The following is a 57,196-nucleotide window of genomic DNA, read 5'->3' as shown; positions in this document are numbered from 1 at the left end:
GGCTTCATACCGCGGCTCTTGGCCAGGGCGCTCATATCGTTGGCATCGAACTCACAAGCGGCCAAGGGGCCGTCCCAGCCGCCGTAGGCCGATGGATTGACGGCATTCAGGCCGATATGCAGCGACAGCGCCTTGGGCTTGGCAGCAAGCGCGGCCTTGCTGGGAACAGGCTTGCTTGCTGAGACGGTTTTACTGGCCATGGAAAACTCTCCTACCTGGTTGTGCCGCAATCCAAAAGCCATTGGCGTCCCGCCAATGTGCCCGCCAATGAGTTGGTCTCAGGTAGCCGCTGCGGCAGAGCGACTCGGGGCGTCCGCCGCATCATCGTCCATCGGCTCGCCCTGGTCTAGCGACTAGCACTGCCCCAAATCTGCATGAGTTGCGCCGCCACCGCCAGCGCAATCACCTCCGGCTGCTTGCCGCTGATGCCGGGCACGCCGATGGGGCAACACACACCCGCCAACTCGGCCTCACTGAAGCCACGCCCCAACAGGCGCTGGCGAAAGCTGGCCCATTTGCTCTTGCTGCCGATCAGGCCGATGAAGCCGAGATCGTCGCGCTCCCGCCTGCGCTGCAAGCAAGCGGCGACCAGCTCGATATCCTCAAAATGACTGAAGCTCATGATCAACACCAGCGAGCCCGGCGCCAAAGTGGCCACCGCGCGCTGCACCGGATCGGAGTGTTCGGCATGGACCTTGGCGGGCAAGCTTGCCGGAAAATCCTCCGCCCGGCTATCCAGCCAATGCACCCGGCAAGGCAGGCGGCTCAGCTGATCCACCAAGGCGCGCCCGACATGGCCGTTGCCGAACAAGGCCACCGGCATCAATTCCGCCTCTGGCGGGGTCAGGCTTTGCCGCAAGACCTGGCACTCCGCCTCGCTCATGGCGGGGTCAGCAGGCCCCGGCAGATAGCGCATGCTCACGGTGACCGCGCCGCCGCAGCATTGACCCAGGCTCGGCCCCAACGCAAAACGGCGCGAGACCGTATCGCGTTCGCCGCCGCCCAGTCGCGCGCGCGCCCAGGCCATGGCCTCGAATTCCAGCTGTCCGCCGCCCACCGAGCCGAGCGAAAAACCGTCCAGGCCCACGGCCATCCAGGCACCAACCTCGCGCGGGCCGCTGCCTTCCAGCCGGCTGACTTGCAGCAATTGCAGGGGCTGGCTGCGCAGGCGCAGCAGCAATTTCTCGAACGTGTCCATCAGCTCCCGCGATAGGTCGAATAGCTCCAGGGGCTGGTCAGCAAGGGCACGTGATAGTGAAGCGCCACATCGGCCAGGCCGAAATCCAGCGGCACCTGATCCAGGAAGGCCGGCTCGGGCAAGACCACGCCGGCACGGCGGAAATAGTCGGCCACCTCGAACACCAGGCGATAGCGGCCGACCTGACACTCGGCCCCGCTGAGCAGGGGCGCATCGGCCCGCCCGTCGGCATTCAGCGCCAGCGTTTGCAGCAGAACGGCCTGCTCGCCGTCTAGGCGATACAAGCGCACGGCCATGCCGGCGGCTGGCCGACCGTGCATGGTGTCCAACACATGGGTGGTGAGTTTGCCCATTGATTTTTCTCCCTCGCCAAGACTCGGGCCACTTGACCCATAAACTGCACAGCAGTGTAGGCAAAGCAGCGCAGCCCATGAATAGCAAGCTCCCATCCAGTGCCAGTAACTACCCTCGCGACCTGATCGGTTACGGCGAAAAGCCGCCGCATGCGCAATGGCCAGGCCAGGCCCGCATCGCCGTGCAGTTCGTCTTGAACTATGAAGAAGGCGCCGAAATGTCGGTGCTGCATGGCGATACCGGCTCCGAGCAGTTTCTGTCCGAGATGGCCAACCCGCCGGCCTATCCGGCGCGCCACCTCAGCATGGAGAGCATTTACGAATACGGCTCACGCGCCGGCGTGTGGCGCCTGCTGCGGGAGTTCGAATCACGCGCCCTGCCGCTCACCGTGTTCGCAGTGGCGCAAGCGCTGCAACGCCACCCCGAGCTGAGCCAGGCGCTGCAGCAAATGAACCACGAAATCGCCTGCCACGGTTGGCGCTGGCTCAATCACCAAACCATGCCCGAGGCGCAAGAGCGCGCCGAGATCGAGCTGGCCATGGACAGCCTGCAGCGCCTGACCGGCGAGCGCCCGTCCGGCTGGTACACCGGCCGCGACAGCCCAAACACCCGCCGCCTGGTGGCCGACTACGGCGGCTTTGAGTACGACAGCGACTACTACGGCGACGATTTGCCCTTCTGGCTGCAGGTGCGCAAGACCGACGGCCAACTCAGCCCACACCTCGTGGTGCCCTACACCCTCGATTGCAACGATATGCGCTTCGCCCTGCCGCAGGGCTTCTCGCATGGCGACGAGTTTTTTGAGTACCTGCGCGACAGCTTCGATGTGCTCTACGCCGAAGGCCAGGACGCACCCAAGATGATGAGCATCGGCATGCACTGCCGCTTGCTCGGCCGCCCCGGGCGTATGCGCGCCCTGCAGCGCTTTTTGGACCATATCGACCGGCATGAGCGGGTCTGGGTCTGCCGCCGTGTGGACATCGCCCGCCATTGGCGCGCCACCCATCCGTTTGACGCCGCCACGGCCTTTGTCTGGGAGTGAATGCTGATGAGTCAATGCCTGAGTTTTGAGGACCTCAACGGCGCCAGCGAGGCCGGCTTCGCGGCCCTGCTGGAGGGTGTGTACGAGCATTCGCCCTGGGTCGCCCAGGGTGCGGCGCTAGCGCGCCCTTTCCGCAGCCTCGCCCAGCTCAAACAGGCCCTGGCAGATGTCGTCAGCCAAGCCGGGCGCGAAGCGCAGCTCTTGCTGATTCGCGCCCACCCCGAGCTGGCCGGCAAGGCCATGGCCCAGCAAACGCTCACCGCTGAATCCAGCAGCGAGCAAGAACGCGCCGGGCTGGGCCACTGCACGCCGGAAGAGTTGGCGCGCATCCAAAGCCTCAACCAAGCCTATAACGAGAAATTCGGCTGGCCCTTCATCTTGGCGGTGCGCGGCCCGCGCGGCATCGGCCTGCGCCGCCGCGACATCATCGACACCCTGGCCCGCCGCCTGCAGGCCCAGCCTGAGCAGGAACTGGCCGAGTGCCTGCGCCAGATTCACCGCATTGCCGAACTGCGCTTGAATGACAAGTTTGGCGTCGAGCCCACCCTGGGCCAGCAGGTCTGGGACTGGGCGGAAGAGTTGGCCGCGCACACCGATGCCGAGTTCCGCCCGCTGGGCCAGCTCACCGTCACCTACCTCAGCGAAGCGCACCAGACCGTGATGCGCCGCCTGCAGTGGTGGATGGCACAAGAGTGCGGTTTTGACGAAGTGAACATCGACGCGGTGGGCAATGTGGTGGGTGTTTATCACGGCAGCTCACCCAAGGCCAAACGCCTGCTGACCGGCTCGCACTACGACACCGTGCGCAATGCCGGCCGCTACGACGGCCGCCTGGGCATCTTCACCGCCATGGCTGCCGTGCGTGAACTGCACCGCGCCGGGCGGCGCCTGCCCTTTGGCATCGAGCTGGTGGCTTTTGCCGAGGAAGAGGGGCAGCGCTACCCCGCCACCTTCTTGGCCGCCAGCGCCCTGACCGGCCAGTTCGACCCGGCCTGGCTGGAGCAGACCGACGATCAAGGCATCAGCATGCGCAGCGCCATGCAGGCCGCCGGTTTGCCGGGCACGCTGGAGGCCATCCAGGCGCTGCGGCGCGAGCCCGGCCAGTACCTGGGCTTTGTCGAAGTGCATATCGAACAAGGGCCGGTGCTCAATGAACTGAATCTGCCCCTGGGCATCGTCAGCTCCATCAACGGCAGCCTGCGCTACTGCGGCGTGATTCAAGGCCAGGCCGCGCATGCCGGCACCACGCCGATGAACCGCCGGCGTGACGCCGCTGCCGCCGTGGCCGAGCTGATTCTGTATGTGGAGCAACGCGCCAGCGCCACAGCCGCGAGCGCCGGCACTGTCGGCACCGTGGGCATGTTGCAAGTGCCGGCGGGCTCCATCAATGTGGTGCCGGGGCGCTGCCAATTCAGCCTCGACCTGCGCGCCACCAGCAATGCCGCGCGCGACGCGCTGGACGCCGACGTGCGCCAGGCCCTGGCCGACATCTGCCTGCGCCGTGGCCTGCAGCACAGCCTGGAATTGACCATGTCCGCCAGCGCCGCCCCCAGCGACGCTGCCTGGCAAGCGCGCTGGGAGCAAGCCGTCAGCGGCCTGGGCCTGCCCCTGCACCGCATGCCCAGTGGCGCCGGGCACGACGCGATGAAGCTGCACGAGCGCATGCCCCAAGCCATGCTGTTTGTGCGCGGCGGCAACGAAGGCATCAGCCACAACCCATTGGAAACCGTCAGCAGCGATGACGCGCAGCTGGCAGTGCAGGCCCTGCAAAGCCTGCTTGAACACATGAGCAAGGAGACGGCCGCATGAGCAGCTGGTTTGAACAAAGCGACGCCTGGATTGATGCCCACTTCGCGGAAGAAGTGGCTTTTCTGCAAGCCCTGGTGCAAGTACCCACCGACACCCCGCCGGGCAATAACGCCCCCCATGCACGGCGCAGCGCCGAGCTGCTGGAGGCCATGGGCCTGGCCACTGAACAGCACCCCGTGCCCGCGCCCCTGGTGCAGGCGCAAGGCATGGCGTCCATCACCAATCTGATCGTGCGGCGGCGCTACCAAGAAGGCGGCCCGGTGCTGGCCCTCAATGCCCACGGCGATGTGGTGCCGCCCGGTGAGGGCTGGACGCATGAGCCTTATGGCGGCGAGGTCGCTGGCGACCTGGAAAGCGGCCAGCTCTACGGCCGCGCCGCTGCCGTCAGCAAGAGCGATTTCGCCAGCTACACCTTCGCCCTGCGCGCGCTCGAAGCCATGCAGGCGCGCGGCGCGGCCCTGCGCGGCGGGGTGGAGCTGCACTTCACCTACGACGAAGAGTTTGGCGGCGAACTGGGCCCCGGCTGGCTGCTCAAGCAAGGCCTGAGCAAGCCCGACCTGCTGATTGCTGCTGGCTTCAGCTACCAGGTCATCACCGCCCACAACGGCTGCTTGCAAATGGAAGTGACCGTGCTGGGCCAGGCCGCGCATGCCGCCTATCCCGACAGCGGTGTCGATGCGCTGCAGGCCAGCGTTGCCCTGCTGAACGCGCTGTACGCGCAGAACACGCGTTATCGGCAGATCAGCTCGCAGGTGCCGGGCATCACCCACCCCTATCTGAATGTGGGCCGCATCGAGGGCGGCAGCAACACCAATGTGGTGCCGGGCCGGGTTACGTTCAAGCTGGACCGCCGCATGATCCCCGAGGAAGACCCGGTGGCGGTGGAGGCCGATCTGCGCCGCCTGATCCGCGACACGGCGGCCGGCCTGCCCGGCATCACGGTCGAGATCAAGCGCTTGCTGCTGGCCCATTCGCTCAAGCCCCTGCCGGGCAATGAGGCCCTGGTGGCCGCCCTGCAAAAGCATGGCGAGACGGTGTTTGGCGAGCCGATTCCCACCTCGGGCACGCCGCTCTACACCGATGTGCGCCTTTACGGCGCCCAGGGCATACCGGCGGCCATCTACGGCGCCGGCCCGCGCACCGTGCTGGAAAGCAATGCCAAACGCGCCGATGAGCATGTGCAACTGGCCGACCTGCGGCGCGCCACCAAGGTGGTGGCCCGCACGCTGCTGGAGTTGCTGCAGGCTTGAGCGAGCTGGCCTGCCGACCGAAAGGCCAGCGGGCGCCTGCCGCCCATCGACCAAAGCCGACTTGAAGCGGCGCCGTCGAACTGGTCCACAATTTGCGCCACCGCCCCCGCACTCGCGGGTCGGTGCACACCATTTTTCCGGAGCTTTTGAGCATGTCTACATTCATCACACGGCCACTGGGCGCCGCCTTGCTGGGCCTGGGCCTCACTTTGCTGAGCGCAGCATCGGTGCAAGCGCAACAGGTCGAAGTCAAAGACGCCTGGGTGCGCGCCACCGTGGCGCAGCAAAAAGCCACCGGCGCCTTCTTCAAGCTCAGCGCCAAGGCCGACTGCCGCTTGGTCGAGGTGCGCTCGCCGGTTGCCAATGTGGTGGAAGTGCATGAGATGGCGATGGAAGGCACGACCATGAAAATGCGCGCCGTGCCCGCGCTGGACCTGCCCGCCGGCAAGACGGTGGAGCTCAAGCCCGGCAGCTATCACGTCATGCTGATGGACTTGAAGGCCCCGGTGGCCGCCGGCGATAGCGTGCCGCTCACCCTGGTGTTCGAAGGCGCGGACAAGAAGCGCGAAACCATCGAGATCAAGGCCGAGGTGCGCCAAATGGGCACCAAGGCCGCCGCCAAACCGGCACCGATGGAAGACGCCCACAAAGGTCATCAGCACTGATTTGATGGCTTGATGTGCAACAAGGCCGCGGCGCTCGCCCCGGCCTTACACTTGCGCCCGTGCTGCTCCGCCCCCACCTTCCCCACCGCTTCGGCCGCTGGCTTGTCCTTGTGACTGTGCTGCTGGCCACGCTCGCGCCGACGCTGTCGCAAGCGCTGGCGCTGGCGCGTGGCGAGGTGATTGTGTGGAGCACGCTGTGCCGCAACTCGGCCGTGTCGCCTCGGGCGGCCGAACTGAGCCTGGCCGAGCAAAGCCGGCCTGAACCGCGTGAGCTCGGCAAGCATGGCCTGTTCGAGCATTGCCCGTTCTGCGCCCTGCAGACGCAAGACCTGGCCCCGCCACCCGGCAGCCCCATGCTCACCCTGCCGCCCAGCGGCCTGAGCTTTGAGATGCCCGAGCGCTTTTACAGCGCCCCCAGCAGCGCCCATGCCTGGGCACCCGCGCAGTCACGCGCCCCGCCTCTGAATCACTGAGTTTTTTGTTTCGCACGACCGCAAGCCCCAGCCACGCGCTGAGTCTGCTTGTGCCGTCGGCCTGCCCCGCGCTTTTTTTGTGCGCGCGGCATCACTCAGTTTTCAAAAGACATCATGACTTCCATGCCTTCCCGCGCGCGCGCCGGTTTTGCGCCGCGCCAGGTCACGCTGGCCTGCGCCCAGCTGTGCCTGACGCTTTGCCTGTCCCCTCTTTCGCCCTTCGCCATGCAGCAAGCCCAGGCTTGCGATGATTGCCCCGAGCACGCGCCCACCCCTGCGAGCGCAGCAGCTGCGCCAGCCGCAACAGCGGCAGCTGCTGCCTCCGGCGCGAGTGCAGACGGCACCGCTGCACCTACCCACAAGCTGGGCCTGGTGCTGGTCAGCGGCAGCGCCACCAGCAGCCTGCCCAGCAATATCCCCACCACGCTGGAGAGCATCACCGGCGTGGAAATCGCCCGCAGCATCAACGCCACCGATGCCGAAGACGCGCTGAAATACCTGCCCAGCCTTTTGGTGCGCAAGCGCTATATCGGCGACTACAACCACGCCGTGCTGTCCACCCGCGCTTCCGGCACGGGCAATAGCGCGCGCTCGCTGGTCTATGCCGACGGCATCCCGCTGAGCAATCTGCTGGGCAATGGCGCCACCTTTACCCCGCGCTGGGGCATGGTGACGCCCGAGGAAATTGAGCGCGTTGATGTGCTTTACGGCCCCTTCTCCGCCGCCTACTCGGGCAACTCCGCCGGCGCGGTGGTGGACTATCAAACCCGTAGCCCCAAGGCCTTGGAGGCCCATGTCAGCCTCGGTCTGTTCAGCCAGCCCTTCGAGCTTTACAGCAGCAAGGCGACCTACCAAGGGCGCCAAGCCAGCGCCTCAATCGGCAGCAAGACCGGGCCGCTGAGCTGGTGGATCAATGTCAACCACCTGGACAGCGATGGCCAGCCGCTGACCTTTATCACCAAGCCTGTGTCGACCACCGCCGCCGGCGCGAGCGCCACCGTGGTGACAGGCGCCGTGCCCGGCTTGGATAAGAGCAATGTGCCCTGGCTGATCATCGGCGCAGGCACGCAGTACAACACCGTGCAAGACCATGCCAAGCTCAAATTGAAACTGGAGCTGACACCCGAGCTGAGCGCCAACGCGGTGCTGGGTTGGTGGGGCAATGAGACCACCGGCAGCAGCACCAGCTATCTGCGCGACAACAGCGGCGCCCCCTTCTACGCGACGGCAGCCAATAGCGGCACGCTCAAGCCAAGCCCAATCAGCATCGACGGCAAGGCCTATACCCTGGCCAGCAATGACTTCGGCCAGAACCGCGACAGCCTGCGCCACCAGATGCAGGGTTTGAGCATCAAAAGCAATGGCCGTGGCGTGTTCGACTTCGAGCTCAGCGCCAGCCGCTACCACTATGACAAGGACCAGTCGCGCTCGCCCCTGACGGCGCGGCCCGGCGCTGACAGCGGCGGCGCTGGTCGGATTGCCGACTTGGCCGGTACCGGCTGGAACACCCTGGCCGCCAAGGCTGTGCTGAGGCCCAGCGGCAGCGCGCATGTGATCGACCTCGGCGCACAGCAAGAGAACTATCACTGGCAGCAGAACACCAGCAACGCGCCCGACTGGCGCGAAGGCGCGCCCAGCAGCTTGTTCACCGCCTTCAGCGGCCGCTCGCGCCTGAGCAGCGTCTACGCCCAAGACGCCTGGAGCATCAGCCCCCAGCTGAAAACCGTGCTGGGCCTGCGCCTGGAGGACTGGCAAGCGGCCGACGGCATGAAGACGGCCGCCAATGGCACGGTGGTCAACTTCGCGCGCCGCAATGAGCAATACGCCTCGCCCAAGGCCGCCATCGGCTATGAGCTGAACAGCGACTGGGCGCTGCGCCTGTCCACCGGCCGCGCCGTGCGCATGCCCACCGTGGGCGAGCTGTATCAGGGCGGCGTCAATGCCAACGGGGTTTATGTGCCTGCTGACCCCAGCACCAACGCTAACCTCAAGCCCGAACAAGGCTGGACCACCGAGCTGAGCGCCACCTGGGTCAAAGACAACCAGCAACTGCGCAGCACCTTGTTCCATGAGGACACGCGCGACGCCTTGTACGCCCAGCTCAGCGTCGACCCCAGCAATGCCAGCAAGACCGTCAGCAGCGTGCAGAACATCGACCGGGTGCGCACACGCGGCTTCGAGCTGGCTTATCTGGCCACCGACCTCGGCGTCCAAGGCCTGGATCTGCAAGCCAGCCTGACCTATGCCGACTCCACCATCCTCACCAATAGCGGCTTCGTCAGCGTGCCCGGCGACACCATCGGCAAGCAGCAGCCGCGCGTGCCCAAATGGCGCTCCAGCGCCTTGCTGAGCTACCAGCTCACACCCGCGCTTGCTGCCAGCTATGGCCTGCGTTACGCCAGCAGCCAGTACGGCACGCTCAATAACAGCGACCCGAACGGCTTTGCCTACCAAGGCTTCAGCAGCTACTTCACCACCGATCTGCGCGTGCAATGGAAGCTGGCCAAGCAATGGACCCTGGCCGGCGGCATCGACAACCTCAACAACGCTCTTTACTGGAACTTCCACCCCTACCCCCAGCGCACCTATCACGCTGAGCTGAAGTTCGATCTGTGAGCCCAAGGACAAACATCATGTTGAAAACAAAGCCGTTTCTGATCACCGCCGCCACGCTGGCCCTGACCATAAGCCTCGCCGCTCAGGCCCACGTCACGCTGGAGCAAGCCGAGGCTGAGGCCGGCCAGAGCTACAAGGCCGTGCTGCGCGTCGGCCATGGCTGTGAAGGCAGCGCCACCACCCGCGTCAGCGTCATCCTGCCGCCGGGTTTTCGCGGTGCCAAGCCCATGCCCAAAGCCGGCTGGCGCCTGGAGACTCGGCGCGAAGCGCTGAGCCAACCCTACGAGAGCCACGGCCGCCGCATCAGCGACGAGTTGGTCGAAGTGAGCTGGACCGCCCAGGGCGAGGACAACTATCTGCAAGACGCCTGGTACGACGAATTCACGGTGCGCGGCAGCTTGCCCAGCGAGGCCAGCGGTCCGCTGTGGTTCAAGGTCAAGCAGCAATGCGTCAAGGGCGAGTGGCTGTGGGTGGAGGTGCCGGCCTCGGGCGATTCCACCCGCGGCCTGAAGGCGCCGGCCGCGCGTTTGATGTTGCGCAAGGCGGGCGCTAGCGCCAACGTTTCGGCGGCGCCAGCAGCATCAGCGACCGCAAAACTGTGACGTTAGGGCGGGCGAGCAGTCGAGCCAGAACTGGGGGGCTTTTGCCGCCCTGCAAATTGCTTGATTTCGCCCGCCTTCTTCCAAGGTTTGCGCCGGCCGCTTGGCGGCGATGATGCATCCATGCCCCGCACTCATCGCCGCGGGGCACCGACCCGAAAGCCTCGCATGCCATCCATCCACTTCCCGCCCTCGCCGCAGCCAGCACCGCAACGCTTGATGCGCCCGGCGCCGGGAAGTCCGCATGCCAGCACGCAACTGCTGCTTGGCTGCCCGCTACCCTGCGGCAGCTAAAGGCGTCTGCACACATCGCCCAGGCCCTGTGTGCTGGCGGCGCCTTGATGCCCAACAGCCCACGCGTGGCCCGCTTTGCCCGCGCTAAACACAGTCTTTGTTCCACACCGCAGCCCCACGCGGCCCTCACGGGCCCTGTCCATGGGCGGTGTCCAGCGCTGCTCCGGCCCCGTGCATGTGATCCATGCCGGGGCCGTCTTTTTTCTTACGCGGCCAGCAAGGTTTCCAGGCACTGCTCACGCAGGCCGTAGAAGCGCTTGATCTCGGCAATCTGCGCCAGCAACTCGGGCCGCGCGGCCGCATGCGCCTCAGCCGCCGCACCGGTCTTCTTGATGGCCAGAATCATCTTGTTCTTGCTGGTGTGCTCAAGCGCGATGAACTCGAACACCTGGGTCTCATAGCCTTCGGCTTCCAGCAAGAGCGCACGCAAGGAGTCGGTCACCATCTCGGCCTCCTGGCCCAGGTGGATGCCATGCTGCAGCATCGGGCGCAGCATCTTGGGCATCTTCATCTGCGGGCGGATCTGCTTGTGGCAGCAGGGTGAGCACATGATGACTTGCGCCCCGGCGCGCAGGCCGAGGTGAATGGCGTAGTCGGTGGCGATGTCGCAGGCGTGCAGAGCAATCATCACGTCCAGCCGCGCCGGGGTATAGGAGCGCACATCGCCTTGATCGAAGCGCAGGCCCGTCAGGCCATGACGAACGGCCGCCGTGCTGCACAGCTTGACCATATCGTCGCGCAGCTCGACGCCGGTGACTTGCGCGTCCTTGCCCTGCTCGCGCAGCCAGTCATACATCGCGAAGGTCAGATAGCCCTTGCCCGAGCCGAAGTCGGCCACATGCACATCGGGGCTGTCAGCCAAGCCCGATGTCTTCAGCGCCGCCGCGAAGATCTCGATGAACTTATTGATCTGCTTCCACTTGCGCGACATGGCCGGCACCAGGGCCGGCTCGCCCTTGAGCTCATGGGTCAGGCCCAGATCCATCCAGAAGGGCTTTTGCAGGGACAAGTAGCGCTGCTTTTCCTTGTCATGCGAAGTCGCCGCGCCAGCGGCGGCCTGCTCAGCCGGAGCCAGGCGCGACACCCGCAGGCTGGGCTTGCCCTTGCGCGAGAAGGCCAGTTGCACCTCTTCGCTCGGGGTGTGCAGATGGGCGTTCTGGAACTGCGTGCCCAAGAGGTCTTGAATCAGCGCCAGCCCTTCCCCCATCGCATGGTTCTTGGTGACGTCCTTGGTTTGGTAGCGCCACAAAAAAGAGAGCTGGCGCTCGCCGCGCAAGACCACCTCGCGCACGGTAAGACGCTCCAGCTTGTCTTCGGCGCCGCTGTACTTGGACAGCAGCAGCTTGTGCAGCGTGCCCTCAGTCACAGCCGTTTGCAGCAGGCGCATAAAGCGCTGGCTGGCATCGGCTTGCGTCACAGGGGCTTGGGCGTCGGGAATCAGATGGGTAAACATGGGGAGGCAAGCAAGGCGGCCGCGGCTGCAGCAGCAACAAGGCCCGATTTTCCGTCATCAGGGCGCAAAGCCCTCAAGCACGCGAGTAATTTAGGCTGGACAGGCCGGCGCAAGACGATCTCACCGCCTTTGGCGCCCCCAGAAGTACTTTAAAGACGCGCACTGCGCCAGCCAGAGAAGACGCCTGAGGTTGATCGCGCTTGCCATGAGAAAAGGGGCCTAAGGCCCCTTTCCATGCTTTTTGAATGCCTGCCGCGCGTGAGCGACTCAGCCGACCTGACGCCGACGCGCCAGGGCGCCCAAGGCCGCCAGACCACCCAACATCAACAAATAGCTGGAGGGCTCAGGCACAGCGGCAGTCACCGAGCTGATGCTGTTGTCCCACTGTTTCAATTGAATGCTGGCGGGCGCTGCGCCGTCCATGGGCATCAGCTCAATCTGAAACAGATTGCCGCCCGGGTTGCCCAGGTATTGGTCCAGGCCGGCGCCGCCCAACAGGCCGACCGCGAAGCTGCTGCCCACATTGCCACTGGTGTTGTAGAAATCGCCCGAGAAGCTGATGTCGAAGCTGAAGCGGCCGCCCAGGGTCACCGCCTGGAACAGATCGTTGTAGCTGGTGCTGTTGCGCAGCACGACGGTGCCGGGCAAGGCGCCAGACACGTCGCCCTCGACCGTGATGACATCGCCCAGCAGGCCGCTGAAGTTGCTCAGCGTGACGCTGGCGCCAACGGCGGGCAGAGGGCCGGGGTTGAATTGAATGTCCAGTGCGGCGCGGCCGCTCATGCCGGTGGTGTTGATCACGGCGTGATAGTCGGCCGCTTGCGCTTGCAGTGCGGCGCAGATCAGGGCCAGGGCGCTCAGGCTGCGCAGCAAGGTGGCGGGGATGTTTTGGTTGAACATAGTGGGTGTCCTTGTGCGGGCTTAGAAGGAGCCGGAGAAGATTTGAGTGCTGTAGCTGATGCTCAGCTTGTTCGGATTGATGAAGCTGAGCGGCACCGTCACGCTGGCGCCTGCGGCCAGGCCCGTTGCGCCCAAGCTGATATAGGGCGCGCCGGCATGGCTGCCGGTGGCGCCGTCCAACGTCACGCCGCTGGTCAAACCATTGAATTTCAACTGCAGCGGGCCCTGGATGGCTTTTTGAGCCGTCAGGGTGAGGCTGCCGGTGAAGCGCTGCGTGACACGGTTGTAGACCAAGCCCGAACGGCTCACGCTGAACGCGGCGCTGACGTCACTGACATTGGCGACCGTGAAGCTGACATTGCCCGAGCTGCCCGCATTGTTGGCCGCGTCATAGGCCACGGCATTGACACTGTGGCTGCCGTTGGCCAACTGGCTGGAGTCCAGCTTGAGCGCAAAAGGCGCGGCGCTGCTGCTGCCCTTGAGTTGCCCGTCAACATTGAAGTCCACCCGGGTCACGCCGACGTTGTCACTGGCGCTGGCGTTCAAAGTGATTTGACCGCTGTTGCCGCTGACGCTGGCCGTTACTGTCGGCGCTTCGGTGTCGGCCACTTGCGTGACCCAAATGGGGGCCGACCACAGAATCTTGCCGTCGGTCTGGGTGATCTTGGCGTAGTAGAAATGCTCGCCCAAGGATGGCGTGAATTTGTTGACGGCCTGGCTCGACAGCAGCGTGACGGTGCCATTGCGCTTGGGCACGCCTTCGAAGATCTGCACCGTGGCCGCAGCCTTGCCCGCGCCCGGCGCGTAGTTGGCAACCAGGTTCAAGGGGCCAGCATTGCGGAAGCTCTCGCCCATCAGCCGGCCGTTGGCGGTCAGGATCAGCTGCGAGGTCTTGTCCATGGTGGCGAACACGCGGCGCGCCTTGATGGCCTCGATGAAAGCGTCTTTCGACAAAGGCGTGCCGGTGGGAATCAGGATGCCGTTGCGATTGGTGCTTGAAGCGCCCCAGTTGGCGCAGTGATTGTCTTGGTTGGTGGTGAAGGCGATCTTGAACCCTGCCTCAAGCGCTTTCTTGCAAGCGCCCTCATAGCCGCTGGTGCCGTTGTCGGACTCATTGGTGGTGTTTGAGAAGGCCGGTGTATTCATCACCTCGCACAGCGCGATCGCCTTCTCGCCATCCTGGGTGTAGCCCATGGCCACGCCGTTGACCAGATACTGGCCGCTGCTGGACGGATGGTTGAACTGACCCACCCAGCCGCGCTGCGCCATCAGGCTGTACAACTTGGCTGCGTTGTTCTTCTCGGTCAAGGTATCGGCCAACAACTCACCCTTGCCGTTGTATTCCCAGCCGAGCAACTCATTGGAGTTGAAGATATTCAGGTGGCCGCCGCCGCTGATCGTGCCCCACTCCATGCCGTAAACGCCCAGAAACTTGGGGTTGGCCGCATTGAAGTTGGCTGCTGCAGCCAAACCCGACTGGTAGAGATTCTTGGCATAAGCCGGTGTCTGCCCGGTGTTGGTGCCGGTGTCGCCGTCGAACATATGGTTGTGTTCGGAAGTCACCAAGATGTCCAGGCCACGCTCCATGGCGTACTGGTAGGCCTGGGTAGGGCCCTGGCCCATATTGGATTGCGGGTGATTCTCCCCGGTGCACTTGCCAATGGCGCCACCGCCATCGCTATGGCCGGTCTGGCTGTGCAGATTGCCGAAGTAGACGGTGTAGGCCAGGCCCGCAGCGCCGACGGCCGTCGCACTCAAAGCCGGTGCGCTGCGTAGCGTTCGCGCGTTAGGCGCGGCGACCGCGCTGCGTGCGGTGGACAAGGCCTTGAAGGCGGGCATGGCCGGTGCGGCGATGGCGCCGACTTGCATATCCCAGCTCTGTTCAACCAGTTCCGCATCCACTGCATTCAGCTGGTTTTCAACGAAGTCGGCTATCAGGCCGACCGAGGGAAGCTCGCCCTCAGCCACGGCCGAACTGGCCGTTAGGCGCACTTGGTAAATGCCGTCAGCGGCGGCCATGCCGAACTGGCGTCCCGCCCAATCCACGGTGACGGCGAGCTCCCCTTTCACCAAGGTCTCCACCCCATACCAACGCTGCACCAAGGCCCCGGTGGAGTCCAACAATTCCAGGCGCCACGAGACCGTCTGGACTTGCTCCACCTGGGGGTAGTCGAACTTCAAAGTGAAGCGACGCGCTTCGGCGATGGCGCCTGCCTCGGCCCGGAAGGGCACATGCAGCGTGGCCTCGAACTCCTGGTGATCGGGGCTGATGCCGCTGGCCAAAACCAAGCCGCTTGACGAGGCGCTCAGCAGCAGGGCGATGGCGCGTTGAAGGGTGTGCGTTTGCATAGAGGAGGCAATGGGGAAGCTTGGCCGGGCACCGCGTAGTGCGCCCAGCCCTTGAAGCTATGAGAATTCAGGCAAGGAGGGGCTGGCGTGCCGATGGAACGCCAGCCGCATTGAGCAGACGCGAGGTCCGCTTCTGCTGCTTAGGCCTTGCGGCGCTTGGCCACAAAGCCCATGGCGCACAGACCTGCCAGCATCAGGGCGTAGGAGCTGGGCTCGGGCACCGCAGCTGCCATCACGGTCAGGTTGACGTTGTCGATGGCCAGACCATGGTCATTGCCGGCATCGTTCTTCTCGACCCAGCGGACCCACAGGGTGTCGTTGGCGGCCCAAGGCGTTGTCACGGTGCCACCGAGGCCGGTGACTTTGCCTGCGACGTTGCCGTTCACTGCTGCGCCAGATCCTGTGTTGCTTTTGACTGGCGAGGCCCAGTCAAAGGACGCACCAGGGGCGGTCCAGTTGCTGACGGCCGCGAAGGTGGCGCCGAAGCCGTATTCCAAGATCATCTTCTGAGCCACTGGCGTTGCTGCGCCGCCGTCGCGCCATTGTTCGCCGGTGAAGCCGATGTTGAAACCCGTGAAGGCCGTATTGCTGGTGTTTTGAAACGCCACCGCAATCCAGCCGATAGTGAAGCTGCCGCTTCCGACGCTACCCAGGGCGCGCTCGCCGTCGGTGCCATAGCTGCGGATGCCGCCGGCGTTGGAGGTGCCTGCCTCGGCGCTATAGCTTGCCACCGCAGTGCTGGTGTTTGTTTTGAACAGGCTCCAGCCTGCAATCGTGCTGTCATTGACCCAGACATTGTTGGCACCGCTTGCGGCCAAGCTGTCAAACGTTTGGCTGTAAGCGAACTTGGCATCAGCCACCACAATCGATGCCTGCGCAGGAGCAGCAGCCAACAGAGCTGCCGCGGTGATCAGGGACAAGGAAGCCAGGGGTTTAAAAGACATCTTGGGGTCTCCAGTGAGCAAAAGAAAAACGAATGGATGAAGGCCTGAAACAGGCCGCTTGGCAAAAAATCGCAGGACTTCGCAAACGTTTGCGTAGCGCTGAAAAAAATAGCGGCGACGCACCGTTTCAGAACCAACAGCGTGATCAAGGCCCATGACCCAGCGCGCGCCTCACACAAACTCGATGTCTGTGAAAAACTGCCCAAACCAGAGTGATTTCTGCTGTTATTTCTGCAGTGCAGCATAGCGAGCGCTCGGTGACAGGCGTGTGTCAAGAAGCTCGGGCTTTCCCTTGAAACCCTCTATTCCGGGGGGGTCTTCATGGCGGCGCTTGCGGGCGCAAACGGGGCCTATCGTTTGCGCGGCGGACCTATCGAATGAGGCGAAGTCAGGACAAAGAAACTGGCCACTAGCCACTAGCTGCGGCACAGACGCCATCGTCTGGCACCTAGCCGCGCGCCGCGTCGAACTGCTGAGCTTCAGCCTCCCGTCACGACGTTCAGCCGTTTGCCCGCGCTTGGCGCACAGAGAAGCAGCACACAGCTGACCGCTGGCCGCCAAGAAAAAGGCGCCCCTCAAGGCGCCTTGTGGCCATGCGCATCACGCGCTGGGCTCCAGCTACTTTTTGGGCGCTGCGCTTGCTGCCGTTGCTGCAGCAGCAGATTTGGCGGCCTTGTCAGCCTTGGCTTGCGCCTTGGCCGCTTTGTCGGCTTCGGCCTTGGCCGCTTGCGCTTTCTTGGCCTCCTCTGCCGCTGCGGCCTTGGCGGCCTTCTTGTCTTCCTTGGCTTGCTTGGCGGCCGCCTTCTTTTCTTCCGCACTCATGGGCGCCGAGGCAGCCGCTGGCACAGAGGCAGGCGCTGACTTGGATGCCTTGGCCGCCGGCGCGACGGCCGCTTTGGCAGGCGCGCCAGCAAAGGCCGCGCCATTGACCGTCAGACCTTCGGTCGAGAACTTGGCGGCATTGCCGTCACCGACACCCTGGACGCGCTCCACCAGATCCGGCCAGTCCTTGAAAGCGCCTTTCTTGCGTTCCGCCAAGATCTTGCTGGAGATGGAAGGGCCAATGCCCTTGATGGTTTCCAACTCGGCCTGCGAGGCCTTGTTGGCGTCCACCGCCGCGAACGCGGTGGCAGCGGCAAACAGGGCCAGCCACATGATCATGATTCGTTTCAGCATCAGCATTTGATTCATCCTCGGCTAGGGTTGAATGGAAGCGATCAGCATTGACTGCGGCGATTGGCGCGCCCCGGCTTGAAGCAGGGAGCGCCTACCGCACAATCGCATCCCAGTATGCACAAGGCCGACTAAAAAATGCACCTGTCCACAGTCGAAATTTTCCTGCTCGCGATGCTGATCATCCTGAGCGTGCCCTACCTGACTTGGCGGCTGCTGCGGACCGACTATTTCGCGCCGCTGGTGGTGGTGCAAATCATCACGGGCATCTTGCTCGGCCCAGGCGTGCTGGGTGCGGCCTTCCCGGAGTACTACCGCTTTGTGTTCAACCCCGCGGTGGTGCAGTCGCTCAACGGCATTGCCTGGTGGGCGGTGATGCTGTTTGTGTGGATCGCCGGCATCGAACTGGACCTCAAGGCCGCCTGGCTGCACCGCCGCGAAAGCAGCATCACCGCCGGCCTGGCCTTGGGCGGGCCGCTGCTGCTGGGCAGCGCCGCGGCCTTGGCGCTCTTGGCCCTGCCGGGCTGGATAGGCCCCAAGGCCTTGAGCTGGCAATTCGTGCTGGGTGTGGGCATGTCTTGCGCCGTCACGGCCTTGCCCATTCTGATCTTGCTGCTGGAAAAGCTGGCCCTGCTGCGGCGGCCCATCGGGCAGCGCATCTTGCGCTATGCCAGCGTGGACGACATCGCCATCTGGGCGGTACTGGCCATGATTCTGATGGACTGGCATCGCGTCGGCCGGCAACTCGTTTTCATCCTCGCCTTTGCCGTGCTTGGCGCGGCCTGCCGTTGGCTGATGAAGCGCTTGCCGGCCAGTGACCGCTGGTATGTCGGCCTGATCTGGCTGGCCGCCTGTGCATTCGGTGCCGATTGGTCGGGCCTGCACTTCATGGTAGGCGCCTTCCTGGCCGGCGCCATCCTCGACGCCGAGTGGTTCGAGCAGACGCAGATGGACAGCCTGCGCCACCATGTGCTTTTGGTCATCATGCCGGTGTTCTTCCTGAGCACGGGCTTGCGCACCAGTTGGGAGTTAGGCGGCAGCATGGTCTTCCTGGTGGCCGGCTTGCTGCTGTTCGCCTCGGTGGCGGGCAAGCTGGCCGGCGTGCATCTGGCCGGCCGCATCCTGGGCTGGCGCGCGGGCGAGGCATCGCTGATTGGCTGGTTCTTGCAGACCAAGGCACTGATCATGATCATCTTCGCCAACATCTTGCTAGATAAGCAAATCATCACCAGCGCCAGCTTCACCGCCCTGCTCTTGATGGCCGTGGCCAGCACCATGCTGACGATTCCAGTGGTGACACCAAAGCTAAAGCGCATGGCGGCTTTGCTGGGGCGGGCGGCCTAGTTCTTTACCGCTTGTCTCGTGGAAAGAGCTAAATCAAACCCGCGCCAATATTGATCAACAGCGCCAGCACCATGGTGTTGAACAGATAAGCCAGGATGCAGTGCAAGCTGCCGATGCGGCGCAGGTGCTTGGCCACAAAAGCCACATCGGCGGTCTGGCCTGAAGTGCCGATGACGGCGGAAAAGTAGAAGAAGTCGCCATAGTCCGGCTCGTCGTCGCCGGGAAATTGCAGCGGCGGCGGGCGCCCGCGCTCCAGCTCGGCGTAGTACTCATGCGCGTAGTGCAGGGCAAACATCATCTGGATGAAGGCCCAGGAGGCCATCACCGTGTAGCCGCCCAAGGCCATATGCGCCACCTTCAAGCTGCCATGCATGTCCTTGACGATGGCAAGCTCAAAAGCGATGGCCGCCAGGCTGGCCACAGCGCTCACAAACACCATCGCCAGAATGAAGATCTGCGAGTTGTCCTGCAGCTTGGCGCGGCGCCGAATGCTGCTATGGCTGGAGCGCCACATCATCACCACCGCCAGCAGCACATAAAGCGTGGTGCCGGTGTTCCAGGCAATCAGGCAGCGCGTTAGGGTATGGGTCGACACCTGCGCCGGCAAAAACACCAGCACCAGCAAGGCGATGCCGGTGGCTAGAAACAAACGCGGCCGCGCCTGCAAGAGGCGCAGCAGGCTGCTGCGGGCGGACTCAGTGTGCATGGGGGTGAGCCGCTGCCGCATGCAGCGCGGGCTTGAACAGCGCGCAAGTGGCATGCTGGCTCTGGCCCAGTTCCACTTGCAAGGTGCTGTGCTGGATTGCAAACCGCTCAGCCAAGGTGTCGGTGATGGCGTCCAGGGCCGCGTCGCCGGGGTGGCCGGCAGGCATCACCAAATGGACCGTCAAGGCGCTCTCTGTGGTGCTCATGGCCCAGATGTGCAGATCATGCACGGCGCTGACGCCAGGCTGTTGCAGCAGAAAAGTCTGCACGGCCGCAAGATCGATGCTCGCCGGCACCGCATTGAGCACCAAACCGACGGCCTCGCGCAGCAAGCCCCAGGTGCCGACCAGAATCACGGCCACGATGAGCAGGCTCAGCAGCGGGTCCAGCCAATACCAGCCGGTGAGCAGCATGCCCAGGCCCGCCAACACCACCACCAGGGACACGGCCGCATCGGCGGCCATGTGCAGATAAGCGCCGCGCACATTCAGGTCGTTCTTGGCGCCGCGCATGAAGAGCCAGGCCGAGAAACCGTTGACCGCAATGCCTGCGCCCGCCACCAGCATCACCGTCAGGCTGGCCACCGGCGGTGGCGCGCTGAAGCGCTGGATCGCCTCCCAGGCAATCGCGCCGCAAGCCACAAACAGCAGCACCGCATTGCCCAGGGCCGCCAGGATGGAGCTGCTGCGCAAGCCGTAGGTGTAGCGCTGATCGGGCGCTTTGCGCGCCAGCAAGGTGGCGCCCCAGGCCAGCAGCAGGCCCAGCACATCAGAGAGGTTGTGCCCGGCATCGGCCATCAAGGCGGTGGAGTTGGCGGCAAAGCCATAGCCGAACTCAAGCGCCACAAACAAGCTGTTGAGGATGATGGCAAGGACGAAGGCGCGGCCCTGCGTGTTGGGGTCACCATGGTGGTGGTGACCTAGCCCATGCGAGTGGGCATGGCCGTGGCCGTGGCCGTGGCCGTGATCATGAGCATGAGCATGGGCGTGGGCATGGGCATGGCCGTGGCCGTGGTCATGAGCATGGGCATGGGCGTGCGCCTCGGCATGTTCATGGTTGTGTTCATGTGCATGCTGAGCGGAATGGTCGTGGCCACAAGCACCGTGGTCGTGGGAATCGGAATGGCTGGCTGTCATCGTGGCGAGAGGCTGGGAGTCGAATAGCGTATAAGCCCACCGCGCTTTGGCTGCATTTCTAGCCGCATTTCTGGCCGCGTTTTTCTGCCGAGCTTTGGCCGAGCTTTGGCGCCGCCAAAGGCGGTCACCGCGCCGGCAGTGTAGTGCGGCCCTCCCGGACATGCCTGCCGCAAAGCCCGCAATCATTTCGTGACATTTTTGTGAAAGTCCCGCGAAAAGCTCGCAATAGTCGCTAGCGCAGGCCGCGTCAATTGATATTGATCAATTTTTCGAGGTGACAATGCCCAGCGCACAAAATGTTGCACGCGTGCGAAATACGCCCTAAATCACGGCCAATTGGGACTTTGGGCACGAGGGTATCCCCCTAATCTGCCGGACCCTGCTCGCAATACTGGCCTCGCCGGCAACGCGTGCGCAAGCGTTTTTTTGGGCACGGCCTCGGTGCAGCGAGGTACGGCCCTTGCATGACTGTAGTTAGAGCCCTGGATCGCCCCCGCATGAGAAACAACCAACCTGTCAGCCAGCAAGAATTTGCCTTTCCCAAGGGCAAGACGCTGGTCTCCACCACCGACCTGAAGGGCCGCATCAAGCACTGCAACGCCGCCTTTGTGGAGGTCAGCGGCTTCACCCGCGAGGAGCTGCTGGGCCAGCCGCACAATTTGATCCGCCACCCCGATATGCCGGAAGAAGCCTTCCGCGATATGTGGTCCACCATCAAGACTGGCCTGCCCTGGTCAGGCATGGTGAAGAACCGCCGCAAGGATGGCGACCACTACTGGGTGCTGGCCAATGTCACGCCGCTGATGGAGAACCGGCAGCCGGTGGCCTATATGTCGGTGCGCACCGAGCCGACACGTGCGCAGGTGGCGGCGGCCGAGCAGCTCTACGCCACCATGCGCGGCGAAAAGCAGACCGGCCAGCAAGTTCATGTGCTGCGACAGGGCCAGTTGCTGCGCCAAGACTGGTTGGGCCGCCTGGCCGGGCAAAAGCGCCACATGCCCTGGTTGCGGCGCTGGGCCAGCTACGCCTTGTTGATGGCCGCCGGCTTGCTCGCCAGCGCGCTGCAACTGCCCGCGCTGGCGGATATCGCGGCACTGCTGGGCCTGAGCGCCATCATGGCCACCTTGGCCCAGCGCCAAACCCTGCGCAGCCAGCAAGCCTGCCTGGACTACGCCAACCAGCTCGCCGCCGGCGACCTCAGCCAGCCGCTGGCAAGCAGCGGCCAAGCGCAGAACCGTGCGCTGGAAACGGCGCTGAATCAGCTGGCCGTCAATATCCGCGCCCTGGTGTCCGACACCCGCAGCGAACTCGACGCCATGAGCGCCAGCACCCAGCTGATTGCCAAGGGCAATAAGGATCTGGCCCAGCGCACCGAGGCCCAAGCCGCCAGCCTGGAGCAAACCGCCGCCGCGATGGAAGAGATCACCGGCACCGTGCGCAGCAGCACCGACACGGCCGACCAAGCCAGCACCGTGGTCACCCAACTCAGCGGCATGAGCCAGCGCAGCGCCGAGGTGGTGCACCACGCCAGCCACAGCATGGCCGCCATTGCGGGTTCATCCAAACGCATCGGCGAAATCATTGCGGTGATCGACAGCATCGCCTTCCAGACCAATATCCTGGCGCTCAATGCGGCGGTGGAATCGGCCCGCGCCGGCGAGCATGGCCGCGGCTTCGCCGTGGTGGCCAGTGAGGTGCGCGCCCTGGCGCAACGCAGCTCGGCCGCCGCGCGCGAGATCGCCCAGCTGATTCACGACTCGGCCGACAAGGTCAGCGAAGGTGAGCGCCACACCGGCACGGCGCGCGACAGCATTGATGCCACCCGGCGCTCAATGGAGGACTTCAGCAGCCTGATCGGCCAGATCCACCACAGCGCGCAAGAGCAGCTGACCGGCATCACGCAGATCAACCAGGCCATCAATCACATGGAGCAGATCACGGTCCAGAACGCCGACATGGTGCAAGACCTCGCCGCTTCGGCCCAGCTCTTGCTCGGCCAAGTGGATGAGGTGGGCGCCGCGCTGCGCGTGTTCACGCTGACGCGGCGCTAAAGCGGACTTGGCGCGGGGCTACGGCCGCCTACTGGGCCAGATGTCGGCGCTGCAAAACCTGCGCCAGCGCCAAGCACAGCAAGGCCCAGGCCGAGCCAAAAGCCCAGCCGCCCAGCACATCGCCCAGCCAATGGGCGCCCAGCATGACCCGGCTCAAACCGACTAGAAAGCTCAGCAGCAGCGCGGTGCCCAGCAAGAACAGGCGCTCACTCGGCCGCACCCGCATGCTGGCTAGCAAGACCGCCAGGGTCAGATAGACCAGGGCCGACATGCTGGCGTGGCCGCTGGGGAAGCTCCAGCCCGCCCAGGCGGCATCGGCAAACGCAGGGTCAGGTCTTGCGCGGGCGAACATGCCCTTCATCAAACTCAGCAAGCTCACGCCGGACAAGGCCGCCACCGCCACCAGCAGGGCGCGCCCGATATGGCGGGTAAGCGCCAAGAACAGCACGGTCAAACCGCACAACAAGCCCAGCACCGCTGTGCTGCCCAAAGCGGTCAGATCGCGCATCACCTCGGCCAAGCCGGGATGCGCGGCGCGCCAGGCATGCGCCGCCAGCAGCGCCCTCTGCTCCAAGGCCGAAGCCCCACCGCTGGCGCTGCGTTCGCTGAGTTCAATGCTCAGCCAGGCAAAAAGCGCCATCAGCAGCAAGGCCGTCAAGGCCCAGGCCATGGGCTGGCGGGAGTTTGAGGTGGAGAAAGGCGTGGAAGCCGAAAGCTTGGGCATAAGCACCTAATTTGAAAGCGCGGCCGCGCCTTGCTTGGCTGCGTAGGCAGCACTGTCAGCGCTGATGGCAGCAATCTTGGCCGCGGTGCGCGCTTGCACTGCAGAGCCGCGCGCTAGTGCGGCGGTGTCGCACTGCAGTGGCGGCCGAAGGGCGTGGCCATTGGCAAGCCCGCCGCGAAAAGAGCACCGGCCGGCATGGCCATCATCAGGCCCAGCCGGTGCGCTGGATGAGGGCCAAAGCATTTGGCCCTCAGGGTCAGCGGTAGAAAGCCTCGACGCGGCCCTTGATCTTCATCATCAGCGGGCGACCCTTGCGGTCGCGCGTCTTGGGCGAGGCCACCATCACCCAGCCTTCGCTGATGCAGTATTCCTCAACGTCAAAACGCTCCTTGTCGTTCAGGCGGATGCCGATCTCATGCTCGAACACGGCGGCGTCGTGATGCGGGCTGCGCGGATCGACGCTCAGGCGATCGGGCATGGGGGGCAGTTCTTTTTTGACTTCGGTCATGGCGGCTATGTGTTCCAGCTAGGGACTAAGAATAAGCTGCGATTTTCCCGCATTTGGCCCCATTTGGCCGCCGGCATGCGCGCGCTGCGCGCAAACAGCGGTTCAGGCATGCTGAGGCTGGCAATGGCGGCATTCAGCGGGAAGCCGCCGAATGCCGCCGAATGCCACCTTTTCCCCCGTTCAGGGCGCGGTGAGGTGCAACTCGGTCACCACATAGCCCGGGTTGCCGCGCTCGGCCCGGAAGCGGATCTTGTCGCCGGCCTTGAGCGTTGCCAGCTGCGCCGCGTCCTTGACCCGGAACACCATGGTCATACCCGGCATGGCCAGATTTTTGATCTCGCCATGCTTGATGGTCAGCTTGGCCTGCTCCAGGTCGACCTTGCGGATCTCGCCTTCGGTCAGCGCCTCGTTCGCACTGCTGCCACTATTGCTACTCGCGCCGCTGGCCGGCGGCATTGCAGTCGAGGTCTGCGCCTGCACGGCCAGGCTGTTTGCGCTCAGCGCTATGAAGGCAGCCAGGAGAAATAGGGTGGAACTTTTTTTCATGGTCAGTGGGCTCAAGGGTAGGACTGGTAAACACGGCTGCTGCCATCTTTGGCGAGCAGCAAAACGTCGTAGGGGTCTTTGCGGCCGCGGTACTCCGGGCCGTCCATGCCGGGCGAACCCAAAGGCATGGCGGGCACGGCCAGGCCAATGGCCTTGGGGCGTTCTTTGAGCAAGCGCCAAATCTCACGCGCCGGCACATGGCCTTCCAGGGCATAACCGCCTACTAGGGCGGTGTGGCAAGAGCCGTATTCCAGCTTGATGCCCAGGCGCTCGCGCGCATCGGTGTTGCCGCGGTCATCCACCTGGGTCTGGAAGCCATTGGCTTGCAGGTACGCAATCCAATCCTTGCAGCAGCCGCAACTCGGGCCGATCCAGATTTGCACCACCGGCTTGCTCGGGCTGGCGGCCTGCGCCAAAGGCGCAAGCGGCGCCACCAGGCCCAGCACGGCCAAACTCAAAAGGGTTCGCCGTTGCTGGCGCTTTTCAATACTGCTGCGATTCATTTTGTTGATTCACTTTCTTTCAATTTGCATGGGCGATGGGACGGCCCCGCTTGGCGAGGCCAATCCTTCACAGCCGCCTCTCAGTGGCCGGCATGCGAGTTGGGTTTGCGGACCTTGAGTTCGGTGGGTGCGGCCGGGGCGCTGGCGGGCATGGACTGACCCCGGCTTTCGGCCCCGGCCACCGCGCGCTTGGCCGCCGGCATGGCGCCATCCCACTCAAAGGCGACCTCGCCCTTGGGGTGGGCGTACCAGCCGGGGTCGCTGTAGTCGCCGGGCTTTTGCTCCTTGCGCACCTTCAGCACCGAGAACATGCCGCCCATCTCCACCCCGCCGAAAGGCCCCTGGCCGGTCATCATCGGCAAGGTGTTGGCGGGCAGGGGCATTTCCATTTCGCCCATCTCGGCCATGCCGCGCTCGCCCATGCTCATGTAGTCGGGAATCAGCTTGCTGATCTTCTCGCTAACCCCGCGGGAATCCACCCCGATCATGGTGGGCAGGCCATGGCCCATGGCATTCATGGTGTGGTGGCTCTTGTGGCAATGAAAGGCCCAGTCGCCCGGCTCATCGGCCACAAAGTCGATCTGCCGCATCTGCCCCACGGCCACATCGGTCGTCACCTCGGGCCAGCGCGCGCTCTTGGGCACCGGGCCGCCATCGGTGCCGGTGACCATGAACTCATGGCCATGCAAATGGATGGGGTGGTTGGTCATGGTCAGGTTGCCAACCCGGATGCGTACCCGATCATTCAAGCGCACATTGAGGGAATCGATGCCCGGGAAGACACGGCTATTCCAGGTCCACAGATTGAAATCCGTCATGGTCATGATCTTGGGCGTGGCCGCACCCGGCTCCACGTCGTAGGCGCTGAGCAGGAAGCAGAAGTCACGATCCACCGGGCTGATGAGCGGATTCGGGGCCTTGGGATGGGTGACCCAGAAGCCCATCATGCCCATGGCCATCTGCACCATCTCGTCGGCATGCGGGTGGTACATAAAGGTGCCGGGGCGGCGCGCCACGAACTCATAGACAAAGGTCTTGCCGGGCTGAATGGAGGGCTGGGTCAGGCCCGACACCCCGTCCATGCCGTTGGGCAGGCGCTGGCCATGCCAGTGCACGCTGGTGTGCTCGGGCAGCTTGTTGGTGACGAAGATGCGCACCCGGTCGCCCTCCACCACCTCGATCGTTGGGCCCGGCGACTGGCCGTTATAGCCCCACAAATGCGCCTTCATGCCGGGTGCCAATTCGCGCACCACCGGCTCGGCCACCAGATGGAACTCCTTCACGCCCTGGTTCATGCGCCAGGGCAAGGTCCAGCCATTGAGCGTGACCACCGGGTTGTAGGGCCGGCCGCTGGTGGGAACCAGGGGCGGCATGGTGTCGGGCCGGGTTTGCAGCACCGGCTCGGGCAGCGCGGCCATGGCGACCTTGCTGACCGCAGCAGCCGAGACAGCAGAAACCGCGCCAGCACCCAAAACAAAATTGCGTCGATTGAACATTGGGATAACTCCAGATTCAGTGGGCCGGGGCGGCGCCAGCGCCGGTGGCCGCTGTGGCCGCGGGGCTGGCCTGCGCCAGGCTGGGCTTGCCGATCAAGGCCATATCGAGGTCGGCCTGGGCCAGCCAGAAATCACGCTGCGCCTCGATGGCGGCATTGACCGTGCCGATCTGCACCCGCGCGTCTGCCAACAACTCGAATACGCTGATGAACATGCCGTTGTAGCGCAGCAGGTTTTCCTCGGACACCTGCTTGGCCAAGGGCACCATCTCGTCACGGTAATGGCGGGCGATCTCGTAGCTGCTGCGATAAGCCTCAAAGGCTTCGCGCAACTCGGAGCGCGCTTCCACCCCGGTTTGCGCCGCCCGTTGCAGGCTTTGCATGTACAAGGCCTCGGCCTTGGCGACCCGCGCGCCACTCCAATCGAACAGCGGCAACTCCAGGCTGACTTCCCAGCCGGTCTTGCGTGGCGCCTCGTTCGACGAGGCATTGCTGAGGCCGAACTCCAGCACATTGACGAAGCGGGTGACCTGGCTCAGGCCCAGGTTCTTGGCCGTCGCTTCGGCCTGCAAGCGCGCGGCTTGCACGTCCAGGCGCTGGGCAAAAGCCTGGCTCTCCAAGCCCTGCGGCTGACGCAGCTGCTGCGGCAAGTCGGGCAGGCGAGATGGCAGGGTGAAGGCCGGCGCGGAGGACGCTGCTGAAGCGACCGGGACGATCGGCCCAGTGAGCCCCAGCAAACGGGTCAAGCGCTCACGCGCAGCCAGCTGCGCACGTTCGGCCCGCACCAAGCCCAGCTTGGCTTCCAGGGCCAGGTTTTGCTCGCGCATCTTCTCCAGCTTGCTGAAGTTGCCGACCTGCGCCAGGCGTTGCGCCAGCTCCCCGCCGGCATCTGCTGCAGCTTTCACATCGCGCTGATAACGCAGCGTTTGCTCGGCGGCGACCGCTGCGTAAAAAGCCTTCTTCGTCTCGGCCGCCAGCGCCAGCATCTGCTGCGTCAAGCCGGTTTGCACGGCCGCAAAACGGCGTTGTTCCAGCTGCACGCTCAAAGGCATGGCGATCAGGCGGGCCAGATCGAATGAGAGGCCACGGTCAATCTCGCGCTCATCACCTTGGCGCGACTTGCCAAAACTGAAATGCGGATTGGGCCAGCGCCCGGCTTGCACCAGGTCCGCTTCAGCCAATCCCAAGTCATGAAAAGCGGCCTGCAAGCCGGGGTTGTTGAACAGCGCGATCTGCACCGCGCTGTCCGCCGTGAGTTCTTTGGCCAGCAGCTCGGCCACGCGTTGCTGCAAGCGGCTTTGCTCGGCCGGGCTTTTGGCCCGTTGCAGGTCCTGGCCGAGATGCTGGCGGGCGGCATCTTGCACGGGGCCGATGCCGCCGTCTTTGCTAAAGCTGGCGCAAGCGCCCAGCAAGACAGGCAGGCCTGCCAACAACAGCATGCGCAGGGCCGAGCCCGGCCCGCCACGCTGGCTTAAATTTGGGAGCATGTTCTGAGACACCAAGATGTCCTTTCATACGAGTTCTTCGTCGCATGGGGCAACTCACGAGCTTGCGCCTGAGCTCAACGCCTCAGCGCCAAACCGGCATCGTGATGCTTGCCAAAACAGCAGCGCATGCCATTGCGAATGCGGCTGCCCGTGCGGCAAGACGCCGCAGCCAAGCATGCGAGAGAGTCGAAAGATACTGTGCCGGGCCAGGAAGACACCCTGGGCCGGGCGACGCGGCAATCAGGTGCGCGCGGGTCGCGGCGGCCGCTCGATGCCACCGCAGAGTTCGCGGTCATGGCTTTGGGGCAGGGGGCTGATCTGTGCCATCCCGGTGGTCTGCAGCACGGGCAAGCTCATCAGCACTGGGCCAATCACCGCTACGCCGCAGCAGGCCGCACAGGCGCTGCAATGGCCTTGCGCCTCTTGGTGGCCGTCCTGGCCTGGCGCATGATGGTCGGCCTGCTCAGCTTGATCGGCCTGACCGCAATGGTCGAACAGCGCAGCGGCTGCAGCAGCCATCTCAGCCTCTTGCTCATCCTGGCAGTCCGCCAACATCGCGGCGTGTTGAGCCGAAGGGCTAGCCTCACTCAGCGGCTCGGCCATCACCCCCGCCCCAGCATGGCTGGGCGCGCACATCAGCATGGCCGTCGCCGCAATGCCCTGAACGGGAATTGCCAGCGCCAGCAGCCAAGCCAGAGCGATGCGGATCAAGGTGTTCACACGGCAATTGTAAAGGCGGCCTTCGAGCGCCTCAGGCGGCGCAGCTCTTGGAGGCTTAAGCAACAAGGCTTGCCGCAATGAGAAACGCCCCGCAAGCGGGGCGTTTTCTTTTCATGTCCAGGCTAGACGGCTAGGGCTGGATCACAGTTGGCTTACTTGCCCTTGCTGGCCGAATGCGAGGCCTTGACGGCCATCTCGGTGGCAGTGGCAAAGCCCTTGCTGGCGGTTTCAACGGCTTGCTTGGTTTGGGCTTGCGCCGTTTCCAGGGCCGACTGACCGGCGCTCATGGCCGTCTTGAATGCGGACACTGCTGTCTCGCTGCCGGCAGGGGCTTGCTTCAGGGCAGCTTCGATGCTGGCTGCGGCTTGGCTTTGCACTTCGGCAAACTTGCCTTCGGCGGCCTTGCTCAGGGCGGTGCCGGTTTCGGTGACGATTTCCGCCACGGCGCGACCGTAAGCCGCGGCCTTCTCGGTCAAAGGCTGCACCTGGCCGGCGACGGCGCTCAAATCTTGCGGGGCCTTGGCGGCCATCACGGCTTGCATCTGTTCGGCCGATTCGGCCATGGCCGACTTGGCGACAGACAGATTCAGCTCAACCAGCTTTTCAAAGCCAGCCAGGCTGGTGGCGGCCATGCTGCTCATATCGGCCATGGCGGTCTTGGCGGCGTTCAGGAATTGTTCTGCGGATGGGTTGTTCATGCGAGCTCCAAAGGGTTTGAGCTGCAATCCGGAAAACAAGATATGTTGCGGTGCAGCATGAATCAATAGTAAGGGCGAAATCCTGCAATGCAAGCGAAATTTGCTGCAGTGCAGCAAATATTCTTTGGCGGCGGCTTTTCTGCAGGTAATCGGCCTTGCAGATTGGCTGGCAAGCGACTCTGCGGGCTGGGTGACCCGGCTATAGTGCCGCCCTTCCCACGCCATCGCATTCCCCTGGCCGCTGTTGCCTCTGCGGCAGCCCAATCCCAAGCCCTGGTCTTCCTCTGCCCTTCGCACCCAAGTCATGAGCCTTGCCGATCTGCGTGCGGCGCTGGACGCCGAGCTGGCGGCCACGCCCGAGTATTACGACTTCAAGGTGCTGCGCAGCGAGCGCGAAGGCCAGCTCTGGCGCGTCACGCTGGAAGCCGGTTACGTCTACGCCGAAGGCCAGCGCCCCGGCCAAGCCTCAGCCCACGCGCTGCTGGACGCCAGCCTGGACGGCGCCTCCGCCTGGTGGGGCGCGCCGGTCAAAGGCGGCGCCACGGTGCTGGCGGTCTTGGCCGAGGACGACCAGCTGCTGCTGCAAAACGCCAGCTGCCCGCCGCCCGGGCCGGACTGCCTGATCCGCCTCTACCCCAGCCGCTTTCTCAGCGCCGTGGCCGATGCCTGGTGGGACACGCCCTGGGCCGAGCGCGCGCTGGCCTGCCTGCCCGACTTGGCGCAGCCGCAGCGCGTGGATGAGGGCTCGGCCCTGACCGGCGCGCCTTTTCGCTGGTTGCGCCCGGCGCAGCGCCAGGCCCTGCCGCTGGTGGACTACAGCAGCGCTTTTCTGTGGGGCCCGCCGGGCACCGGCAAAACTACCACCCTGGGCGTGCTGCTGGCCGAATACCTCGAACGCCGCCCCGACGCCCGCGTGCTGTTGCTGTCCACCACCAACCAAGCCGTGGACCTGGCCACCTTGGCGGTGGACAAAGCCTTGCAAAAAGGCCGCCGCGATGCCCTGCGCAGCAGCGTGCAGCGCCTGGGCACCCGCTTCGACGCCGCCGCCTACGCCGGGCGCGAACACCTGATCCCCACCACCGACCAAGACCTGATCAGCCAACTCGCCCGCGCCGAAGCCGCCCGTCCCGCCAGCCGCGACGCACAGCAGCTCAAAGCCTGGGCCGACCGCGTGGCCGCCTTGCGCGAAGCCCTGCGCAGCGCCTCGCTGCAAGTGCTGCGCCGCTGCCGCCTGGCCAGCATGACGACGACTCGCGCCGCCTTCACGCTCAAAACCCTGCGTGAGCTGGCGCCCGACGATGCGCCGCCCTTTGACCTGCTGGTGTTCGACGAAGCCAGCCAAGTCAGCCTGGCCCATGCCTTGGCCCTGATGCCGCTGGGCCGCTGCCGCTTGTTCGCCGGAGACCCACAGCAACTTTCCCCCGTGCAACGCAGCCCAGACCGCGGCGCGCGCCGATGGCTGGGCCGCTCGGCCTTTGCCGAAAGCCCCATGCGTGGCCCCGCCGTGGCGCTGCTGAACGAGCAGTCGCGCATGGCCGGGCCGATTTGCGATCTGGTCAGCGAGATGTTCTACGACGGCGCCCTGCAAGTGGCCGCCGATGCCCAAGCCTCCCCCGCCTGGCTGGCTGAGCGCCAGCGCCCGCTGGGTGACATCAGCGCCGACACCCATGTGCAAGTGCAGCACGTCGCCAGCCAAGGCGCCTGGAGCGCCGCCGCCCGCGGCCCGCTGCGCCGCGAATCCGCCGAGGCGATTGCCAAAGAAATTGCCGCCGCCCTGAACAGCGAGCAGTGGCAAGCCCATGAGCTGATCGTGCTGACGCCTTTCCGCGCCCAACGCGCCCTGCTGCGCCAATGCCTGCAGGCGCATGGCGTGCCGGACACCGTGAAGGTCAGCACCGTGCACCGCGCCCAAGGCAGCGAAGCGGCCCTGCTCTTCTTCGACCCGGTGGACGGCAGCCAGCCTTTTCTGCAAAGCGAAGAAGCCCGCCGCCTGATCAATGTGGCGCTGAGCCGCGCCCAGGCCAAGGTGCTGGTCTATCTGTCAACGGCTGACGCCAGCAACCCCTTGCTCGCACCCATCGTGCAGCGCCAGCGCCTGGCGGGCGACAGCCGCGAGGCCATCTCCTTGCTGCAGCTGGCACGCCAAGCCAACTTCCCCGCTAACGCCCTGGGCCAGCGGGTGCAAGCCGGGCGGCACACCGGCGAGGTCAGCCGCCTGAGCGCAGACAAACGCCAGTTATGGTTGGTGAATGAGCGCAGTGGGGCTGAACAGCTGATTGATGCGGAGTTTTGGCGCGGCAAGGCGAGTGCGTCTTGATTTGCCGAGAAGGCGCGCGGTATTCGCTACGCCTTCACAGTTGGAATGAACATCATTGCAGCACCGGCGCTCATGAGCTAACTTGCAATTAACATGCACGCCTTTGACTTCGTGCTGAGCCCAACTCCGCAGGCATTATTTGCGCAAGTTCCGGGATCGCCGAATCAGGCCCGAGCTCTTAACAACTCCAACATTTTTTAGCATCGCCAATGCGCCACTCTGGCATCCTCCGCTCCTGGCATGAAGACCGTGGCTTCGGCTTTATCGCGCCAACCCAGGGCGGCCGTGAGCTGTTCGTCCACATCAGCGCCCTTCCGCGCGACGGCACCCAACCCACCGTCGGTGAAACACTGAGCTATGAGTTGGGCCGAGGGCCAGACGGCAAGATTCAAGCGGTGAAGGTGCTGCGGCAGGCCGTCGGAACGCCGATGAGGCGAACCCAAGTTGCGCCGACACAGCGCAAGCCCCGGGCCTCACGCACTCCGAAGCTGATCATGGCAGTACTCATACTTGCGCTTGGTGGCTATGGCTATGCCAAGTATGAACAACGCCTGTCAAAGTACACCCAAGATCCCCAGCCCCTCGCCACTGGAGAATGGGCACCGACAGTACCATCTGCGGCACCAAGCCGCTTCAGCTGCGATGGGCGCAAACACTGCTCACAAATGAGCTCCTGCGCAGAAGCCACTTTCTTCCTGAAGAACTGTCCAGACACGATGATGGATGGCGACGGTGACGGTGTACCCTGCGAGCAGCAATGGTGCACAAGCCCCTTCGCTAAATAGGCGGCGCCTCCTCAAGTGCGTCGCCAGCCTTCGAACTCTGTGCGGAATCCTCTTCAACCGCAGCACACATAGAGACAATCTCCCCATGGCACAAGGCAAACGAGTTTCTCTGGACATTGGCGCGGACGCTCTGCAATCCATCAAGGATCTGGGTGCGGCTGCCAAACAGGCGCGGCTACAGGCGGGCGAAGGTCAGGCGGCAGCTGCTGCCAAGCTGGGCGTGCATGTGCAGACCATAGGCCGCATCGAGTCGGGCGAGCCGGGCGTGGCCGTCGGCCATGTGATGGGCATGTTGGCCTTGTACGGCATCGCGGTGCAGGCGCATGCGGCGACTTCGGGCGCAGCGGGTGCCGCGGCCGAATCAGGGCCAGCAGGCGCGGACTGAATCGCGCCGGTGCTAGTGCGCTATCCGCAATATCACACTAGCCTCATCAAGTGCACACGGTTCAGTACAGCCGGATCGCCATATCGAAGTGCCAGGTCCGGCGGATTTCGATCACATCGAATTCGCGCGCCAAGTTGGGCTGGAAGGCTGGGTAAGGCGCGTGGCTTTGCACGACGCGGCGGATGGCCTCGTCCAGCTCGGCCGAGCCGCTGGAGGTGACAAAAGTGACCGCCTCTACCGAACCGTCACGGCGGATCGCCACCGTCACCAGCGGCTTGTTGTGAGGCTGTTTGAGGGCGTCACGCACCAGATCGAAGCTCATATTCAGCTCGATCTTGCGGCTCCAGGCTTCGGCGTAAAGCAGCATCTCGGCATTGGCGTCGCTGCGGCCAAACAGGCGGCCGCGCCGCTGGCTGCTGGCCGAGGGCAAGAGCGGCGCTGTGCTGGCTGCCCCGCGCATGCCGGGCGGGTTGGCATCAGCCCGGGCGGCATCACGCCGGGCCGCTTCTTCATCTAGCTGCCGGCCCATGGCCCGGCGCACGGCCTCGCGCTTGGCGTCTTGCTCGGCGCGCTCCGCTTGCTTATTGGCGGCGGCCAGCCGTGCGGCTTCCTGGCTGGCGGCGACCTGACGTTCGGCGGCTTGTTGCGCGGCCAGTTGCTGTGCCGCCTGTTCTTGTGCCGCCAATTGTTGGGCGGCCAACTTCTGGGCCGCTTGTTGACGCGCCGCTTCCTGAGCAAGTGCAGCCTGACGTTCCGCGGCTTGCGCTTCGGCGGCCCGGCGTTCAGCGGCTAGGCGCTCTGCAGCCAGACGTTGTTCTGCCGCTTGTCGGGCTGCGGCGGCCTGCCGAACGGCCTCTTGCTGAGCGGCGGAAGCAGCAGCTTGCGCGGCAGCAGCCAGTTGGCGTTCGGCCTGCAGGCGCTCGGCTTCCTGCTTGGCTGCGGCTTGCTTGGCGACTTCTTGCTGAGCGGCAGCCTGGCGCGCTGCGGCTTGCTGGGCGGCTGCGGCTGATGCAGCGGCCGCTTGCTGCTGAGCGGCCTGTCGCGCCATTTGCTGACGCTCGGCCTCCTGCCTTGCGGCGGCTTGCAGCTTTGCGGCGGCTTCACGGGCCGCTTCCTGGCGGGCAAGCTCTAACGCCTGACGCTGCGCTTCTTGGCGGGCTTCCACCTGCGCCTGCGCCTCTTGCCGCGCCGCCTCCGCCCTTTGCTCGGCCAGCACGCGCTGCGCCTCTTGTTGTTGCTGTTGTTGCTGCTTGGCTTGTTCAAGCGCCTCCAACTCCAAGGCGCGGGCCTTGGCGGCTGCCTCTTCTGCCGCCGCGCGCACTTGATCGGCGCGCACCGCGTCACGCAGCCCCGCCATCTCGGTCAGGGCTGCCGATGCGGCGGGCGATGCCGCATGCAATGCGGCCGGTGCCAGCCGATGCAGCGGCACGACTTGGGTTGCCACTTCCGAGTTGGTCAAGGCTATCAGTGGCGGCGCCGCGGGCGATGGCTGCGGCTCGGGATCCGAGGGCTGCGCGAACAAAGTTGGTGATGGCGCAGTTGCCGTGGAAGTTGTTGCTGTGGGGTTTGGCCTTGGCGCCGCTGCGGACATGGCCGGCGGCGCTGTGGTCACGCCGGCCTCGGCGGCTGGGGCATCCGCCAGGTAAACGGTGGCGGCGCCTGGCTCGCTCTGCGCCGGCAGCAGCGCCGTGGCCGGCTGGGCCGGGTCAATCTGCGCAGGCTGTTCAACGGGCGGCAGCGGGGGCGGTGGCGGCAGCTGAGCCGCGGCGCTTTGCTCAGGCGGCGTCGCCAGCACCACGCGCAGATCCACCGGCTCTTGCCCTCGGCGATCCTGCCAGGGCAGAACCAGCCCAGGCAAGCCTGAACCCTGGCCGCCGACAAACAGGCTCAACAGCAGGCCGTGAATCAGCAACGAAGCCAGCAGGGCGACGTTGACGCGGCGGCCGTCGGGGTCGGCACTCGTTGAACCGCGGCCAAAGCTCAGGCCGCGCAAGGCACGGCGCGCGATGCTCGCGGAGGCCAAGGCGCCGACTGACTCGCTACGCGAATCGCTGGGTTGTTGGCGGGGAGATTGACTCGGCGTGGTGCTCAAGCAGGCACCACCCAGATCGTGGCTGGCAGCTCGGGCGCGGAATGGTCACGCGCAGGCAGCCAGGAAGCCGCACAGCCGACGCTGCGCCCAGGCCACTGGCCGTGGCCTTGCTGGTACAGCTGGGCAAGCATTGAAGGCGCCGCAAATCGCATGCGGCGCATTCTCTCTCATGCGAACGGGGCGGCCGGCTTGGCGCTGATGCGGGTGCCGGGGCCACTCATTACGCGCGGCGCGGCTCGCTTTGGCGCAAGCTCAGAAGGAGCTCCAGTCGCCATCATCAACAGGCGCTGCGGCCTTGGTGGCTGCGGGCGCGGGGCGCTGGCTTGTTTGAGCCATTGGCTTGGCGGCGACTTTTGATGGTGCGCGCACCGCGGCCTTCGCGACTGCCTTATAGGGCGCCGGGCGGTTCATGGCGCTGCTGGTGCGCGCCGCAGCGGCGGGCTGCGAGGCACGCGAATGCGCGTCCAGCTTGAAGCTAGACACCGCGCCCACCAGGGTCTGGGCTTGATTGCGCAGGCTCTCGCTGGCGGCCGCACTCTCTTCCACCAAGGCCGCGTTCTGCTGGGTGGCGCGGTCGAGTTGGCTGATGGCCTCACCGACCTGGCTGATGCCCAGCGATTGTTCGCGGCTGGCACTGCTGATCTCGCCCACGATGTCGGCCAGCTTTTGCACCGAGCTGACGATGTCTTGAATGGTCTGGCCGGCCTTGTCGACCAGCTGCGTGCCGCTTTGCACCTGCTCAACCGAGTGGGTGATCAAGCCCTTGATTTCCTTCGAGGCCGCCGCCGAGCGCTGCGCCAGCGTGCGCACTTCGGCCGCCACCACCGCGAAGCCTCGGCCCTGCTCACCGGCGCGGGCCGCTTCCACCGCGGCGTTCAAGGCCAGGATATTGGTCTGGAAGGCGATGCCATCGATCACGCTGATGATGTCGGAGATGCGGGTGGAGCTGGTCTCAATGCCGCGCATGGTGCTCACCACCTCGCCCACCACCTGGCCACCATCACGCGCCACTTGCGAGGCGCTCTGGGCCAGCTGATTGGCTTGCGCGGCGCTCTCGGAGTTCTGCCGCACGGTGGCTTGCAGCTGTTCCATCGTGGCCGACGTTTCTTCCAGCGAAGACGCCTGCTCTTCGGTGCGCGAGGACAAATCGGCATTGCCCTGGGCGATCTCGGCGCTGGCCGTGGCCACCGAATCTGCCCCCATGCGCACACTGCCCACGGTGGCGATCAAGCTCTGCTGCATGCGCTGCATGCCTTGCAGCAACTGAGCAATTTCGTCATTGCCGCTGAAGCTGATGGGCTGGCTCAGGTCGCCTGCGGCCACGCGCTCGGTGGCCGCTTGGGCCTGGGTGAGTGGACGGGTGATGGCACGAATCAAACTCACTGACAGCAATGCACCGACGGCCAACGCGGCCAGGCTGATCAGGGTCAACCAAGTCAGGGCCGAGCGATAGACCTCCTCGCCGTGCTGCTTGGACGCAGCGGCGCCTTCCTCGTTAAAGGCCACCAGCTTGTCGATCAATGCGTCGGCGGTGGCGAAGACCGTGCGGGCCTCCTGGGCAGTTTGCTGCGCCTCTTCGGCTTTGCCGCCGCGCTTCAAGGTGACGGCCCGCTCGGACAGCTCAACATAGCGAGCCCAGTTGGCAACGAAGGACTCATAGGCCTTGCGCTCCGCATCGAGCGAGATCAGCTTGGCATAGTGCTCCCGCGCCTTATTGAAGGCCTCAAGCTTGTTGGACTTTTCGGCCCGCGCGGCCGCCAGTTCTTTTTCGTCGGAGCCATAGAACTCAAGCAGACCACCGCTGTGGTACTCCATCGCATGCGTGTTCATTTGCTTGACGGCGCTGACCGAGGGCAGCCAATTCGTGCTGATCTCATGCAGCTCGTTCTGCACCTGCTCCAGGCGGGAATAGGCAAACAAGGCCTGGCCGATCAGCAATACCAGCAGCAGGGCGAAGGCAGCGCGCAGCTTCCCGGCAATGGTCAAATTCTTCAGCATGGGGGCGGGTACTCCGGGAACAACGAGGGAAAGCATTCAGCGGGCGTGCCGCCGACAATGCACCATCATCCAAGATCAGCCTGGCCCGCAAGCCCCGAGATGCCGCTGGTTTACCTTGCAGTTGACACCCTTACCCAGCCAGGGCCAGCCTTAGGCAAGCCCTGGCACCGGGAGCGCTTGGCCGCCTCAATGCACCGAGCTAGTCGGCCTCGATGATCTTGCCCGCCAGCAAGGGCTCGGGCAGCTCGGTACGGTGGATGCGCAGCTTTTCCTTGGGTGCCATCACCTCGGCTTCGCCTTCGATCACCGCCTCGCCATGCTGGTTGAGGCAGCGGGTGTCCAGGGTCAGGCGGTGCCTGAGTTCATCGCGCGCCTTGACCGTGACGGTTACCGTCAAGGTGTCACCGATATGGACCGGCTTGAGGAACTTCAGGTTCTGGCCCAGGTAGATGGTGCCGGGGCCGGGGAAGCGCGTGCCCAGCACCGTGGAGATCAGCGACGCGCCCAACATGCCGTGCGCGATGATGCCGTGGAAGTGGCTGCTGTTGGCATACAGCGCATCCACATGGGCCGGGTTCACATCGCCCGACACAGCGGCGAAGAGCTGAATGTCGCGCATGCTGACGCTGCGCACCAGGCTGCCGCTATCGCCCACGCGGATGTCGGAAAACGGGCGGTTCTCCAGGAACTCGGAGGCGGGTTCGAATTGAATGATTTCTGCGTCCATGGCTTAGCCCATCACGTGGTAACCAGCGTCGACAAACACGACGTTGCCGGTCATGGCGCGTGCAGCATCGCTGCACAGCAAGGCGGTCACGGCGCCCACATCGGCGATCGTGACGAGTTGGTGTTCGGGTGCGCGAGCGGCGGTGTCGTCGAGCAGCTTCTCGAACTCACCGATGCCCGAAGCTGCGCGGGTCTTGATCGGGCCGGCCGATACCGCATGAACGCGTATGCCTGCCGGGCCGAGTTCGGCCGCCATATAGCGCACCGTGGCCTCCAGCGCGGCCTTGACCGGGCCCATGATGCCGTAGTTGGGCACCACCTTCTGGGCGCCGTAATAGCTCATGGTCACCAAGGCGCCGCCCTGGCTCATCAAGGGTTCTGCCAAGCGCGCCATGCGGGCGAAAGAGTGGCATGAGATGTCCATCGCGCGGGCGAAGCCGGCCGCGCTGCTGTCCACCACGCGGCCATGCAGGTCGGCGGCCGGGGCGAAGGCGATGGCATGCAGCACGAAATCGAGCCGCCCCCATTGCTGCTCGATCTGGGCGAACACGGCCTCCATCTGCCCGGGCTGCTCCACGTCCAGCGGGGCAATGATTTCCGCACCCAGCTGATCGGCCAGTGGCCGCACATGCGGCTCGGCTTTGGCATTCATAAACGTCACGGCGATGTCGCCGCCGAGTTGGCGAATCACCTGGGCGCAGCCGTAAGCGATGCTTTGATCGTTGGCGATGCCAACGATCAGGCCCTTCTTTCCGGCCAGGCTGGGCAGCGCGCTGGCTGGGCCTGGCTTGATTTGGCTTGTCATGCAGTTCCCTCTTTTCTTGTCAATTGATCATCAAGGCATCAGCACATAGCGGCCGGGCGCATCGTCCAGCGGCGCATAGCCCGCGGCCTCATTGCCCATGGCCGGCGGCGCCACGCGCGCGCCAGAATGCTGCTGCAGCCAGTTGGCCCAAGCCGGCCACCAAGAGCCCTCAAAGGCCGGGGCACTGGCGACCCAGCTGTCGGGGTCGATGTAGTTCGCGTCAGGCGAGTGCGTTGCCAGCTGGTAGCTGCGCGCCACGCCCGGCCCCGGTGGGCTGACCACACCGACGTTGTGGCCGCCGCTGCTCAGGCAGAAAGTGATCTCACCGCGCGTCAGCAAGTGAATCTTGTAGACCGAGCGCCAGGGCGCCACGGTGTCGCGCAGCGCGCCCAGCGAAAATATCGGCAGGCGGATATCGGGCAGCGCCACGGGCTTACCGTCGACTTGGTAGCGGCCCTGCGCCAAATCGTTGTCGCGGTAAAGCCCGCGCAGATACTCGCTGTGCTGGCGATAAGGCATGCGGGTGGCATCGGCATTCCAGGCACCCAAATCACTGGGCGCTGGGCGCTTGCCCATCAGATAGGCATTGACCAGGCGCGACCACAGCAGATCGCGGGCATTCATCATCGTGAAGGCGCCGGCCATTTGCCCGCCCTCGAGATAGCCCTTGTCGGCCATCATGTCTTCAAGCAGATGCAGCTGGCTTTCATCGATGAAGAGCGAGAGCTCGCCCGGCTCGGTGAAGTCCATCTCCGAGGTCAGCAGAGTCAGCGAGTTCAGGCGCTTGTCACCGCTGCGAGCCAGATAGGCCGCAGCAATCGACAGCAAGGTGCCGCCCAGGCAATAGCCCAGGGCCTGCACTTGGCGCTCCGGCACGATGGCGCTGATGGCATCGAGCGCGGCCAGCACGCCGGACTTCAGATAGTCATCCATACCCAGGTCTCTGTCCTCGGCGCCGGGATTGCGCCAGGAGATGATGAAGACGCTGTGGCCCTGCTCCACCATGTACCGAACCAGCGAATCGGCCGGCGAGAGATCAAGAATGTAGAACTTCATGATCCAGGGCGGCACGATCAGCAGGGGCTCGGCGAACACCGTCTCGGTCTGCGGCGCGTACTGAATCAGCTCGATCAGGTGGTTACGAAACACCACCTTGCCGGGCGTGATGGCCACGTCCTTGCCAGGCTGAAAGGGTGCGGCGCCATCGGCCTGCTTGCCGGTCAGCAGCTGCAGCGTGTCCTGCCACTGATGCTTGGCGCCTTGCAGCAGATTGGCGCCGCCGCTCTTCACCGTGGTAGCCAGCACTTCCGGATTGGTCCACAGAAAGTTAGAGGGCGAGAACATGTCCAGCCACTGCCGCGCCAGAAAGGCGGCCTGCTGCTCGTGATGAGGGCTGACGCCGTGCACACCGGTGGTGGCCGCCTGCCACCAGCGTTCCTGGCGCTGGAAGTTCTGGGCCAGCCGATTGAACGGCCAGCGCTGCCATTCCGGCGCGGCGAAGCGGCGGTCATGCGAAGGCAACTCGGCGTTAGCGCCTTCGGCCAGACTGGCCAAGGCCTGACGCGCCAGGGCTTGCTGCTTGCCCGGCGACAACGCCAAGTGGCCCAACCAGTCCAGCATCGCCGCGCCCATGGAGGCGGGTGACAGGCCCATGGTGAGCCGCGCCAGCTGGGCATGCACGGTGCGATCAATGTCATCCACCGCCGGACGTTCCGGCTGCGGGCTTGAGGATTTCAGCGCTTCGGTCATGGCGTTATCTCGTTAGGAATTTGGCGAATGAATGGGCTTGGGCTTGGGCTCGCGCTCGGCAGTATCGCCAAAGCCGGTAGGCAGCTCACAGCGTGCAACTCGGGGCTGGCGCTTCATGCGGCCGCGTCCACTGCAAGCTCGGCCACCTGGGCCGGCTGGCTAGCGTCTGCGCCTGCACGCAGCCGAGTGAGTCGCTGCTGCAAGTCAGCAAGCGGCAGCACCAGGGTGTGCACGGCGCCGGCGTAGATGGCGCCGTCATTGCCGTCCAGGGTCAGCAAATCGCCCTCGCGCAGGGTCAGCTCGCCGATGCTCAGGGTGCGGGCCTCTTCGTCCAGCGCCATCTCGGCGCAGCCCACCAAGCAGACCTTGCCAAGTTGCCGAGCCACCACCGCCGCATGCGAGGTGCGCGCGCCGCGCTGGGTCAGCAAGCCGGCGGCCAGCTCCAGGGCGGCGATGTCGCCCGTTTCAGCATCCCGGCGCACCAGCAGCACCGGCGCGCCAGCGGCATGGCGCGCCCGCGCGGCCGCTTCATCGAAAGCAATTTCGCCCACCGCCACGCCGCTGCTGGCACTGGCTGCATGCGCCAAGGGCCGCAGGGGCTGGCCATCGGCGGCTGCGGTGCCGGTGCTGACCAGCTCATTCAGGCTCAGCGCGGCGGTGCGCTCGCGCGCCTGCTCGGGCGTGATCACGCCCGCATCGCAGAGGTCCAGCGCGATGCGCGCCAAGGCCTGGGCGGAGCATTTGCCATTGCGGGTCTGCAGCAGATAGAGGCGGCCGTCTTGCACGGTGAACTCAAAGTCCTGCATATCACCAAAGGCCTGCTCCAGCGTCGCGGCGGTCTCGCCCAAGGCTTGCCAGACCGAGGGCATCACGGCGGCCAGCTCATCGTGGCCAAAGGCGCTGCGCCGGCCCGACACCACATCCTCGCCCTGGGCGTTGAACAAAAAGTCGATCCACAGCTTGGGCTCGCCGCTGACCGGGTCGCGGGTGAAGCCCACGCCCGAGCCCGAGCGCCCGCCGGCATTGCCGTAGACCATGGTCTGCACCGTCACTGCCGTGCCAATAGCATCGGGGATCTGGCGCTGGCGGCGGTATTCGCAGGCCTTGGCCGATTGCCAGCTGGCGAACACCGCGCCGATGGCGCCGCGCAGCTGCGCCTCGGGCTGCTGCGGAAAAGGCACGCCGGCGGCCGCCGCGTAGGCGTCGAGGTAGCGCCGGGTCAGCGTACGCAGTTCGGCAAAGTCCAGCTCGCGTTCATCGCCCACAGCACGCTCTTCCAACAGCGCGCTGCTCTGTGCCTCGAACACCGCTGCCGGCACACCGGCCACCACCTCGCCGTAGCTGGCCACCAAGCGGCGATAGGTGTCCCAGACCAGGCGCGGGTTACCGGTCTGGCGCAAAAAGCCCGGCAATGTGGCTTCGCACAGGCCGATATTCAGCAGCGTTTCCATCATGCCCGGCATGGACACCGGCGCGCCCGAGCGCACCGACAGCAGCAAGGGCTCCCGCGCGCAGCCAAAGCGTAGGCCGGTGGCCCGCTCCAGCGCGTCCAGGCCCGGCCGCCAGATCCCGTGCTCAGCGGCGGACGCGCTGGCCGCCGCATCGCGGCAATAGGCGGTGCCGATCGCAAACGCCGGCGGCACCGGCAAGCCAAGTTCGGCCATGCGCAGCAGGTTGTAGGCTTTGAAGCCCATGCTCTGGGCACTCGCGGCCAAGCCACCTGTTTGCTCGGCCTCGGGCGCCGTGCAGCCGATCAGGTACAGCGCCTGCGGCCAAGCCGGGCTCGGTTGAAGCTGGGCGCTCATGCCTGCGCCCCGACTTGCTCAAACGCCACATCGCGCAGCGCATAGCCCGCGACCAACAACCGATCCGAGGCCAGCTCCAGCGCCATCGCCAGATCATTGGCCAGCATCAGCGAGGCGGCATCCTTGATGGCACCCAGCATGACGCGGCGCGCGGCGCGCAGCAGTTCATCGCATTCGCGCTCGGAGCGCAGCACATGCCAGGAGGCGGCGAGGAAGGCGTCGCTGTCGGCGCCGTCTTGGCCCATTGCACTACCAGCATCGCCGCCCTCACCACGCGAGGCCAGGCGGCGCGCGATGGCCAGGGCCTTGATGTGTTCTTGGGTGGCCGACAGCACGGCTTGCGCTAGCTTGCCCAGCAACTGATGCAGCTCGGCGCTCCAGCCCTGGCGGTGGTCTTCGGCGATCAGGCTGATCAGAAAAGCGGCCTCTTCCAGCGCATCGGCAATATCGTCTGACAGCTCCAGCAAGCGGGCGATCGGCTGCCAGCGGCGCTGGCGCTGCGCCTGATCGCGGGCGCGCATGACCAGATGATCGGCCTGGCGCTCCCACACCTTGGCGCGCTCGGCCAAGCCGCGTGCGGCATGGCGTGCCGCTTTGTGATCGCCCTTGTGTTCCCCTTTTCCAGGCCCCCCGGTGACATCGTGGGCCAGGCCATCGCTGACCGCCTGGGCCAGCGCATGGCAGTAGGCCGCATGTTCTTCGATCAGGTCGAACTCGCTGCTGCGCTGGCGCATGCGGCGGGCCAGCAGCATGCGGGTCTCGTCGGCCACCAGGGCGGCAGGTTGGCCGGCCAGCAGCGCCTTGCTGGCCTGGCCCAGCACCTCCAGCATGAAGGCTTGCGCATCGGCTTGGCCGAGCACATTGTCCAGCCGGTCACCGATGCGGAAGGCACCCTCACCAGCAGCCTGCATGGCCGCAAAAATGATCTGCTCGCCGCCCGCCTTGAGCCAGGCCATATGACCCACATCCTGCGCTGCGGCCGCGCGCAGTACCTCGATGGCGCCTTGCTTGCCGACAAAAGGCAGCAGGCGTTTGCGGGCGCGGTTCCAGTCGATCAGAAAAACGATGCGTGAGCCTATGCCTTCAAGCGCGGCAGCCAAGGCCGCCTCGTCCGCACAGTCAAAGCGCGCACTGCCGAAGGTGTAGGCCTGACCATCATTGAGGCCGGCGGCAACCTTGGACTGCGTGTCGGCCCACTGCGCGCCAAAGGGATTGAGCAGTTCCTGAAAAAACTCGAAGCGCGGGCGATGCAGGTCGGAGTAGTTCAGCGTGATGCTCAAGCCCTCCACCTGCAGCACCAGCACATGGGCGTCGTTGGTGCCGATATCGTTTTGCAGCAGCAGGCGATCGCCGTCACGGGTGGCGGCGGTATCCAGACCGGGGTGGTCAAACTTCAGCCGCGCGGTGCGATTGAGGCCGCGCATAAAGGCTTGCACCCGGGCGTGGTCTCCGTCCTGCAATTGCCAGACATGGGCGCCATCAATGGTTTCGCTGGACAAGGTGCTGGCGAGTTGATTGAGCTGCTTGTGCAGATCCATCACCAGCAGATGCAGGCTGTCGGATTCGGCAGCATCTCCGACTTTGACGCTGCCGTGCGCGTGTTTGCCCTCGGCTTTGGCGCCCGGTTTGCCATGACTCTTTTCGGCACGCTTGCCGCTGGTCAGCAAGCGCAGCTGCTCGGCGCTAAGCGCTTCGGCGCCGCTGTGTTGCTCACCAAACGCGTCCAGCCATTGCAGCCAATGGGCCAGGCGCTCGCGGGTCGCATCAACGGCGGCGGCGCTGTCCAGCAAGGGGCGCGCCATCACGCTCAAGTCCTCGGCCAAGCGAGCGGACATGCGCGGCAGGTCAGGCACCAACAAGGCGCCGTCCACCTGCGAGGCCGCGCCTGGCAGTTCGCGCAACCAGCGGCCCTCGATACCGGCGGCGGCCACCTCGCGGCCGAGGTCCAGCGCTTCGGCCTCGGGGTGGGCCGCATGCGCTGCGGCGGCCTGCAGCACGCTCAGGTAGAGCTTCAAGCGATCATTGGCGGCCAGGGCGGCCTTGATCCACGCCGGCAGCAAAAGGCTGCTCTTCCCCATCGCGGCGACTGCGTCTGACTTCTGCATGCGAACCCCGTTGTGAACTGGTACGCGTCGCAGTCTAGGCAGGGCAAATGACTGTTTTGAGGCAATCGGGGCTGGCAGTACCTTCTTTTGAGCTAGATCAAGTCAGCGCGGCGATGCGGGGCGATTTGAAACGAATTAGACGCACATATCAGCACGCAGGCTGACGATCGTGCGAAAAGCCATGCCGCTCAAATCAAGGATTAGAGCCCCGCCATCGCCACGTACTTGGTCACCACATAGTCCTCGATGCCCTGGTGCGCGCCCTCGCGGCCGAGGCCGCTTTGCTTGACGCCGCCAAAGGGAGCCACCTCGTTGGAGATCAGGCCGGTGTTGACGCCCACCATGCCGTACTCCAGCGCCTCGGCCACGCGCCAGACGCGGCCGATGTCGCGGCTGTAGAAATAGCTCGCCAGGCCGAACTCGGTGTCATTGGCCAGGGCGATCACCTCGGCGTCGCTGCTGAACTTGAACAGCGGCGCCAGTGGGCCAAAGGTTTCTTCACGAGCCACCGCCATATCGGCCCGCACATCGGCCAGCACGGTTGGTGCAAAGAAGCTGCCACCCAGGGCATGGCGCTGGCCACCCAACAGCACCCGCGCACCCTTGGCCACGGCGTCGGCGATGTGGGCTTCCACCTTGGCCACGGCAGCCGCGTCGATCAACGGGCCTTGCTGCACGCCGTCCTCCAAGCCATTGCCGACCTTGAGGCGAGCCACAGCGGCGCAGAGCTTGTCGGCGAATGCCTCGTAAACCTGCTCATGCACATAGATGCGGTTGGCACAGACGCAGGTCTGGCCAGCATTGCGGAACTTGGAAATCATCGCGCCCTCGACCGCGGCGTCCAGGTCGGCGTCTTCAAACACGATGAAGGGGGCATTGCCGCCCAGCTCCAACGAAAGCTTCTTGATGGTGGGCGCCGACTGCGCATACAGCAGGCGGCCCACCTCGGTGGAGCCGGTGAAGCTGAGCTTGCGCACCACCGGGTTGCGCGTTAGCTCGCCACCAATGGCGCGCGCGTCACCGGTGATGACCTGCAGCACGCCACCGGGCACGCCGGCCTCTTCCGCCAAGGCCGCAAGCGCCAGGGCCGAGAAAGGCGTGCCTTCGGCCGGCTTGACGATGATGGGGCAGCCTGCCGCCAGCGCCGGCGCGACCTTGCGCGTGATCATGGCCAGCGGGAAGTTCCAGGGCGTGATGGCCGCGCAAACGCCGATGGGCTCGCGCAGCACCAGCAGGCGGCGGTCGCTCAAGGGGCTGGGAATGGTCTCGCCGTAAATGCGTTTGCCCTCTTCGGCAAACCACTCGATGAAAGAAGCTGCGTAGGCCACCTCGCCGCGCGCCTCGGCCAGAGGCTTGCCCTGCTCGCGCGTCATCAGCTGGGCCAGGGCCTCGCTGTGCGTCAACATCAGCTCAAACCAGCGGCGCAGCACGGCCGCGCGCTCTTTGGCGCTGCGGCGCCGCCAAGGGCCCCAGGCTTGATCGGCGGCAGCGATGGCTCGCTGCGTTTCCGCCTCGCCCATCAGCGGCACATGGCCCAGGCGCTCGCCGGTGGCGGGGTTGTGGACGTCAAAGTGGCGGCCGTCATCGGCGCCGACCCAGCGGCCAGCCAGATATGCCTGCTCACGCAGCAAAGAGGTGTTGGCGTCCATGGTCTTAACCTTGTTGCTGGGCTTGTTGCAGGGCTCGGCCGAGGATGGTGAGCGCCTCGTCAAAGACCGCGTCCGGCGTGGTCAGCGGGTGAAGGAAGCGGATCACATTGCCGTAGCTGCCGCAGGTCAGCAGAATCAGGCCTTGCTCCAGCGCCAGGGTCTGAACGCGCTTGGTGAAGTCGGCATCGGGCGCGCCGGTGCTGGGGTCGCAGAACTCGGCCGCCAGCATGCTGCCCACACCACGCACCTCGGCGATCTGCGGCACCGTGGCGCGCAAATCATTGAGGCGGTGGCGCAGGCGCCCGCCCAGGGCTTCGGCGCGTTCGCACAGGCCCTCGTCGGCAATCACGTCCAGCACCGCATGCGCGGCCGCCACGGCCAGCGGGTTGCCGGCATAAGTGCCGCCCAGGCCGCCCGGTGCGGGTGCGTCCATCAACTCGGCACGGCCACACACGCCGGACAAGGGCATGCCGCCGGCCAGGCTCTTGGCGAAGGTGATCAGGTCCAGCGGCACATTGTGGTGCTGCGACGCAAACAGGCGGCCGGTGCGTGCAAAGCCGCTCTGGATTTCATCGGCAATCAGCACAATGCCGTGTTCATCGGCAATGCGGCGCAGGCCGGCGACGAAGGCCTCGGGCGCGGGGTAGAAGCCGCCCTCGCCTTGCACCGGCTCAAAAATGAAGGCCGCCACGCGCTTGGGGTCGATGGAGGACTTGAACAGGCGTTGCACACCGGCTAACGCATCATCCACGCTGATGCCATGCAACTCGCTGGGGAATGGGGCGTGAAAGACTTCGCCCGGGAAGGGGCCGAAGCCTGCCTTGTAGGGCTGAACCTTGCCGGTCAGCGCCATGCCCATCATGGTGCGGCCATGGAAGGCGCCGTCAAAAGCGATCACACCGCTGCGGCCGGTGGCGGCGCGGGCGATCTTGATGGCGTTCTCCACCGCCTCAACACCGGTGGTGAAGAAGGCCGTCTTCTTGGCCCAGTGGCCCGGCGTGGCGGCGCTAATGCGCTCGGCCAGCCTGACGTAGCTGGCATAGGGCACGACCTGGTAGGCCGTATGGTGAAAGGCCTCCAGCTGCGCAGCGATGGCGGCCTGCACACGCGGATGGCGGTGGCCGGTGTTGAGCACGGCGATGCCACTGGCGAAGTCGATATAACGCTTGCCCTCCACATCCCAGAGTTCGGCATTCAACGCTCGCGCGGCGAAGAAGTTCTCCAGCACGGCCACGCCGCGTGGGGTGGCCGCCAGGCGGCGCGCGTGCCAGTCACTATTGAGGCCGTGGGTGTCGAGCTGGGGCATGGGATCTCCTGTGTGGGTTGGCTGGGTCGCTTTTGACCATGCTTGCGAATGTGCGCCAAAGTGGATCTTTTCAAAAGATCCAGTTTGTGATTTCTAATAGAACCACTTTTCAGTCAAAAAGGGTGCCGCCGTGATTCCGATTGACCTGGCCGATTGGCTGCAGCAACACCTGCGTGAAGGCCAGGCCGTCAACCGCCAGCTGCATGAGTTGCTGCTGCAGGCGGTGCTGCAAGGCCGGCTGGCGGCCGGCAGCAAGCTACCGAGTTCACGCTGGCTGGCGCAGCAGCTAGGGGTCTCACGCAACACGGTGATCGACGCTTACGACAATCTGCGCGCCCAAGGCTGCCTGGACACCCGCCAGGGCAGTGGCAGCTATGTGGCCGAGGTCGAACGCGAGGCACCGCAGCTGCCGCCGAAGCCGGGCCGCCCCAAGGAGGCGCCGGCCCTGTCAAAGCGCGGCCGCCTCTTGCTGGAGCAGGCTGGCGTGTCGGCGCGGCAATGGGGTGCTTTCATGCCCGGCGTGCCGGATGTGACCGAGTTCCCGGTGCGCACCTGGCTGCGCCTGCACAACCGGCGCTGGCGCGAGGCCCAGCCGGAGCGCCTGAGCTACGCCCCCGGCGGCGGCCTGCCCGCGCTGCGCGACGCACTGGCCGAGCATTTGCGCGGCGCCCGCTCGGTGCAATGCACGGCCGAGCAAATCATCGTCACCAGCGGCAGCCACCAGGCTGTCGACTTGGTGGCGCGCTTGCTGACCGACCCGGGCGACACCGTTTGGCTGGAAGAGCCTTGCTACTGGGGCCTGCGCAGCACCCTGCAAAGCCTGGACCTGAACCTGGTGGCCCAGGCCGTGGACAGCGAAGGCCTGCGCTGGCCGACCCGCCCGCGCGGCGCCATGCCGCGCCTGGTGCTGGCCACGCCCTCGCATCAATACCCCTTGGGCATGGTGATGAGCCTGGCGCGGCGCCAACATTTGCTGGAGCAATGCCGCAGCCACGGCAGCTGGATCGTGGAGGACGATTACGACAGCGAATTCCGCTTCGGCACCCGCCCGGTGGCCAGCTTGCAAGGCCTGGACGGGGGCGACCGTGTGCTCTACGTTGGCAGCTTCAGCAAGACCTTGTTCCCCGGGCTGCGCTTGGGCTATCTTGTGGTGCCGGCGAGCCTGGCGCCGCTGTTTGCCAAGGCCTCGGCCGAGCTGTATCGCGAGGGTCAATTGCAGCAGCAAGCCACCCTGGCCGACTTCATTCAGCAAGGCCATTTGGGCAGCCACACCCGGCGCATGCGCACGCTTTACGGCCGCCGCCGCGAGGCCTTGCTGGCTGCGGTGCACGAACAGTTCGGCGCGCAGCTGCCCGTGCTGGGCGACAACGCCGGCCTGCACCTGGTACTGCAACTGCCAGCGGACACCGACGACTGCGCACTGGAGACCGCCGCCGCTGCGGCCGGCATCGCCGTGCGGGCGCTGAGCCGCTACTACAGCCGCCCGGCCAGCGTGCAGCGCGGCCTGCTGCTGGGCTATGCCTGCGTGCCGGAGCACAAGATTGGCCCGGCCTTTCAGACCCTGGCCGGGGTGATTCGGCAGCATTGCCCACATCTGGCGACACGCAAACGAAGCTAGGCGCCTCGCAGCAAGCCGAGCTGCCGTAAGGGCAAGTGCCATACGGACTACGCGGCCGCACGCGCCCCCATTCGGCTTGTCAAACAGCGCTGCCAGACTGCGCAGCCATGCGCGCCGGCATCCTCCTTCGCGCGCTGCCAACGAAAGATGAATATGGGCCGCCCGTCACAAGTCAAGCCGCTGCGCACCGGCAGCACTCGCCGCGAATTTTTCAAGCGCTCCGGCGCCAGCACGGTGGCCATGGCCGCCGCCACGCCCATGCTGCTGCCCCTGGCAGCACAGGCCGCTGCCGTCGTGCAGATCTTCCAGCACGGCGTGGCCAGCGGCGACCCGCTGAGCGACCGCGTCATCCTCTGGACCCGCGTCACGCCGCCAAGCCTCAAGCCCGCCGTGCCGGTGAGCTATGTGGTAGCCACCGATGCCGCATTGACCAACGTGGTGCTGCGCGGCAGCAGCAAGACCAACCCGGGCCGTGACTACACGGTCAAGGTGGACGCCATCGGCCTGCAGCCAGGCACGACTTACTACTACCAGTTCACCGCCGAAGGCGCTACCAGCCCCATCGGTCGCACCAAGACCTTGCCGGTGGGCAGCACCAGCAGCCTGCGCATGGCCGTGGTCAGCTGCTCCAACCTGGCCTATGGCTATTTCAATGCCTATGCCCGCATCGCCCAGCGCGCCGATCTGGATCTGGTGGCTCACCTGGGTGACTACATCTACGAATACGGCAGCGGCCAGTACGGCTCGGCGCGCCCATCGGAGCCCGCCACCGAGATCGTCTCGCTGAGCGACTACCGCCAGCGCCATGCCCAGTACAAGCGCGACGCCGACTCCCAAGCCATGCACCGCCAGCACCCGCTGATTGCCATCTGGGACGACCACGAAATCACCAACGACGCCTACAAAACCGGCGCTGAGAACCATCAGCCCGCCACCGAGGGTGACTGGGCCACGCGCCAGGCCGCCGGCCTGCAGGCCTATTACGAGTGGATGCCGGTGCGCCCGGTCAACACCGCCAAGCTCAATGACAACCATCGCAATTTCGTCTACGGCGACTTGGTCGACCTGCTGATGCTGGAAGAGCGCCTGAGCAATCGCTCGCAGCAGATCAAGGGCAGCATTGCGACGCCGCTGGGCCAGGGCTTTGTGCAGACCGGCCCCTTTGCCGACCCCAGCCGCACCCTGCTCGGCAGCGAGCAAGAAGCCTGGCTGGCCCAGCGCCTGCGCCAAAGCGGCACGCAGTGGAAGCTGCTGGGCCAGGGCGTGATGTTCGCCCAGCTCAAGGGCGTGGCCGCAGCCAATGCGGCCGGCGGCGGCGTCTTCTTGAACAGCGACCAGTGGGACGGCTACCAGCCCGCCCGCAACCGCATCTACGACGTCATCAAGGGCGATGCCAGCCATGCCCGCGTCAACAACGTCGTGGTGCTGACCGGTGACATTCATAGCTCCTGGGCCGCCGACCTGACGCAAGACCCGAACAACGCCAATGTCAGCACCGGCGGCTACAACCCGGCCACAGGCGAAGGCTCGCAGGCGGTGGAATTCGTCGGCACCTCGGTGACCTCGCCCGGTGTGGACAGCGACACCAGCGGCGGCACCGCCGCCTATCTGCGCTCGCTCAACCCCCACTTCAAGTTCATCAATCTGCACCGCCGCGGCTACATGCTGCTGGACGTGAACCGCCAGCGCGCCGTGTGCGAGTGGTGGTATGTGGACACCGTCGCCAGCCCCAGCCATGTGGAGAGCTTCGGCGCTGCTTTCGAAGTGCAGGCCGGCAGCCAGCGCCTGAGCCCTTCGGCCCAGACCCCATCCCGCGCCAACCCGCCCCTGCTGGCCCCCTGATGCTGAGGCGAGTGCCGGCGCAGAGCAGTCAGCTGCGCCAGCACTCGCCAGAGTCGCCCCCTATTCCACCGAGATCACATCCATGAAAACCAATTTCGCGCTGCGCAGCCTTGCCGCCGCCACCCTGGGCTTCGCCGCCCTGGCCGCCCAAGCCGCCGACTTCACGTTCAGCGGCCAGTTCAGCCATAACACCGACGTCGTGCAGATCGACTTCAGCCTGAACAGCAATCAAGCCGTCACCTTGTTCACCGACTCCTGGCAATCGGGCCTGAACTTCGACCCCACGCTGGGCCTCTACGACGCCCAGCACGCTTGGCTGCAAACCATTGACGACAACGACGGCAGCTTCGCCGGCCCGGGCTATTTCGACGCCGGCGCCGTGCTGCTCGCCCTCGCCGCCGGCCACTACCGCCTGACGCTGAGCCTGGCCGGCAATGACCCCATCGCCGGTGCCAAGTCCATTGGCTTCACGCTCGACGGCAGCAGCCCGGTGGCCCTGGCCGACTGGGTGCAGCCCAGCGCCGACATCAACACCGGCGACCAAAAAGGTGGCTACTGGTCCGTGCATCTGAACGGCGTGGACCAAGCCGCCATCGCCACTGTGCCCGAGCCCGGCAGCGTGGCCTTGATGCTGGCGGGTCTGGCCGGCTTGATGTTGCGCCAACGTCAACGCCAAGCGCGCTGACGCACCAAATGGCGGCGACTGGCCCAAGGCCAAGGCCGCCGCCATGAGGTGGGGGCGTTCCGGCTGGCCCGCAGCAGCGCCGCCCAGCGTCAGCAAACATACAGGGTCAGCAGCTATAAACTCAGCCCCACCCGGATTTGCTGATCGCCCCGTATGACTCCCCTGCCCTCTGTTTGGATCAAGGGCGCTGTATTTGCCATGCTTCTGGGCATGCTGCTCGGCCTGCCCCTTGCTGCCTCGGCCCAAGCCGAGCGCTTGACCTTCCCCTTGCCCTCCGACGGCGACCGCAGTCGCTATGGCTTTGAGTTCGCCCTCTTGCAGGCCGCTCTGAATGCCAGCCGAAGTGCAGACGCCCTGGCCGATCAGCCGCATTGGTCGGCCCAGCCCATGACCCAAGGTCGGGCCCGCTCTGAAGTGGCGGCCGGGCATTTGTCTGTGGTGCACAGCTTTGCCACCCCGGAGTTGGAGCGCCAACTGACGGCCGTGCCCTTCGCCATCGACAAGGGCTTGAACAGCCAGCGCATCCTGCTAACCCGGCGCAGCCTGCTGCCCAGCTTGGCCGACGTACGCACGGCCGATGATTTGCGCGAGCTGCGCTTTGGCGTGCTCGGCAGTTGGAGTGACCGCCGCACCTTGCAAGGTTTGGGCTTCAAGGTGGAGGCGACCGAATCATTCTCCGGCTTGTTCAAGATGTTGAGCCTGGAGCGCAGCGATGTGATCATGACCGGCCTGCTGCATGTACAGCAGGTCAATTTGCTGCTGGCCGAGCCCAGCGACCTGGAGTGGGAGCCGACGCTGCTGATCAGCGTGCCATCGCAGCAGCGTTTCTACACTGCCCGCTCGCCCGCAGGCAAAGCACTGGCCGAGCGCCTCCTGCGCGGACTGCGGCGCTTGCAGCAGTCCGGAGAGTTCGACCGCTTGCACGCCGGCCACTTCGGCGAGCAAATCACCGTCGGCAACGGGCGCCGCTTGATTCAACTGCGGGACAAAGAGGCCGCCGCGGTGGCCCCGGCACAGCCCTAAAGGCGGCCGGGCCGCTCAGGAAAGCTGGTTCAGCGCCTCAAGCACCTCAGACCACGCCGCTTGCAGCGGATCAATCAGTGCGAAATGCCCGGCCTCCGGCACCGCCACCAGACGGGTACGAGGAAATGCCGCGCAGTAAGACTGAGCGACCGCCGGCGGCACCACCTCATCAGCGTCGCCCTGGACGATGGTGATGGCAACACGCGGGGCGGGCAGTTGCATCGGGTCAACCATCGGATGATGCTCGGGCGCCGAGCCCAAGAATTTTCTGACGGCCCCGTCGCCCAGATTGAGCGCATCGGCCAAACGCAAATCGGCCGCCGGCGCCAGCGCCACGACGCCGCGCAAGGTCGGCAGGGTCAAGGCCGCCGCCGCCCACAAGACCAAGTGCCCACCGGCCGAATGCCCGATCAACAAGAGCTGACCATTGTGCGGTGCCACGCGCGCCGGCAAAAGCGCCAGCGCCGCCGCCACATCGTCCAGGCTCGCCTGGGCCTGGCCAGGGATACGCCGGTACTCCAAGGTCAGCACCGACCAGCCCGCCTGCGCCAAAGCTGCACTCATGGCCTGGGCATGAGCGCGGTCATACGCGGGCTTCCAGAAGCCACCATGGACGAGCACCAACAGCGGACGCTGCGCCCCCTGCTGGCCACGCCGGAAGTCGGCGCACTGATCCTCATGATCACCATACGGCAAGGTCAGATCAGGCGGGCTCGCCAGGCGGGTGAGGATGGACAAGTCTTCTGCCATGGGATTCTTTGGTGTGATGGAGCGACTGAGTTGAAGGCCAATTCGCGAGCAGCGCATTGTCACCGGCTCAGCGCGCCGGGCGACGCTATCGCCTGCGGGCCTGGCCATGTGCAGCCGTCATGCAGCATTGCCCACGCCTTGCTCCGGCTGGAGCGCATGCGCTGGCTGGGTAGGCCGTGTGGTCCGGCCGCTTGAGGCCAATCAGCAAAGCGAAAAGCACCGCTTGCACGGCCAAGAAAAAGCGACTCAGATAATCGAATATCTCAACGGCAGAAAATCTCTGCGGCGCGGCGGTCAAGTTCAGCGGCCGCGCCTGGCCTTCATGCCGAAGCTTGACCCGCACCTGCTCCGGGCCCGTCCGCCCGTCCAAGCTGAGCTTGCGCCAGCGGTCAACGTGGTGATCGAAACCCAGCTGATCCCCCAGCTGCGCGCCCATCAGCGCTAACTCGGAACCGGGCGGCAGATGCTCAATCGGCACCCGGTGTGTGCCCGTTCGGTGCGGGTCAATGCCGAAGCTCTCCTCCATGCCCACCGAACCGTAGCGCCGCTCCAGCAAGGGATTGATGCCGAAGGAAAACTCGACGGCGAGCATCAACAGGCAAAGGCCGCACAAGCCGCCAATCAGCTATTTCCAGCCCCGGTCGCCCAGGCGTCGATGCGGCAGATGCCTGCCCATTTTTCTAATTCTCCCTTGGGGCCGCTGGAGCGAATCCCGAAAGTGATCGCAGGTGAGGCCAAGCGCGCCTGTCCAGCCCCGGGTCGGCGGGAAGGGACCGCGCCTCGCGCACGCCGCGTCGTCAGCCGTCGGCCGTCATCGCCCGTACCGTATTCACCAGTCAAGCCGCGCTTGGCAATTGCCGAGGTCAAGCCGGAGTTGCCGGACACCATGGACGACAGCAACACTGCCGCGCCAGGGTCGATCAGGGCATCCGGCACCTAGAAAGAAACATCACTTTTCTTGAACAAGGCGAGATGAAATGAAGCGACCTGAAAGTCAACAATGCCGGACGCCGGTCTCGCTTGGGGCCGCTGCAAACGGATGATCAAGCCGACAAAGCAGGGTTGATCTGAGCCCACGCGCATCTCAGGACAGGCGGTCGCAATCGCTCGCACGACGGCACCCGGCATAGAGCCCTCACGCCAGGTCGGATGGGAAACACCACTCGCTGCCCAGTTCTGCCGCGATGGCCGAGAGGCCTGGCAATGCGCCCACGGGCAGGCCGATGTCATGCGGTGTCGGCACCTTGAACTCGCTGGGATTGATCCGAACCAGCCGCCCACCAAACTCATGAATGATGCTTTGGCTGAACCAACGCACCGAGGGGACAGCGGTACCGGCGCCGATCTCAATCACCACCGGCCGTCGCACCGATTGCAGCCAATGCGCCTGACGCTGCTCCTGCGCCCTGCTGCGGTCGGCGACCCAGGCGCCGTCACCGAACATCAAGATATTGGGCCGGGCCAAGCCACCGCAGTGCGGGCAGCTGGGCGCCGCGTTCAGCAGACGGCAGCGGCCCTCATCGACCTGCGGCACAAAGTCTTGTGCGGACCAGATGGCCTCAGAGCAAGGACCCAGGCACTGCAGATGATGAATGGAGCCGTGACATTCGTGAACCTGCTCGGGCGCGAATCCGGCCTTCTGGAATTGCCCATCCACATTGCTGGTGAACACCGTCCAGCCATGCAGCATGCGTTCGCCCCACGTGCGCAGCCACGCAAAGCCCGGATGGGGCTGGACCTGCCGATACAGATTCAATCGGTGCCCGTAGAAGCCCCAGGCCAGCGCTGCATCGGCGCGAAAGGTCGCGGGCGAGGCGGCACGCTGGAAGTCGATGCCAGCTTCGCGCAAAGCCGGGTAGGCGTTCCAGAAGCCCTCTTTGCCGCGGAAGTCTGGCAGGCCGGAATCCACCCCCATGCCGGCCCCAGCAGCAATGATCAAGGCATCGGCTTGCTCGATCAGCTCCGCCGCATGGCGGGCGGCGCTTTGTAGATGTTGTGACATGGCGTTTGACGAAAAGTTCGCGGGATAGAGCAAGGAGTGGGGGCATCAGACCATGGTGCCATCGGCCCGGACGCAGATCTTGCCGCGTTCCTAGCTCAACCGCTGAGCCCGCAGCGCCGATGAAACGCATCCTGATCGTCTCAGATAGGGATGTACACCGAGGGCGCAGACGACCACCATGCCAAGCTCGCCCTCCAGGTCTTGGTCGGCGAGATTCACAACAAACTTCTTGAACAGGACATAGCATGAACAAATCCGCACTCGGCTTGCTGGTGATTTGCGCAAGCACGCTGGCAACACCTTCGCTGGCCGCTACCAAAGCGTTCATTCAGTTCGATCAGATCAAGGGATCGTCCACGGACAAGGACCACACGAGTTGGAGCGATGTCGTGAATTGGTCGTGGTCTTTGTCGGCTGACACGTCCTGGACCAAAGGGGGCGGTGCCGCAGTGGGGAAACCTCAACCCGGCCCCTTCTTCTGGACGCAAGCCAACGACGGCGTTTTCAACAGCCTGTTCGTCAATATGGCCACGGGTAAAGCTGTCAATAAGATCAAGTTGGATGTCAGCAAAAACACCGGCGCAGCGAATCCTGAGGTGTTTTTCACGATGGAATTCACCGGGGCCTTTTTTACCAAGCTGGACATGAAGGGGTCAGCAGAGGGCAACGTCGACTTTGCAGGCCAGTTCGTCTTCAAGACCATCAAGATCGGCTACCGGCCACAGGACAGCTCGGGCAGGCTAGGTGCAGCCAAGTTCGCGACTTGGGACATTCCGGCAGGCGTAGCCAGCGGCTCCGGTTATGAGTTCAGCGGCGATGCCACGGCGTTGATGGGGCTGGCCGAGGCCATGCCCCCCGCAGCCGTGGTGCCGGAGCCTTCCAGCTATTTACTGATGCTGGGTGGTTTGGCCGGCGTTTTGGCCTTGGCCCGTCGCCGCTCGCTCGCCTTGCGCCGCTGATCTCGGCGAGGGCCACCCGAGTCCTAGGCAAGACCTGACCCTTTGGGAGCTTTTTCTCAAAGGGTCAGGTGCGGGAATTTGGCGACCTACAGGATCGCCATTTGAAACCTGCCTTGGAAAGCTCTGAGCCTGGGACTGCACACATGCGTGTATGCAAGCGCTCATGCGCAGCGGCAGGAGAGAGCCCAAGGGCGGCTATCCGTGCCCCGCACCGGCCGACGCACGCCACTCAATCCCGCGTCTTTGATACATCGGCGCACGCCGCCCGGTAGTCCGAGGGCGACATGCCTTGCCAACGCCGGAAGGCACGGCGGAAATTGGCCAGGTCGGTGTAGCCCAAGAGGTAGGCCACTTCCTGCACCGTCAGCTGGCCGCGCTGCAGATGCTCGCTGGCCAAGCTGCGCCGCAGGTCTTCGGTGATTTGCCGGAAAGAGGTCCCCTCCTCCAGCAGCCGCCGATGCAAGGTGCGCTGACCCAGATGCAGCTGGCGCGCCACCAAGGGCAGGCCTGGAAGGCCGGCGCTTGATTCGAGCAGCAGGCGCTGCACCCGCGCCGTGGTGCTTTGCTGGCTCGCGAGGCGGAGCCGTTCGCGCTCACACAGCTGCTCGGCTTGCGCATAGGCGCTTGCATCCGCGGCGCTCAGGGCTTCATCGGCCCGCGCGATGGGCAAAACCAGGCCGCTCCAACTGCTGGACCAGGCCAGCTCGCAGCCCACGAGCTGGCGGGCAAAGTCGGCATAGGCGGGCGCCGGCATGGCGAAGGCCACGCGGCTGACCGGGCCGCTGGACAGCCCGCTGCTCATTCCATGCCCCACCCGGTTGAACTCCAGCGCATGTTTGAGCGCCAGCAGCACCGCCTCCAGCACCGAGCGGCGCGCGCTGCCCAGGGCAATCGGCTCCAGCACCACCAGGCGCAGCTCATGGCGATGCACTTGCACGGCCAGCGAAACCAGCGAGGTGCGCAGCCCGATATAGCGCACCAGCAACTCGATCACCTGGCGCAAAGAGCCGCCGCTCATGGCCGCAAAACCCAGCACGCCAAGGGTGTTGATGCGTAGCCGGTCGCCGACCAACAAGCCCAGCGCCGGCTCCTTGGTGATCGCGATGGCGCCCTCCACCAAGCGGGCAAAAGCGTCCATTGGCAGCTCGGGCAAATCGAGCTCCAACTGCGCCGGCCGCAGGCCGCCGCGCGCCAGCCACTGCGCCACATCGCCCCCCACGGCAGCCACATGCTCAGCGATCTGGCGGATGTAGAGCGACTGCAGCTGGATGGTTTGGATGTGCTTGGGCATGCGTCCGACTCTATCGGGTGAACCCGGGGCGGGCGCCGAATTGTCAAAAAATGACCTCCGCTTGTCAACGCTGGACCTCGGCAAAGCAGGGCCGACTTTCTAGCATCGAGACACAACAGCCGTGATGCACACGGCCAGGAGACAAAGACATGCCGATCAATACCAAGACCACGATCAAGACCGCGCCCAAGCCGGCGCCCCATGTGGCGCTGATCAATGCCACGCGCATCCTCGTGCAGGCCGACGAGACTCTGCTGCAGGCCGCGCT

At 65.2% G+C, this 57,196-nt stretch carries 50 protein-coding genes (2 of these 50 running past the window's edge); 19 read left to right on the top strand and 31 right to left on the bottom strand.

Going from position 1 to position 57,196, the window contains the following annotated elements; all coding sequences use genetic code 11:
- The 3 genes from AABB87_RS18430 to uraH form a co-directional block, all read right to left on the bottom strand.
- A protein-coding gene (locus AABB87_RS18430; RefSeq protein ID WP_341972726.1) for a caspase family protein crosses the window boundary here: on the bottom strand, window positions 1–200 show its 5' portion. Its footprint begins 751 nt before the window's first position; 200 of the gene's 951 nt are visible here — the first part of the coding sequence; it begins with the start codon at window positions 198–200; its stop codon lies beyond the left edge, outside the window.
- Between the two features lie 146 nt (window positions 201–346).
- Window positions 347–1,198 carry a xanthine dehydrogenase accessory protein XdhC gene (gene xdhC / locus AABB87_RS18425; RefSeq protein ID WP_341972725.1) on the bottom strand — a complete coding sequence of 284 codons (852 nt, stop codon included), beginning with the start codon at window positions 1,196–1,198 and terminating at the stop codon, window positions 347–349.
- The gene (uraH, locus tag AABB87_RS18420; protein ID WP_058718494.1) at window positions 1,198–1,551 is read right to left on the bottom strand and encodes a hydroxyisourate hydrolase; all 354 of its coding nucleotides are present in this window, start codon (window positions 1,549–1,551) and stop codon (window positions 1,198–1,200) included. The genes xdhC and uraH overlap by 1 nt, the downstream gene beginning before the upstream one ends.
- Window positions 1,552–1,628: 77 nt before the next feature.
- On the opposite strand from uraH, the gene puuE reads away from it, so the two are divergent.
- From puuE to AABB87_RS18385, 7 genes are all read left to right on the top strand, one after another.
- Window positions 1,629–2,594, top strand: a complete 966-nt coding sequence (gene puuE / locus AABB87_RS18415; RefSeq protein ID WP_341972724.1) for an allantoinase PuuE — start codon at window positions 1,629–1,631, stop codon at window positions 2,592–2,594.
- A gap of 6 nt (window positions 2,595–2,600) precedes the next feature.
- A complete protein-coding gene (gene uraD / locus AABB87_RS18410) occupies window positions 2,601–4,403 on the top strand; it encodes a 2-oxo-4-hydroxy-4-carboxy-5-ureidoimidazoline decarboxylase (protein WP_341972723.1) in 1,803 nt (600 codons plus the stop codon).
- Complete coding sequence (locus tag AABB87_RS18405) at window positions 4,400–5,653, top strand: M20/M25/M40 family metallo-hydrolase (protein WP_341972722.1); 1,254 nt, start codon at window positions 4,400–4,402, stop codon at window positions 5,651–5,653. The genes uraD and AABB87_RS18405 overlap by 4 nt, the downstream gene beginning before the upstream one ends.
- A gap of 152 nt (window positions 5,654–5,805) precedes the next feature.
- Window positions 5,806–6,318: a copper chaperone PCu(A)C gene (locus AABB87_RS18400; RefSeq protein ID WP_341972721.1), complete on the top strand. Its 513-nt coding sequence runs from the start codon at window positions 5,806–5,808 to the stop codon at window positions 6,316–6,318.
- Window positions 6,319–6,332: 14 nt separating this feature from the next.
- Window positions 6,333–6,791: a DUF2946 domain-containing protein gene (locus AABB87_RS18395; RefSeq protein ID WP_341972720.1), complete on the top strand. Its 459-nt coding sequence runs from the start codon at window positions 6,333–6,335 to the stop codon at window positions 6,789–6,791.
- A 114-nt stretch (window positions 6,792–6,905) separates the two neighbouring features.
- Window positions 6,906–9,407, top strand: a complete 2,502-nt coding sequence (locus AABB87_RS18390; RefSeq protein ID WP_341972719.1) for a TonB-dependent receptor — start codon at window positions 6,906–6,908, stop codon at window positions 9,405–9,407.
- Between the two features lie 17 nt (window positions 9,408–9,424).
- Window positions 9,425–10,009: a YcnI family copper-binding membrane protein gene (locus AABB87_RS18385; RefSeq protein WP_341972718.1), complete on the top strand. Its 585-nt coding sequence runs from the start codon at window positions 9,425–9,427 to the stop codon at window positions 10,007–10,009.
- Window positions 10,010–10,505: 496 nt separating this feature from the next.
- On the opposite strand, the gene AABB87_RS18380 is transcribed toward AABB87_RS18385, so the two are convergent.
- The 4 genes from AABB87_RS18380 to AABB87_RS18365 form a co-directional block, all read right to left on the bottom strand.
- A complete protein-coding gene (locus AABB87_RS18380; RefSeq protein WP_341972717.1) occupies window positions 10,506–11,753 on the bottom strand; it encodes a class I SAM-dependent methyltransferase in 1,248 nt (415 codons plus the stop codon).
- Between the two features lie 267 nt (window positions 11,754–12,020).
- A complete protein-coding gene (locus AABB87_RS18375; protein WP_341972716.1) occupies window positions 12,021–12,653 on the bottom strand; it encodes an NF038129 family PEP-CTERM protein in 633 nt (210 codons plus the stop codon).
- A gap of 21 nt (window positions 12,654–12,674) precedes the next feature.
- Complete coding sequence (locus AABB87_RS18370) at window positions 12,675–15,002, bottom strand: CehA/McbA family metallohydrolase (protein WP_341972715.1); 2,328 nt, start codon at window positions 15,000–15,002, stop codon at window positions 12,675–12,677.
- Window positions 15,003–15,142: 140 nt separating this feature from the next.
- Window positions 15,143–15,946 carry a PEP-CTERM sorting domain-containing protein gene (locus AABB87_RS18365; protein ID WP_341972714.1) on the bottom strand — a complete coding sequence of 268 codons (804 nt, stop codon included), beginning with the start codon at window positions 15,944–15,946 and terminating at the stop codon, window positions 15,143–15,145.
- Between the two features lie 32 nt (window positions 15,947–15,978).
- On the opposite strand from AABB87_RS18365, the gene AABB87_RS18360 reads away from it, so the two are divergent.
- A complete protein-coding gene (locus tag AABB87_RS18360; RefSeq protein WP_341972713.1) occupies window positions 15,979–16,104 on the top strand; it encodes a hypothetical protein in 126 nt (41 codons plus the stop codon).
- Between the two features lie 460 nt (window positions 16,105–16,564).
- On the opposite strand, the gene AABB87_RS18355 is transcribed toward AABB87_RS18360, so the two are convergent.
- Entirely contained in the window at window positions 16,565–17,128 is a 564-nt protein-coding gene (locus tag AABB87_RS18355; RefSeq protein WP_341972712.1) for a ComEA family DNA-binding protein, read from the bottom strand.
- 129 nt (window positions 17,129–17,257) lie between these two features.
- Between AABB87_RS18355 and AABB87_RS18350 the strand changes: the two genes are divergently transcribed.
- On the top strand, window positions 17,258–18,463 hold the full coding sequence (locus tag AABB87_RS18350) for a cation:proton antiporter (protein ID WP_341972711.1): 1,206 nt from the start codon (window positions 17,258–17,260) through the stop codon (window positions 18,461–18,463).
- Window positions 18,464–18,491: 28 nt separating this feature from the next.
- Here the strand turns inward: AABB87_RS18350 and AABB87_RS18345 are convergent, their stop codons facing one another.
- Both AABB87_RS18345 and AABB87_RS18340 read right to left on the bottom strand, forming a co-directional pair.
- Window positions 18,492–19,169 carry a DUF1345 domain-containing protein gene (locus AABB87_RS18345; protein ID WP_341972710.1) on the bottom strand — a complete coding sequence of 226 codons (678 nt, stop codon included), beginning with the start codon at window positions 19,167–19,169 and terminating at the stop codon, window positions 18,492–18,494.
- On the bottom strand, window positions 19,159–20,304 hold the full coding sequence (locus AABB87_RS18340; protein WP_341972709.1) for a cation diffusion facilitator family transporter: 1,146 nt from the start codon (window positions 20,302–20,304) through the stop codon (window positions 19,159–19,161). The genes AABB87_RS18345 and AABB87_RS18340 overlap by 11 nt, the downstream gene beginning before the upstream one ends.
- A 497-nt stretch (window positions 20,305–20,801) precedes the next feature.
- On the opposite strand from AABB87_RS18340, the gene AABB87_RS18335 reads away from it, so the two are divergent.
- Window positions 20,802–22,355, top strand: coding sequence for a methyl-accepting chemotaxis protein (locus AABB87_RS18335; protein WP_341972708.1), 1,554 nt, complete (start codon window positions 20,802–20,804; stop codon window positions 22,353–22,355).
- Window positions 22,356–22,383: 28 nt separating this feature from the next.
- Here the strand turns inward: AABB87_RS18335 and AABB87_RS18330 are convergent, their stop codons facing one another.
- From AABB87_RS18330 to phaP, 8 genes are all read right to left on the bottom strand, one after another.
- Window positions 22,384–23,079 (bottom strand): phosphatase PAP2 family protein, encoded by a 696-nt coding sequence (locus tag AABB87_RS18330; RefSeq protein ID WP_341972707.1) that lies wholly within the window; start codon window positions 23,077–23,079, stop codon window positions 22,384–22,386.
- A 256-nt stretch (window positions 23,080–23,335) separates the two neighbouring features.
- Window positions 23,336–23,587, bottom strand: a complete 252-nt coding sequence (locus AABB87_RS18325) for a DUF3297 family protein (RefSeq protein WP_341972706.1) — start codon at window positions 23,585–23,587, stop codon at window positions 23,336–23,338.
- A gap of 180 nt (window positions 23,588–23,767) precedes the next feature.
- Window positions 23,768–24,133, bottom strand: coding sequence for a copper-binding protein (locus tag AABB87_RS18320; RefSeq protein ID WP_341972705.1), 366 nt, complete (start codon window positions 24,131–24,133; stop codon window positions 23,768–23,770).
- Window positions 24,134–24,144: 11 nt separating this feature from the next.
- Window positions 24,145–24,636 carry a DUF411 domain-containing protein gene (locus AABB87_RS18315; protein ID WP_341972704.1) on the bottom strand — a complete coding sequence of 164 codons (492 nt, stop codon included), beginning with the start codon at window positions 24,634–24,636 and terminating at the stop codon, window positions 24,145–24,147.
- 80 nt (window positions 24,637–24,716) lie between these two features.
- Entirely contained in the window at window positions 24,717–26,132 is a 1,416-nt protein-coding gene (locus AABB87_RS18310) for a multicopper oxidase family protein (protein WP_341972703.1), read from the bottom strand.
- Window positions 26,133–26,148: 16 nt separating this feature from the next.
- Window positions 26,149–27,618 carry a TolC family protein gene (locus tag AABB87_RS18305; protein ID WP_341972702.1) on the bottom strand — a complete coding sequence of 490 codons (1,470 nt, stop codon included), beginning with the start codon at window positions 27,616–27,618 and terminating at the stop codon, window positions 26,149–26,151.
- Between the two features lie 240 nt (window positions 27,619–27,858).
- Entirely contained in the window at window positions 27,859–28,338 is a 480-nt protein-coding gene (locus AABB87_RS18300) for a hypothetical protein (RefSeq protein ID WP_341972701.1), read from the bottom strand.
- 152 nt (window positions 28,339–28,490) lie between these two features.
- Window positions 28,491–29,036 carry a phasin family protein gene (gene phaP, locus AABB87_RS18295; RefSeq protein WP_341972700.1) on the bottom strand — a complete coding sequence of 182 codons (546 nt, stop codon included), beginning with the start codon at window positions 29,034–29,036 and terminating at the stop codon, window positions 28,491–28,493.
- A gap of 304 nt (window positions 29,037–29,340) precedes the next feature.
- On the opposite strand from phaP, the gene AABB87_RS18290 reads away from it, so the two are divergent.
- From AABB87_RS18290 to AABB87_RS18280, 3 genes are all read left to right on the top strand, one after another.
- Window positions 29,341–31,353, top strand: coding sequence for a DEAD/DEAH box helicase (locus tag AABB87_RS18290; protein WP_341972699.1), 2,013 nt, complete (start codon window positions 29,341–29,343; stop codon window positions 31,351–31,353).
- 209 nt (window positions 31,354–31,562) lie between these two features.
- A complete protein-coding gene (locus tag AABB87_RS18285) occupies window positions 31,563–32,138 on the top strand; it encodes an excalibur calcium-binding domain-containing protein (protein WP_341972698.1) in 576 nt (191 codons plus the stop codon).
- An 85-nt stretch (window positions 32,139–32,223) separates the two neighbouring features.
- Window positions 32,224–32,523 (top strand): helix-turn-helix domain-containing protein, encoded by a 300-nt coding sequence (locus tag AABB87_RS18280; RefSeq protein ID WP_341972697.1) that lies wholly within the window; start codon window positions 32,224–32,226, stop codon window positions 32,521–32,523.
- A 61-nt stretch (window positions 32,524–32,584) separates the two neighbouring features.
- On the opposite strand, the gene AABB87_RS18275 is transcribed toward AABB87_RS18280, so the two are convergent.
- The 9 genes from AABB87_RS18275 to gabT all read right to left on the bottom strand — a co-directional run bounded on the left by AABB87_RS18275 (window position 32,585) and on the right by gabT (window position 46,758).
- A complete protein-coding gene (locus AABB87_RS18275) occupies window positions 32,585–34,546 on the bottom strand; it encodes an energy transducer TonB (protein WP_341972696.1) in 1,962 nt (653 codons plus the stop codon).
- 321 nt (window positions 34,547–34,867) lie between these two features.
- Window positions 34,868–36,613, bottom strand: a complete 1,746-nt coding sequence (locus AABB87_RS18270) for a methyl-accepting chemotaxis protein (protein ID WP_341972695.1) — start codon at window positions 36,611–36,613, stop codon at window positions 34,868–34,870.
- A gap of 199 nt (window positions 36,614–36,812) precedes the next feature.
- On the bottom strand, window positions 36,813–37,340 hold the full coding sequence (locus tag AABB87_RS18265) for a MaoC/PaaZ C-terminal domain-containing protein (protein ID WP_058718470.1): 528 nt from the start codon (window positions 37,338–37,340) through the stop codon (window positions 36,813–36,815).
- Between the two features lie 3 nt (window positions 37,341–37,343).
- Entirely contained in the window at window positions 37,344–38,144 is an 801-nt protein-coding gene (gene fabI, locus AABB87_RS18260) for an enoyl-ACP reductase FabI (protein WP_341972694.1), read from the bottom strand.
- Between the two features lie 30 nt (window positions 38,145–38,174).
- Window positions 38,175–39,893 (bottom strand): PHA/PHB synthase family protein, encoded by a 1,719-nt coding sequence (locus AABB87_RS18255; protein ID WP_341972693.1) that lies wholly within the window; start codon window positions 39,891–39,893, stop codon window positions 38,175–38,177.
- Between the two features lie 113 nt (window positions 39,894–40,006).
- Window positions 40,007–41,698 (bottom strand): PEP/pyruvate-binding domain-containing protein, encoded by a 1,692-nt coding sequence (locus AABB87_RS18250; RefSeq protein ID WP_341972692.1) that lies wholly within the window; start codon window positions 41,696–41,698, stop codon window positions 40,007–40,009.
- Entirely contained in the window at window positions 41,695–43,803 is a 2,109-nt protein-coding gene (locus AABB87_RS18245; protein ID WP_341972691.1) for a phosphate transport regulator, read from the bottom strand. The genes AABB87_RS18250 and AABB87_RS18245 overlap by 4 nt, the downstream gene beginning before the upstream one ends.
- 200 nt (window positions 43,804–44,003) lie before the next feature.
- The gene (locus AABB87_RS18240) at window positions 44,004–45,452 is read right to left on the bottom strand and encodes an NAD-dependent succinate-semialdehyde dehydrogenase (RefSeq protein WP_341972690.1); all 1,449 of its coding nucleotides are present in this window, start codon (window positions 45,450–45,452) and stop codon (window positions 44,004–44,006) included.
- Between the two features lie 4 nt (window positions 45,453–45,456).
- Window positions 45,457–46,758 (bottom strand): 4-aminobutyrate--2-oxoglutarate transaminase, encoded by a 1,302-nt coding sequence (gene gabT, locus AABB87_RS18235; protein ID WP_341972689.1) that lies wholly within the window; start codon window positions 46,756–46,758, stop codon window positions 45,457–45,459.
- Between the two features lie 130 nt (window positions 46,759–46,888).
- On the opposite strand from gabT, the gene pdxR reads away from it, so the two are divergent.
- The 4 genes from pdxR (at window position 46,889) to AABB87_RS18215 (ending at window position 51,926) form a co-directional block, all read left to right on the top strand.
- Window positions 46,889–48,376, top strand: a complete 1,488-nt coding sequence (gene pdxR, locus AABB87_RS18230) for a MocR-like pyridoxine biosynthesis transcription factor PdxR (RefSeq protein ID WP_445944884.1) — start codon at window positions 46,889–46,891, stop codon at window positions 48,374–48,376.
- 153 nt (window positions 48,377–48,529) lie between these two features.
- Window positions 48,530–50,218, top strand: a complete 1,689-nt coding sequence (locus AABB87_RS18225) for an alkaline phosphatase D family protein (protein ID WP_341972688.1) — start codon at window positions 48,530–48,532, stop codon at window positions 50,216–50,218.
- 82 nt (window positions 50,219–50,300) lie between these two features.
- Entirely contained in the window at window positions 50,301–50,903 is a 603-nt protein-coding gene (locus AABB87_RS18220) for a DVUA0089 family protein (RefSeq protein ID WP_341972687.1), read from the top strand.
- Between the two features lie 153 nt (window positions 50,904–51,056).
- A complete protein-coding gene (locus tag AABB87_RS18215; RefSeq protein WP_341972686.1) occupies window positions 51,057–51,926 on the top strand; it encodes a hypothetical protein in 870 nt (289 codons plus the stop codon).
- A 15-nt stretch (window positions 51,927–51,941) separates the two neighbouring features.
- Here the strand turns inward: AABB87_RS18215 and AABB87_RS18210 are convergent, their stop codons facing one another.
- From AABB87_RS18210 to AABB87_RS18200, 3 genes are all read right to left on the bottom strand, one after another.
- On the bottom strand, window positions 51,942–52,676 hold the full coding sequence (locus tag AABB87_RS18210) for an alpha/beta hydrolase family protein (protein ID WP_341972685.1): 735 nt from the start codon (window positions 52,674–52,676) through the stop codon (window positions 51,942–51,944).
- Between the two features lie 85 nt (window positions 52,677–52,761).
- Complete coding sequence (locus AABB87_RS18205; protein WP_341972684.1) at window positions 52,762–53,271, bottom strand: hypothetical protein; 510 nt, start codon at window positions 53,269–53,271, stop codon at window positions 52,762–52,764.
- A 540-nt stretch (window positions 53,272–53,811) separates the two neighbouring features.
- Window positions 53,812–54,678 (bottom strand): SIR2 family NAD-dependent protein deacylase, encoded by an 867-nt coding sequence (locus AABB87_RS18200; protein WP_341972683.1) that lies wholly within the window; start codon window positions 54,676–54,678, stop codon window positions 53,812–53,814.
- 245 nt (window positions 54,679–54,923) lie between these two features.
- On the opposite strand from AABB87_RS18200, the gene AABB87_RS18195 reads away from it, so the two are divergent.
- Window positions 54,924–55,637, top strand: coding sequence for an Hcp family type VI secretion system effector (locus tag AABB87_RS18195; RefSeq protein WP_341972682.1), 714 nt, complete (start codon window positions 54,924–54,926; stop codon window positions 55,635–55,637).
- A gap of 229 nt (window positions 55,638–55,866) precedes the next feature.
- On the opposite strand, the gene AABB87_RS18190 is transcribed toward AABB87_RS18195, so the two are convergent.
- Entirely contained in the window at window positions 55,867–56,928 is a 1,062-nt protein-coding gene (locus tag AABB87_RS18190; RefSeq protein WP_341972681.1) for an AraC family transcriptional regulator, read from the bottom strand.
- Window positions 56,929–57,077: 149 nt separating this feature from the next.
- Here AABB87_RS18190 and AABB87_RS18185 point away from each other — a divergent pair, with 149 nt between their 5' ends.
- Window positions 57,078–57,196: the 5' end (the start) of a fatty acid desaturase gene (locus tag AABB87_RS18185; protein WP_341972680.1), read on the top strand. Its footprint extends 2,188 nt past the window's final position; only the first 119 of its 2,307 coding nucleotides appear in the window; the start codon lies at window positions 57,078–57,080; its stop codon lies off the right edge, out of view.

Origin of the sequence: Roseateles sp. PN1 (assembly GCF_038419725.1) — a bacterium.
Lineage (GTDB): Bacteria > Pseudomonadota > Gammaproteobacteria > Burkholderiales > Burkholderiaceae_C > Paucibacter_A.
This window is presented reverse-complemented; position numbering and strand designations above follow the sequence as displayed.

Coding starts and splice junctions, on each gene's coding strand:
- xdhC (WP_341972725.1), bottom strand. CDS start 1,198: ATGGACACGTTCGAGAAATTGCTGCTGCGCCTGCGCAGCCAGCCCCTG.
- uraH (WP_058718494.1), bottom strand. CDS start 1,551: ATGGGCAAACTCACCACCCATGTGTTGGACACCATGCACGGTCGGCCA.
- puuE (WP_341972724.1), top strand. CDS start 1,629: ATGAATAGCAAGCTCCCATCCAGTGCCAGTAACTACCCTCGCGACCTG.
- uraD (WP_341972723.1), top strand. CDS start 2,601: ATGAGTCAATGCCTGAGTTTTGAGGACCTCAACGGCGCCAGCGAGGCC.
- AABB87_RS18405 (WP_341972722.1), top strand. CDS start 4,400: ATGAGCAGCTGGTTTGAACAAAGCGACGCCTGGATTGATGCCCACTTC.
- AABB87_RS18400 (WP_341972721.1), top strand. CDS start 5,806: ATGTCTACATTCATCACACGGCCACTGGGCGCCGCCTTGCTGGGCCTG.
- AABB87_RS18390 (WP_341972719.1), top strand. CDS start 6,906: ATGACTTCCATGCCTTCCCGCGCGCGCGCCGGTTTTGCGCCGCGCCAG.
- AABB87_RS18385 (WP_341972718.1), top strand. CDS start 9,425: ATGTTGAAAACAAAGCCGTTTCTGATCACCGCCGCCACGCTGGCCCTG.
- AABB87_RS18380 (WP_341972717.1), bottom strand. CDS start 11,753: ATGTTTACCCATCTGATTCCCGACGCCCAAGCCCCTGTGACGCAAGCC.
- AABB87_RS18375 (WP_341972716.1), bottom strand. CDS start 12,653: ATGTTCAACCAAAACATCCCCGCCACCTTGCTGCGCAGCCTGAGCGCC.
- AABB87_RS18370 (WP_341972715.1), bottom strand. CDS start 15,002: ATGCAAACGCACACCCTTCAACGCGCCATCGCCCTGCTGCTGAGCGCC.
- AABB87_RS18365 (WP_341972714.1), bottom strand. CDS start 15,946: ATGTCTTTTAAACCCCTGGCTTCCTTGTCCCTGATCACCGCGGCAGCT.
- AABB87_RS18360 (WP_341972713.1), top strand. CDS start 15,979: ATGGATGAAGGCCTGAAACAGGCCGCTTGGCAAAAAATCGCAGGACTT.
- AABB87_RS18355 (WP_341972712.1), bottom strand. CDS start 17,128: ATGCTGATGCTGAAACGAATCATGATCATGTGGCTGGCCCTGTTTGCC.
- AABB87_RS18350 (WP_341972711.1), top strand. CDS start 17,258: ATGCACCTGTCCACAGTCGAAATTTTCCTGCTCGCGATGCTGATCATC.
- AABB87_RS18345 (WP_341972710.1), bottom strand. CDS start 19,169: ATGCACACTGAGTCCGCCCGCAGCAGCCTGCTGCGCCTCTTGCAGGCG.
- AABB87_RS18340 (WP_341972709.1), bottom strand. CDS start 20,304: ATGACAGCCAGCCATTCCGATTCCCACGACCACGGTGCTTGTGGCCAC.
- AABB87_RS18335 (WP_341972708.1), top strand. CDS start 20,802: ATGAGAAACAACCAACCTGTCAGCCAGCAAGAATTTGCCTTTCCCAAG.
- AABB87_RS18330 (WP_341972707.1), bottom strand. CDS start 23,079: ATGCCCAAGCTTTCGGCTTCCACGCCTTTCTCCACCTCAAACTCCCGC.
- AABB87_RS18325 (WP_341972706.1), bottom strand. CDS start 23,587: ATGACCGAAGTCAAAAAAGAACTGCCCCCCATGCCCGATCGCCTGAGC.
- AABB87_RS18320 (WP_341972705.1), bottom strand. CDS start 24,133: ATGAAAAAAAGTTCCACCCTATTTCTCCTGGCTGCCTTCATAGCGCTG.
- AABB87_RS18315 (WP_341972704.1), bottom strand. CDS start 24,636: ATGAATCGCAGCAGTATTGAAAAGCGCCAGCAACGGCGAACCCTTTTG.
- AABB87_RS18310 (WP_341972703.1), bottom strand. CDS start 26,132: ATGTTCAATCGACGCAATTTTGTTTTGGGTGCTGGCGCGGTTTCTGCT.
- AABB87_RS18305 (WP_341972702.1), bottom strand. CDS start 27,618: ATGCTCCCAAATTTAAGCCAGCGTGGCGGGCCGGGCTCGGCCCTGCGC.
- phaP (WP_341972700.1), bottom strand. CDS start 29,036: ATGAACAACCCATCCGCAGAACAATTCCTGAACGCCGCCAAGACCGCC.
- AABB87_RS18290 (WP_341972699.1), top strand. CDS start 29,341: ATGAGCCTTGCCGATCTGCGTGCGGCGCTGGACGCCGAGCTGGCGGCC.
- AABB87_RS18285 (WP_341972698.1), top strand. CDS start 31,563: ATGCGCCACTCTGGCATCCTCCGCTCCTGGCATGAAGACCGTGGCTTC.
- AABB87_RS18280 (WP_341972697.1), top strand. CDS start 32,224: ATGGCACAAGGCAAACGAGTTTCTCTGGACATTGGCGCGGACGCTCTG.
- AABB87_RS18270 (WP_341972695.1), bottom strand. CDS start 36,613: ATGCTGAAGAATTTGACCATTGCCGGGAAGCTGCGCGCTGCCTTCGCC.
- AABB87_RS18265 (WP_058718470.1), bottom strand. CDS start 37,340: ATGGACGCAGAAATCATTCAATTCGAACCCGCCTCCGAGTTCCTGGAG.
- fabI (WP_341972694.1), bottom strand. CDS start 38,144: ATGACAAGCCAAATCAAGCCAGGCCCAGCCAGCGCGCTGCCCAGCCTG.
- AABB87_RS18255 (WP_341972693.1), bottom strand. CDS start 39,893: ATGACCGAAGCGCTGAAATCCTCAAGCCCGCAGCCGGAACGTCCGGCG.
- AABB87_RS18250 (WP_341972692.1), bottom strand. CDS start 41,698: ATGAGCGCCCAGCTTCAACCGAGCCCGGCTTGGCCGCAGGCGCTGTAC.
- AABB87_RS18245 (WP_341972691.1), bottom strand. CDS start 43,803: ATGCAGAAGTCAGACGCAGTCGCCGCGATGGGGAAGAGCAGCCTTTTG.
- AABB87_RS18240 (WP_341972690.1), bottom strand. CDS start 45,452: ATGGACGCCAACACCTCTTTGCTGCGTGAGCAGGCATATCTGGCTGGC.
- gabT (WP_341972689.1), bottom strand. CDS start 46,758: ATGCCCCAGCTCGACACCCACGGCCTCAATAGTGACTGGCACGCGCGC.
- AABB87_RS18225 (WP_341972688.1), top strand. CDS start 48,530: ATGGGCCGCCCGTCACAAGTCAAGCCGCTGCGCACCGGCAGCACTCGC.
- AABB87_RS18220 (WP_341972687.1), top strand. CDS start 50,301: ATGAAAACCAATTTCGCGCTGCGCAGCCTTGCCGCCGCCACCCTGGGC.
- AABB87_RS18215 (WP_341972686.1), top strand. CDS start 51,057: ATGACTCCCCTGCCCTCTGTTTGGATCAAGGGCGCTGTATTTGCCATG.
- AABB87_RS18210 (WP_341972685.1), bottom strand. CDS start 52,676: ATGGCAGAAGACTTGTCCATCCTCACCCGCCTGGCGAGCCCGCCTGAT.
- AABB87_RS18200 (WP_341972683.1), bottom strand. CDS start 54,678: ATGTCACAACATCTACAAAGCGCCGCCCGCCATGCGGCGGAGCTGATC.
- AABB87_RS18195 (WP_341972682.1), top strand. CDS start 54,924: ATGAACAAATCCGCACTCGGCTTGCTGGTGATTTGCGCAAGCACGCTG.
- AABB87_RS18190 (WP_341972681.1), bottom strand. CDS start 56,928: ATGCCCAAGCACATCCAAACCATCCAGCTGCAGTCGCTCTACATCCGC.